The 56,782-nt window shown below is 65.8% G+C and carries 50 protein-coding genes (2 of these 50 running past the window's edge); 32 read left to right on the forward strand and 18 right to left on the reverse strand.

From position 1 onward, the window contains the following. From recA to VSR72_RS20150, 8 genes are all read left to right on the forward strand, one after another. Positions 1-917: the 3' portion of a recombinase RecA gene (recA, locus tag VSR72_RS20115; protein WP_342954095.1), read on the forward strand. It extends 160 nt beyond the left edge of the window; the window shows 917 of its 1,077 coding nt (coding positions 161-1,077); the start codon falls outside the window, past its left edge; its stop codon occupies positions 915-917. A gap of 167 nt (positions 918-1,084) precedes the next feature. After that, entirely contained in the window at positions 1,085-1,885 is an 801-nt protein-coding gene (gene recX / locus VSR72_RS20120) for a recombination regulator RecX (protein WP_342954096.1), read from the forward strand. Positions 1,886-2,004: 119 nt separating this feature from the next. Then, on the forward strand, positions 2,005-2,700 hold the full coding sequence (locus VSR72_RS20125; protein ID WP_342954097.1) for a DUF2889 domain-containing protein: 696 nt from the start codon (positions 2,005-2,007) through the stop codon (positions 2,698-2,700). A gap of 50 nt (positions 2,701-2,750) precedes the next feature. Then, positions 2,751-3,917, forward strand: coding sequence for an ADP-forming succinate--CoA ligase subunit beta (gene sucC / locus VSR72_RS20130; RefSeq protein WP_342921197.1), 1,167 nt, complete (start codon positions 2,751-2,753; stop codon positions 3,915-3,917). A gap of 90 nt (positions 3,918-4,007) precedes the next feature. Further along, positions 4,008-4,889 (forward strand): succinate--CoA ligase subunit alpha, encoded by an 882-nt coding sequence (gene sucD / locus VSR72_RS20135; protein ID WP_342954098.1) that lies wholly within the window; start codon positions 4,008-4,010, stop codon positions 4,887-4,889. Between the two features lie 187 nt (positions 4,890-5,076). After that, the gene (locus tag VSR72_RS20140) at positions 5,077-5,799 is read left to right on the forward strand and encodes a TerC family protein (protein WP_342954099.1); all 723 of its coding nucleotides are present in this window, start codon (positions 5,077-5,079) and stop codon (positions 5,797-5,799) included. 140 nt (positions 5,800-5,939) lie between these two features. Further along, positions 5,940-6,551, forward strand: a complete 612-nt coding sequence (locus tag VSR72_RS20145; protein WP_342954100.1) for a pilin — start codon at positions 5,940-5,942, stop codon at positions 6,549-6,551. 121 nt (positions 6,552-6,672) lie between these two features. Then, positions 6,673-8,511 carry a Wzy polymerase domain-containing protein gene (locus VSR72_RS20150; protein WP_342954101.1) on the forward strand — a complete coding sequence of 613 codons (1,839 nt, stop codon included), beginning with the start codon at positions 6,673-6,675 and terminating at the stop codon, positions 8,509-8,511. 62 nt (positions 8,512-8,573) lie between these two features. On the opposite strand, the gene VSR72_RS20155 is transcribed toward VSR72_RS20150, so the two are convergent. Then, positions 8,574-8,924, reverse strand: coding sequence for a nucleotide pyrophosphohydrolase (locus tag VSR72_RS20155; protein ID WP_342954102.1), 351 nt, complete (start codon positions 8,922-8,924; stop codon positions 8,574-8,576). Positions 8,925-8,928: 4 nt separating this feature from the next. Continuing rightward, positions 8,929-9,408: a cyclic pyranopterin monophosphate synthase MoaC gene (moaC, locus tag VSR72_RS20160; RefSeq protein ID WP_342948443.1), complete on the reverse strand. Its 480-nt coding sequence runs from the start codon at positions 9,406-9,408 to the stop codon at positions 8,929-8,931. Between the two features lie 184 nt (positions 9,409-9,592). Here moaC and VSR72_RS20165 point away from each other — a divergent pair, with 184 nt between their 5' ends. Then, positions 9,593-11,401: a M48 family metalloprotease gene (locus tag VSR72_RS20165; protein ID WP_342954103.1), complete on the forward strand. Its 1,809-nt coding sequence runs from the start codon at positions 9,593-9,595 to the stop codon at positions 11,399-11,401. 8 nt (positions 11,402-11,409) lie between these two features. Here the strand turns inward: VSR72_RS20165 and VSR72_RS20170 are convergent, their stop codons facing one another. The 6 genes from VSR72_RS20170 to VSR72_RS20195 form a co-directional block, all read right to left on the reverse strand. Beyond that, a complete protein-coding gene (locus VSR72_RS20170) occupies positions 11,410-12,036 on the reverse strand; it encodes a DUF2946 family protein (RefSeq protein ID WP_342954104.1) in 627 nt (208 codons plus the stop codon). Next, positions 12,029-13,108 carry an alpha/beta fold hydrolase gene (locus VSR72_RS20175; RefSeq protein WP_342954105.1) on the reverse strand — a complete coding sequence of 360 codons (1,080 nt, stop codon included), beginning with the start codon at positions 13,106-13,108 and terminating at the stop codon, positions 12,029-12,031. The genes VSR72_RS20170 and VSR72_RS20175 overlap by 8 nt, the downstream gene beginning before the upstream one ends. Before the next feature lie 29 nt (positions 13,109-13,137). Then, positions 13,138-13,584, reverse strand: coding sequence for a nuclear transport factor 2 family protein (locus VSR72_RS20180; protein ID WP_342954106.1), 447 nt, complete (start codon positions 13,582-13,584; stop codon positions 13,138-13,140). A 303-nt stretch (positions 13,585-13,887) separates the two neighbouring features. Next, entirely contained in the window at positions 13,888-14,913 is a 1,026-nt protein-coding gene (gene waaF, locus VSR72_RS20185) for a lipopolysaccharide heptosyltransferase II (protein WP_133182814.1), read from the reverse strand. Positions 14,914-15,249: 336 nt separating this feature from the next. Further along, positions 15,250-15,444 carry a zinc-finger domain-containing protein gene (locus VSR72_RS20190; protein WP_028205950.1) on the reverse strand — a complete coding sequence of 65 codons (195 nt, stop codon included), beginning with the start codon at positions 15,442-15,444 and terminating at the stop codon, positions 15,250-15,252. 60 nt (positions 15,445-15,504) lie between these two features. Next, entirely contained in the window at positions 15,505-16,428 is a 924-nt protein-coding gene (locus VSR72_RS20195; RefSeq protein ID WP_342954107.1) for a branched-chain amino acid transaminase, read from the reverse strand. 495 nt (positions 16,429-16,923) lie between these two features. Here VSR72_RS20195 and VSR72_RS20200 point away from each other — a divergent pair, with 495 nt between their 5' ends. The 7 genes from VSR72_RS20200 (at position 16,924) to VSR72_RS20230 (ending at position 25,444) form a co-directional block, all read left to right on the forward strand. Continuing rightward, a complete protein-coding gene (locus VSR72_RS20200; protein ID WP_342954108.1) occupies positions 16,924-18,123 on the forward strand; it encodes a phosphoglycerate kinase in 1,200 nt (399 codons plus the stop codon). 432 nt (positions 18,124-18,555) lie between these two features. Further along, positions 18,556-19,992 carry a pyruvate kinase gene (pyk, locus tag VSR72_RS20205; protein WP_342954109.1) on the forward strand — a complete coding sequence of 479 codons (1,437 nt, stop codon included), beginning with the start codon at positions 18,556-18,558 and terminating at the stop codon, positions 19,990-19,992. A 397-nt stretch (positions 19,993-20,389) separates the two neighbouring features. Next, positions 20,390-21,454: a class II fructose-bisphosphate aldolase gene (gene fba, locus VSR72_RS20210; protein ID WP_321930279.1), complete on the forward strand. Its 1,065-nt coding sequence runs from the start codon at positions 20,390-20,392 to the stop codon at positions 21,452-21,454. A 230-nt stretch (positions 21,455-21,684) separates the two neighbouring features. Beyond that, positions 21,685-22,575 (forward strand): phosphoribosylaminoimidazolesuccinocarboxamide synthase, encoded by an 891-nt coding sequence (locus tag VSR72_RS20215; protein ID WP_342954110.1) that lies wholly within the window; start codon positions 21,685-21,687, stop codon positions 22,573-22,575. Positions 22,576-22,604: 29 nt separating this feature from the next. Then, complete coding sequence (gene purE, locus VSR72_RS20220; protein ID WP_342954111.1) at positions 22,605-23,123, forward strand: 5-(carboxyamino)imidazole ribonucleotide mutase; 519 nt, start codon at positions 22,605-22,607, stop codon at positions 23,121-23,123. A gap of 56 nt (positions 23,124-23,179) precedes the next feature. Continuing rightward, positions 23,180-24,397, forward strand: a complete 1,218-nt coding sequence (locus VSR72_RS20225) for a 5-(carboxyamino)imidazole ribonucleotide synthase (protein ID WP_342954112.1) — start codon at positions 23,180-23,182, stop codon at positions 24,395-24,397. Positions 24,398-24,412: 15 nt separating this feature from the next. Continuing rightward, complete coding sequence (locus VSR72_RS20230; protein WP_342954113.1) at positions 24,413-25,444, forward strand: L-threonylcarbamoyladenylate synthase; 1,032 nt, start codon at positions 24,413-24,415, stop codon at positions 25,442-25,444. A gap of 97 nt (positions 25,445-25,541) precedes the next feature. Here the strand turns inward: VSR72_RS20230 and VSR72_RS20235 are convergent, their stop codons facing one another. The 3 genes from VSR72_RS20235 to dacB all read right to left on the reverse strand — a co-directional run bounded on the left by VSR72_RS20235 (position 25,542) and on the right by dacB (position 29,921). After that, entirely contained in the window at positions 25,542-26,756 is a 1,215-nt protein-coding gene (locus VSR72_RS20235) for an SGNH/GDSL hydrolase family protein (RefSeq protein ID WP_342954114.1), read from the reverse strand. 220 nt (positions 26,757-26,976) lie between these two features. Continuing rightward, complete coding sequence (locus VSR72_RS20240) at positions 26,977-27,951, reverse strand: sterol desaturase family protein (protein WP_342954115.1); 975 nt, start codon at positions 27,949-27,951, stop codon at positions 26,977-26,979. 308 nt (positions 27,952-28,259) lie between these two features. Then, positions 28,260-29,921: a D-alanyl-D-alanine carboxypeptidase/D-alanyl-D-alanine-endopeptidase gene (dacB, locus tag VSR72_RS20245; RefSeq protein WP_342954116.1), complete on the reverse strand. Its 1,662-nt coding sequence runs from the start codon at positions 29,919-29,921 to the stop codon at positions 28,260-28,262. A 420-nt stretch (positions 29,922-30,341) separates the two neighbouring features. On the opposite strand from dacB, the gene VSR72_RS20250 reads away from it, so the two are divergent. From VSR72_RS20250 to VSR72_RS20275, 6 genes are all read left to right on the forward strand, one after another. Beyond that, positions 30,342-31,004, forward strand: coding sequence for a response regulator (locus tag VSR72_RS20250; RefSeq protein ID WP_112173421.1), 663 nt, complete (start codon positions 30,342-30,344; stop codon positions 31,002-31,004). An 85-nt stretch (positions 31,005-31,089) separates the two neighbouring features. Further along, complete coding sequence (locus VSR72_RS20255) at positions 31,090-32,391, forward strand: ATP-binding protein (protein ID WP_342954117.1); 1,302 nt, start codon at positions 31,090-31,092, stop codon at positions 32,389-32,391. A 135-nt stretch (positions 32,392-32,526) separates the two neighbouring features. After that, positions 32,527-34,032: a DegQ family serine endoprotease gene (locus tag VSR72_RS20260; protein WP_342954118.1), complete on the forward strand. Its 1,506-nt coding sequence runs from the start codon at positions 32,527-32,529 to the stop codon at positions 34,030-34,032. A 198-nt stretch (positions 34,033-34,230) separates the two neighbouring features. Beyond that, complete coding sequence (locus VSR72_RS20265; RefSeq protein ID WP_342954119.1) at positions 34,231-34,737, forward strand: carboxypeptidase regulatory-like domain-containing protein; 507 nt, start codon at positions 34,231-34,233, stop codon at positions 34,735-34,737. 296 nt (positions 34,738-35,033) lie between these two features. Next, positions 35,034-35,399, forward strand: coding sequence for a DUF427 domain-containing protein (locus tag VSR72_RS20270; RefSeq protein WP_342954120.1), 366 nt, complete (start codon positions 35,034-35,036; stop codon positions 35,397-35,399). Positions 35,400-35,433: 34 nt separating this feature from the next. Further along, positions 35,434-36,183 (forward strand): SRPBCC domain-containing protein, encoded by a 750-nt coding sequence (locus VSR72_RS20275; protein ID WP_342954121.1) that lies wholly within the window; start codon positions 35,434-35,436, stop codon positions 36,181-36,183. A 58-nt stretch (positions 36,184-36,241) separates the two neighbouring features. On the opposite strand, the gene VSR72_RS20280 is transcribed toward VSR72_RS20275, so the two are convergent. Next, a complete protein-coding gene (locus VSR72_RS20280) occupies positions 36,242-37,228 on the reverse strand; it encodes a helix-turn-helix domain-containing protein (RefSeq protein WP_342954122.1) in 987 nt (328 codons plus the stop codon). A 129-nt stretch (positions 37,229-37,357) separates the two neighbouring features. On the opposite strand from VSR72_RS20280, the gene VSR72_RS20285 reads away from it, so the two are divergent. Continuing rightward, positions 37,358-37,999: an isochorismatase family protein gene (locus VSR72_RS20285; RefSeq protein WP_342954123.1), complete on the forward strand. Its 642-nt coding sequence runs from the start codon at positions 37,358-37,360 to the stop codon at positions 37,997-37,999. An 86-nt stretch (positions 38,000-38,085) separates the two neighbouring features. Here VSR72_RS20285 and VSR72_RS20290 read toward each other — a convergent pair whose 3' ends face one another. Further along, on the reverse strand, positions 38,086-38,739 hold the full coding sequence (locus VSR72_RS20290; RefSeq protein WP_342954124.1) for a TetR family transcriptional regulator: 654 nt from the start codon (positions 38,737-38,739) through the stop codon (positions 38,086-38,088). 433 nt (positions 38,740-39,172) lie between these two features. Here VSR72_RS20290 and VSR72_RS20295 point away from each other — a divergent pair, with 433 nt between their 5' ends. The 3 genes from VSR72_RS20295 to VSR72_RS20305 are packed head-to-tail and all read left to right on the forward strand — an operon-like array spanning position 39,173 to position 45,254. Then, the gene (locus VSR72_RS20295; RefSeq protein WP_342954125.1) at positions 39,173-40,447 is read left to right on the forward strand and encodes an efflux RND transporter periplasmic adaptor subunit; all 1,275 of its coding nucleotides are present in this window, start codon (positions 39,173-39,175) and stop codon (positions 40,445-40,447) included. 15 nt (positions 40,448-40,462) lie between these two features. Next, on the forward strand, positions 40,463-43,723 hold the full coding sequence (locus VSR72_RS20300) for an efflux RND transporter permease subunit (RefSeq protein WP_342954126.1): 3,261 nt from the start codon (positions 40,463-40,465) through the stop codon (positions 43,721-43,723). 1 nt (position 43,724) lies between these two features. Further along, a complete protein-coding gene (locus tag VSR72_RS20305; RefSeq protein ID WP_342954127.1) occupies positions 43,725-45,254 on the forward strand; it encodes an efflux transporter outer membrane subunit in 1,530 nt (509 codons plus the stop codon). Between the two features lie 219 nt (positions 45,255-45,473). Here the strand turns inward: VSR72_RS20305 and VSR72_RS20310 are convergent, their stop codons facing one another. Next, on the reverse strand, positions 45,474-46,928 hold the full coding sequence (locus VSR72_RS20310) for a nucleobase:cation symporter-2 family protein (RefSeq protein ID WP_342954128.1): 1,455 nt from the start codon (positions 46,926-46,928) through the stop codon (positions 45,474-45,476). 145 nt (positions 46,929-47,073) lie between these two features. Next, on the reverse strand, positions 47,074-47,256 hold the full coding sequence (locus tag VSR72_RS20315) for a hypothetical protein (protein WP_342954129.1): 183 nt from the start codon (positions 47,254-47,256) through the stop codon (positions 47,074-47,076). A gap of 282 nt (positions 47,257-47,538) precedes the next feature. On the opposite strand from VSR72_RS20315, the gene VSR72_RS20320 reads away from it, so the two are divergent. Then, positions 47,539-49,011: an FGGY family carbohydrate kinase gene (locus VSR72_RS20320; protein WP_342954130.1), complete on the forward strand. Its 1,473-nt coding sequence runs from the start codon at positions 47,539-47,541 to the stop codon at positions 49,009-49,011. A gap of 81 nt (positions 49,012-49,092) precedes the next feature. Here VSR72_RS20320 and VSR72_RS20325 read toward each other — a convergent pair whose 3' ends face one another. Genes VSR72_RS20325 through VSR72_RS20335 form a run of 3 tightly spaced genes read right to left on the reverse strand, consistent with a single transcriptional unit; the run spans position 49,093 to position 51,829 of the window. Continuing rightward, positions 49,093-49,875, reverse strand: a complete 783-nt coding sequence (locus VSR72_RS20325) for a metal ABC transporter permease (RefSeq protein WP_028205927.1) — start codon at positions 49,873-49,875, stop codon at positions 49,093-49,095. Further along, entirely contained in the window at positions 49,868-50,833 is a 966-nt protein-coding gene (locus VSR72_RS20330; RefSeq protein WP_342954131.1) for an ABC transporter ATP-binding protein, read from the reverse strand. The genes VSR72_RS20325 and VSR72_RS20330 overlap by 8 nt, the downstream gene beginning before the upstream one ends. A gap of 24 nt (positions 50,834-50,857) precedes the next feature. Beyond that, positions 50,858-51,829 carry a metal ABC transporter solute-binding protein gene (locus VSR72_RS20335; protein ID WP_342954132.1) on the reverse strand — a complete coding sequence of 324 codons (972 nt, stop codon included), beginning with the start codon at positions 51,827-51,829 and terminating at the stop codon, positions 50,858-50,860. Positions 51,830-52,159: 330 nt separating this feature from the next. Here VSR72_RS20335 and VSR72_RS20340 point away from each other — a divergent pair, with 330 nt between their 5' ends. The 5 genes from VSR72_RS20340 to VSR72_RS20360 all read left to right on the forward strand — a co-directional run. After that, positions 52,160-52,963 carry an L-iditol 2-dehydrogenase gene (locus VSR72_RS20340; RefSeq protein WP_342954133.1) on the forward strand — a complete coding sequence of 268 codons (804 nt, stop codon included), beginning with the start codon at positions 52,160-52,162 and terminating at the stop codon, positions 52,961-52,963. An 84-nt stretch (positions 52,964-53,047) separates the two neighbouring features. Beyond that, the gene (locus VSR72_RS20345) at positions 53,048-54,382 is read left to right on the forward strand and encodes a sugar ABC transporter substrate-binding protein (RefSeq protein ID WP_342954134.1); all 1,335 of its coding nucleotides are present in this window, start codon (positions 53,048-53,050) and stop codon (positions 54,380-54,382) included. A gap of 165 nt (positions 54,383-54,547) precedes the next feature. Beyond that, positions 54,548-55,471 (forward strand): sugar ABC transporter permease, encoded by a 924-nt coding sequence (locus VSR72_RS20350; RefSeq protein ID WP_342954135.1) that lies wholly within the window; start codon positions 54,548-54,550, stop codon positions 55,469-55,471. Then, positions 55,468-56,337 carry a carbohydrate ABC transporter permease gene (locus tag VSR72_RS20355; protein WP_342954136.1) on the forward strand — a complete coding sequence of 290 codons (870 nt, stop codon included), beginning with the start codon at positions 55,468-55,470 and terminating at the stop codon, positions 56,335-56,337. Before VSR72_RS20350 ends, VSR72_RS20355 begins: the two co-directional genes overlap by 4 nt. Positions 56,338-56,349: 12 nt before the next feature. Beyond that, positions 56,350-56,782, forward strand: the 5' portion of a protein-coding gene (locus tag VSR72_RS20360; protein WP_342954137.1) for an HAD family phosphatase. 254 nt of this gene lie beyond the right edge of the window; only the first 433 of its 687 coding nucleotides appear in the window; its start codon is at positions 56,350-56,352; the stop codon falls past the right edge of the window.

A 56,782-nucleotide genomic window follows, 5' to 3' on the forward strand; every position in this document is an offset into this window, starting at 1 on the left:
CGCTCGGCCTCGACATCGCACTCGGCGTGGGTGGTCTGCCGCGCGGCCGCGTGGTCGAGATCTACGGTCCGGAATCGTCGGGCAAGACCACGCTCACGCTCCAGGTCATCGCCGAAATGCAGAAGCTCGGCGGCACGGCGGCGTTTATCGACGCGGAACACGCGCTCGACGTGCAATACGCCGCCAAGCTCGGCGTGAACGTGCCGGAACTGCTCATCTCGCAGCCGGACACGGGCGAACAGGCGCTCGAGATCACCGACGCGTTGGTGCGCTCGGGCTCGATCGACATGATCGTGATCGACTCGGTCGCGGCGCTCGTGCCGAAGGCCGAAATCGAAGGCGAAATGGGCGACTCGCTGCCGGGTCTGCAGGCGCGTCTGATGTCGCAGGCACTGCGCAAGCTCACCGGCACGATCAAGAAGACGAACTGCATGGTGATCTTCATCAACCAGATCCGCATGAAGATCGGCGTGATGTTCGGCAACCCGGAAACCACCACGGGCGGCAACGCGCTCAAGTTCTACTCGTCGGTGCGTCTGGACATTCGCCGTATCGGCTCGATCAAGAAGAACGACGAAGTGATCGGCAGCGAAACGCGCGTGAAGGTCGTGAAGAACAAGGTCTCGCCGCCGTTCCGCGAAGCCGTGTTCGACATTCTCTACGGCGAGGGTATCTCGCGTCAGGGCGAAATCGTCGACCTCGGCGTGCAGGCGAAGATCGTCGACAAGGCGGGTGCGTGGTACAGCTATAACGGCGAGCGCATTGGCCAGGGCAAGGACAACGCACGCGAATTCCTGCGCGAGAACTCGGACATCGCGCGTGAGATCGAAAACCGCATCCGCGAATCGCTTGGCGTGAGCACGATGCCGGACGGCGTCAGCGATTCCGGCGAAGTCGAAGTCGCTGGCGAAGAGTAAGTTCTTCAGGCTCTCGTAGATAAGGCAAGCTGATGCGCAAGGGCGGGTCACTCACGTCCTCGCCTTCCGGCGAGCAGGCTAACCCGCGCGCGGGTTCGCCTGCGGGTTCAACTGCGGGTTCAACCGCTGGTTCAACGACGGACAGGAGCGCCGAGCGGCGCTCCGCCGTGAAGCCTGCCGACTCACGCACGAGCCGTTCAAGCCGCGACGCCCAGGCGGGCGATCGCGGCTTTGCGCATTCTGGCGCGGCGTATTCCTCGCCCGCCGATCTCAGCGACGATGGCGGCGCGGTCTTCGAAGTGCCGTTCGAGGCCTTCTTCAGTGCGGACGATGAGTTGGCGGCAAACGCGTCGTCAGAGCCGCCGGTCGAAACAACATTCAAGCGATCGCGCCGCGCACCTGTCGAAACGGCGCGCGAATCCAGCGGGCCGCAAGCCGACCAGTACGAGCGCAGTTCAGCCACCCGCGCCGCCCGAGCCAGCGAGCGCGAAAAGTCGTCCGCGGCAAAGCAGCGCCCCGAGCGTTCCCTCAAGGGCCGAGCGCTCGGCTATCTTTCGCGCCGCGAATACAGCCGCGCCGAACTCTCGCGCAAGCTGGTGCCGTACACCGAAGACGCCGACGCACTCGAAGCGCTGCTCGATTCGCTAGAACGCGAAGGCTGGCTCTCCGACGCGCGCTTTGCCGAAAGCGTCGTGCACCGGCGCGCGTCGCGCGTGGGGGCAGGGCGTATCGTCAGCGAACTCAAGCGCCACGCGGTGGGCGACGCGCTCATCGAAGAGGTGAGCACGCAACTGCGCGAGACCGAGCTCACGCGCGCCCGCACCGTCTGGCAGAAGAAGTACGGTCAGTTGCCCGAGACGCCTGCCGAACGCGCGCGCCAGGCGCGCTTTCTCGCGGCGCGCGGCTTTTCGATGTCGATCATCGGCAAGATCCTCAAGGGAATCGAGGAAGACTGGTCCGATAACTGAGCCGGCCGTCGCGAAAAATCCGCGCAGGCAATCCCCCGCCGGGCCTGTGTGTTCGTGGCTGTCTCAAATACCCGGTATGTTAAAATCGCGAGGTTTTCCCATCCGGTCTTACCTTTAGCATGCCGCTTTCTCCGCCCGTGCCCCGCCAGTTGCGCCATCAGCGCGCCATTCGGGCGGTTGCCTATGAGCGCGAAGACGGCCTGTGGGACATCGACGCGTGCCTGACCGACCACAAGCCACGCGACGTGCCGCTCGCCGCCGGTGTCCGGCCCAATGGTCTGCCCATCCATGAACTCTGGCTGCGCATTACGATCGATCGCAAGCTCAACGTCGTCGACGCAGAAGCGTCGTCCGACTGGGTGCCTTACGACGGTCAGTGCCAGAACGCTCATCCCGCCTATCGGGCCCTTATCGGGCTCAATCTCCTCGACAACTTCCGCCTCCAGGCGGGCCGGCTTCTTGCCGGCACGGCTGGCTGCACGCATCTCACAGAGATGCTGGGCGTTTTGCCGACCGCTGCGATCCAGGCGTTCGTCGGGGAAGTGTGGGACACATCGAATGGCTCGCCGGGTGAAGCGCCCGGACCGGAACTCGGCAAGACCGCCGGAGGCAATGAGGCCGCCGGTGAAAAGCCGCCCTTCCAGCTTGGCCGCTGCCACGCGCTGCGGTTCGACGGGGAGGCGGTGAAGCAGTTTTATCCGCGCTGGTATGGCCATGTGCCGCGTTCAATAGAGCGTGGCGCGCAAACCCCCAGCGTGCGCGACAGCCGGAGCCCGAGCCAAGAGGGCAGGGCCGACGCCGTCTCGCATGAATAACAACAGCGGAATCGAAGTTCACTCCAACTCTCAGACTGAAGGAATCACGCATGAAGATTCACGAGTACCAGGGTAAGGAAATCCTGCGGAAATTCGGAGTCGCCGTCCCGCGCGGCATCCCGGTGTTTTCGGTGGATGACGCGGTCAAGGCCGCTCAAGAGCTGGGCGGTCCGGTTTGGGTCGTCAAGGCGCAGATCCACGCGGGTGGCCGTGGCAAGGGCGGTGGCGTGAAGGTTGCCAAGACGATCGAGCAGGTCCGCGAATACGCGAACCAGATCCTCGGCATGCAGCTCGTCACGCACCAGACCGGTCCGGAAGGCCAGAAGGTCAACCGTCTGCTGATCGAAGAAGGCGCTGACATCAAGCAAGAACTGTATGTCAGCCTCGTCGTTGATCGCGTGTCGCAAAAGATCGTTCTGATGGGTTCGAGCGAAGGCGGCATGGACATCGAAGAAGTTGCCGAAAAGCACCCGGAACTGATCCACAAGGTCATCGTCGAGCCGTCGACGGGTCTGCTCGACGCTCAAGCCGACGACCTCGCCGCGAAGATCGGCGTGCCGGCCGCTTCGATTCCGCAAGCGCGCGCCATCCTGCAAGGCCTGTACAAGGCATTCTGGGAAACCGACGCGTCGCTGGCTGAAATCAACCCGCTGAACGTCTCCGGCGACGGCAAGGTTATCGCGCTCGACGCGAAGTTCAACTTCGACTCCAACGCGCTGGCCCGTCACCCGGAAATCGTCGCTTACCGCGACCTGGACGAAGAAGATCCGGCTGAAATCGAAGCCTCGAAGTTCGACCTCGCGTACATCTCGCTCGACGGCAACATCGGCTGTCTGGTGAACGGCGCAGGCCTCGCAATGGCCACGATGGACACCATCAAGCTGTTCGGCGGCGAGCCGGCGAACTTCCTCGACGTGGGCGGTGGCGCCACGACCGAGAAGGTCACCGAAGCGTTCAAGCTCATGCTCAAGAACCCGGGCCTGAAGGCGATCCTCGTGAACATCTTCGGCGGCATCATGCGCTGCGACGTGATCGCAGAAGGCGTGATCGCCGGTTCGAAGGCCGTGAACCTGAACGTGCCGCTCGTCGTGCGCATGAAGGGCACGAACGAGGACCTCGGCAAGAAGATGCTGGCCGAATCGGGCCTGCCGATCATCTCGGCAGACAGCATGGAAGAAGCCGCGCAGAAGGTCGTCGCGGCTGCCGAAGGCAAGTAATTTTCACCGGACACGAATGGCGTGGTGCCGGCGCGGCCACTGTAATGAATGTGGCAGTGCGGCATCACGCCAGACGAACAGAGGTAATACATGTCGATTCTGATCAACAAAGACACCAAGGTCATCACGCAGGGCATCACCGGCAAGACCGGTCAGTTCCACACCCGCGCTTGCCGTGAGTACGCGAACGGCCGCGAAGCGTTCGTCGCTGGCGTGAACCCGAAGAAGGCCGGCGAAGATTTCGAAGGCATTCCGATCTACGCGAACGTGCGTGAAGCCAAGGACGCCACCGGCGCGACCGTTTCGGTCATCTACGTGCCGCCGGCAGGCGCTGCTGCTGCGATCTGGGAAGCCGTCGAGGCCGACCTCGATCTCGCGATCTGCATCACGGAAGGCATTCCCGTCCGCGACATGATCGAAGTCAAGGACCGTATGCGCCGCGAAGGCCGCAAGACGCTGCTCCTCGGCCCGAACTGCCCCGGCACGATCACGCCGGACGAGCTGAAGATCGGCATCATGCCGGGTCACATCCACCGCAAGGGCCGCATCGGCGTCGTGTCGCGTTCGGGCACGCTGACGTATGAAGCGGTTGCTCAGCTGACGGCGCTCGGCCTCGGCCAGTCGTCGGCAGTCGGTATCGGCGGCGACCCGATCAACGGTCTGAAGCACATCGACGTCATGCAGATGTTCAACGACGATCCGGATACGGACGCCGTGATCATGATCGGTGAGATCGGCGGTCCGGACGAAGCCACGGCAGCAGAGTGGATCAAGGGCAACATGAAGAAGCCGGTCGTCGGCTTCATCGCGGGCGTCACGGCGCCTCCGGGCAAGCGCATGGGCCACGCCGGCGCGCTGATCTCGGGCGGTGCGGATACGGCCGACGCGAAGCTGGAAATCATGGACGCGTGCGGCATCAAGGTCACGCGCAACCCGTCGGAAATGGGCCGTCTGCTGAAGTCGATCCTGTAATTTCGAAATACGCTGCCGTTCGTGCATCATGCATGCATGGGCGGCCAGCGTTTTTTGATATGCTTGCGGAATCCTTTCACGAGGTTTCCGAACAAAAAGCGAGGGAGCCAGTCATGGCCTCCTCGCTTTTTTATTTGGCTCGCCGCTTGAGCCACCCATTCTGAGTTCCGGCTGAGTTTCCGTTTCCATGCTCGAGTTTTTCGCGACGCTCCATTGGGGCGCTGTCATCCAGATCATCGTCATCGACATCCTGCTCGGCGGCGACAACGCCGTGGTGATCGCGCTCGCCTGCCGCGATCTGCCTTCGCAGCAGCGCCTGCGCGGCATCCTGTGGGGCACCGCAGGCGCGATCGGGCTGCGCGTGGTGCTGATCGCCTTCGCCGTGGTGTTGCTCAACGTGCCGTTCCTGAAGTTCATCGGCGGCCTGCTGCTGCTGTGGATCGGCGTGCGGCTGCTCGCGCCCAGTCAGCTCGAGCACGCGAATGTGAAGCCCGCCGACAAGCTAATGGGCGCGATCAAGACGATCATCGTCGCCGACGCGGTAATGAGCCTCGACAACGTGGTTGCGATTGCGGGCGCGGCCGAAGCGGCCGATCCGCGCCATCGCATCGCGCTCGTGATCTTCGGGCTGATGGTGAGCATTCCGCTGATCGTGTGGGGCAGCCAGCTCGTGCTCAAGCTGCTCGACCGCTACCCGGTGATCGTGACGCTCGGCGCGGCGCTGCTCGGGTGGATCGCGGGCGGTCTCATCATCAACGATCCCGCCGGCGATCGCTGGCCGCTGCTCGACACGCCCGTGGCCGAGTACGGCATGAGCGTGGCCGGTGCGGTGTTCGTCGTCGCGCTCGGGTCCTGGCTCCGACGCCGCAACACGCGGCGCGGCGAGACGCAGGGGCCGCAGTCCCACTGAGCACGTATGGCCGTGCCATTGCGCTTAGGCCATTCGGCCTGGGCCATTCGGCCGACTGATGCGCTTGCAGGACCACCGATACGATCAAGACGCCTGTTCACGACTGTGAGCAGGCGTTTCTTGTTTCAGGAGCCCTGACGATGATCGTATCTGTACCTTCCATGAGCCCGCCGCCGTGCAACGGCTGCGCGTGTTTCACGCGACTTTCGCGCCTCGCAATCCTTGCCACACGCTGGACGAGGCGCGGCTTCACGCTGATCGAACTGATGATCGTGCTCGCGATCGTCGGCGTGATCGCCGCCTATGCCATCCCTGCCTACCAGGACTACCTCGCTCGCAGCCGCGTGGGCGAGGGCCTTTCGCTTGCCGCTTCCGCGCGCCTGTCCGTGGCCGAGAACGCCGCGAGCGGCAACGCGTTCGGCGCGGGCTACACGGTGCCGCCCGCCACGCGCAACGTAGAGTCGCTGCATATCGACGACACGACCGGTCAGATCACGGTTGCCTTCACCTCGCGCGTGGCGCCCGAAGGCAGCAATACGATCGTCCTCGTGCCTTCGGTGCCCGATAACGCCGATGCGCCCACCGCGCGCGTCGCGCTCGCACAGGGCAGCGTGCAGGGCGGCACGCTCACGTGGGAGTGCTTCGCAGCCGGCAAGACGGCCTCGTCGCTCGGCGCGCCGGGTGCGGGTCCATCGCCGGCGGATGCCGCAACGCTGGCGGGCAATCTCGCGCCGCCGGAGTGCCGCGCATAAGGTTTGCGCGTAGGCGCGGGTGCGGCCCGGGTGTCGCCCGGGTGTGGCTCAATCGGCCGCACCCGCACAGCGGGGGAAAAGTTTTGTATAGTGCCCCGTTGCTGAACGCCCCCGCCCAACCATGCCTTCCAATTTTGCGCGTTACCTTACGTTCGTCTTGCTGGCCCTCGCGTTGACGCTGCCCTATGCGGTCGTCAACCACACCTATCCGATTCCCACGTTCTACGCGGAATTCGTTGCACTGACACTTTATGTGCTGATGGGCGCCGCGACGCTGCTGCTCATTCGCCCGGCGCGCTCGGGCGAAGGCTTCGCGTCGCCCACGGTTGCGCTCGTGCCGCTCTTCTTCGGCCTGCTGCTGGTCGTGCAGACGTTCGCCTTGCCGCTTGCCGAGCCTTCGATGAACTGGCTCGGTGCGGGTTATCTGCTTGCCGCTTTCCTCGCGACGCATGCGGGCTACACCATCACGCGCGCGCGTCTCATGCAGTCGGCGCTCGTATGGGGGGCGTTCGCGCTGCAGATCGGCGGCCTTTTTGCCGTGTTCACGCAGGTGATTCAGCTCTTTCACCTGGAAACGAAGGTCACGCCGCTCGTGGTGGCGTACAACATCACGGTCGATCGCCGGCCGTTCGGCAACATGGCGCAGGCCAATCACCTGGCCACCTATATTGCCTTCGCGATGGCGGGCGCGATGTACCTCGCGCTCACGCGGCGCTTGAACATCCTGCTCTGGGGCGTGCTGACCGCGATCTATTCGGGCGGCCTCGCGCTCACGGTGTCGCGCGGACCCTGGCTGCAGATGGGCGTGATTTTCGTCGCGGGCCTGTGGATCGCGCTTACGGGCTGCCGCAGCGAAGCAGGCGAGGGGCGCAGCGCGGGCGCGGAAGGCCTGGCATCGGCGGCGGGCTCGGGCCGCAAGGGTGGAGCGCGCGCCTGGATCATCCCCGTCGTGCTCGTGCTGATCTTTTTCGGCATGAACGCGTACGTGCGCTGGGCCAACATCCACTATGGGCTCGACCTTGCACAGTCTGCCGCCGAGCGCATGAAGGACGCCAGCCAGATCGCGCCGCGCCTCGCGCTGTGGCGCTACGGCTGGACGATGTTCAAGTCGCATCCGGTGCTGGGCGTCGGCTGGGGCGATTTCCCGATGCATCAGTTCGAGCTGGCGCGCTCGCTTGGCGGCGTCGAGATCGCCAACAACGCACACGACATCTTCCTCGACCTGCTCGCGAAGACCGGCCTCGTCGGACTTGCCATCGTCGTGATCGGGCTCGTCGCGTGGTTCGTGCGCGGGCTGCGCGTGCCGCACACCGCCGAGCGCGTGTTCGGTTTCATGCTGATCGGCGTGCTCGTCATGCACGCGCTCGTCGAATATCCGCAGCAGTACATGTTCTTTCTGCTGCCGGCGATGTTCGTGTTCGGCCTGCTCGAGACGAAGCCGCTGCGTGTCGTGCCGTCGCGCGTCTCGCTCGGCGTGTATGCGGTAGTCGCGTTCGGCGGCGTCGCCGCGCTGTACCCGGTGCTGCGCGACTACAACCGCGCCGAGGTGCTCTATTACGGGCAGCATCCGGCGCGCGACTATGGCGACGATCCTTCGCGCCTGTTCGGCGCATGGGGCGACTACGGCATGGCCACGCTGTTGCCGATGAACGCCGCGAGCCTTTCGAGCAAGCTCTACGCGCACCAGCGCGCGATCGCGCTGCTGCCCGGCGAGACGGTGCTGCGCCGCTACGCCGTTTTGCAGGCGCTGGATGGCGATACGGCGGGCGCGTTCGATACGGTGGAGCGCCTGCGCATTTTCGCCACGGAGCTGCACGACTGGCAGACGCAGTTGGCCTCGCTCTACGGCCTGCTCGACGAGCAGCCCACGCTCGCGGACTTCAAGGCGCAACTCGTCAAGAAGTATGGGACGCCGGCGAAGTCGGTCGAACAAGACGACGAGGACGACTCGGACGATTGAGCCTCACGGCTCGTGCGTGAAGCGGCGGCTCGCCGCCGCGTTCTACGCCGCTGCGTTGGCAATCAAAGCTCGGAGTATTTCGCGGCGCTGCCTTTCGCCTTATCCACTGGGTAACGCTGCGCGTTCAGCTTGAGCTTTTCCGCCGCCGCATCGACCAGATCGATCCCTGCGGTATGCGCGACCAGCAAAAGGTAGATGAACACATCCGCGCATTCGTGCTTGAGATGCGTGAGTTGTGCGGGATCGGCGAGCAGGGCGTCGATCTGTGCATCGGTTTTCCACTGCACCGTCTCCAGCAGCTCGCCGGCCTCGATGCTCGTGGAGACGATCAGGTTGCGCAACGTGTGAAACTGTTGCCAGTCGCGCTCGTCCCGGAAGGCCAGAACCTGCGCGCGCAGTTCGTCGAGAGTCATGGCGTCAGCGCTCCGCCACCCAATCACCCGACTTCCCGCCGTGCTTCTCCAGCACGCGCACATCGGTGATCGTCATGCCGCGGTCCACCGCCTTGCACATGTCGTAGACGGTCAGCAGTCCGACCTGCACGGCGGTCAGCGCTTCCATCTCCACGCCCGTGCGGCCGAGCGTTTCCACCTGCGCCGTGCAGTGGACGCCGGGCAGCGCTTCGTCGAGTACGAAATCCACCTTGACCCGCGTGATCGCGAGCGGGTGGCACAGCGGAATCAGGTCCGAGGTGCGCTTCGCCCCCTGGATCGCGGCGATGCGCGCAACGCCGATCACGTCACCTTTTTTCGCGTGTCCGTCGCGGATCAGCGCGAAGGTTTCCGGCAACATGCGGATCGTGCCGCTCGCGAGCGCAATGCGCTTCGTCTCTGCCTTGCCGCCGACATCGACCATATGGGCGTCGCCGGCTGCATCAAAATGCGTGAGTTCAGGCATGGTGGGTTCTTCCTTGAGGGGTACCTATCTTAACAGCGCGGCACGCAGGGTTTTCTGCCTGTCTTGCCGGGCCGCAAGGCTTGTAAGGCGGGCTACAATCAACCGATTGGCACAAACGAGCGCAGGCGGTCCGCACCGGGCGCGCCGCCGCGATAGTGTTCCGCGTTCCCCGATCCTGTCATCAATGCGTCTGAAACGGCTGCTTGCTGCATGGTTGTGCGCGTCGCTCGCGGTTTCCCCGCAAGCGCACGCGCAGGCGTCGAACGCCGCCGTGCTCAATCGCGGCGCGGCTTCGCCGGCAGCCGCGAAGCCCGCCCCGTCGTCTCCCGGCACCGCACCGAATGTACCCAGCGCGGCGGCACCCGCGCTCGTCAGCGGCCCGTTCGATGACGCGGCGGACCCCGTCATCCCCGCCTCGATCGCGCAGGGCGTGTTCGGCACTTACGGCGGCGCGAAGAGCCGCTTGTCGACCCCGGGCCAATCCGGCGCACCGACCTCGTCTTCGGACGGCAACGCCAGCGTGCGCGCCCCTGCGTGGGTCCCGCAGTTGCCCGACCTCGGCGACGGCTCGGGCGGCGCGCTCACGCCGCAGGCCGAGCGCCGCATCGGCGAGCGCGTGATGCGCGAGATTCGCCGCGACCCCGACTATATCGGCGACTGGCTCGTGCGCGACTACCTCAATTCGGTCGCCGCGCGTCTCGCTGCGGCCGCGAGCGCGCAGTTCATCGGCGGCTATCGGCCCGACTTCGATATCTTCGCGATCCGCGATGGCCAGATCAACGCGTTCTCGCTGCCGGGCGGCTTCATCGGCGTGAACTCGGGGCTTATCGTCGTCACGCAAACGGAATCCGAACTCGCCTCCGTGCTCGGCCACGAAATGGGCCACGTATTGCAGCGGCACATCGCACGCATGCTTTCGGAGAGCGAGCGCACGAGTCTTGCCGCGCTGGCGGGCGTGCTGTTCGGCATTCTCGCGGGGGTGCTCGCGCATAGCGGCGACCTGGGTGCGGGCATTGCGCTCGGCAGCCAGGCGGCTGCCGTGGACAGCCAGTTGCGTTTCTCGCGCGCCGCCGAGCACGAGGCCGATCGCGTGGGTTTCCAGCTGCTCGCGGGAGCGGGCTACGACCCGTGGGGCATGGTGGCGTTTTTCGAACGGCTCGAGCGCGATTCGATGGAAGACTCGGGCGTGCCGGCGTACGCTCGCACGCACCCGCTCACCGGCGAGCGCATCGCCGACATGCAGGACCGCGCGCGCCGCGCCGCGTACCGGCAGCCGCACCAGGCGTCCGAGTACGGGTTCGTGCGTGCGCGCGTGCGCGTGCTTCAGGACCGTACGCGCAACGAGTACATCGACGAGGTTTCGCGTCTGCGCTCGGAGATCGAGGACCGCACGGCGCTCAACGTCGCCGCGAACTGGTACGGCATTGCCTACGCGCAGTTGCTGCTGGAGCGCTACGACGACGCGACGGCGTCGCTCGCAAACTCGCGTGCGGCGTTCGCGCAGTTCGAGGCCGCGGATGGCAGCAAAACACGCAACTCGCCGAGTCTCGACGTGCTCGCCGTGGATATCGCGCGCCGCTCGGGCCGCCCCGACGACGCCGTGCGGCTAGGCGAGGCGGCGCACAAGGCGTGGCCAGGCTCGCACGCGGCCACCGATTCGCTGCTGCAGGCGCTGATCGCGGCGCGCCGCTTCAAGGAGGCGCAAACGCTCGCGCGCAGCCAAACCGAGGCCGAACCGCAGCAAGACGCGTGGTGGCTCTATCTGGCGCAGGCAAGCGCAGGACTCGGCGACGCGCTCACACAGCATCGGGCAATGGCGGAGAAGCTCGCCCTCGACGGCGCCTGGCCCTCGGCCATCCGTCAGCTCAAGGAGGCGCGCGACATGAAATCGGTGGGCTACTACGATCTGTCGACGATCGAGGCGCGCCTGCACGACTTCGAGGCCCGCTACAAGCAGGAGCGCCAGGACGAGAAGGACGAGGGCCGCGGCTGAGCCGGCGCTCAGTCTTTGGCAGGAGCCGGCGTGCTCGCGCCATGTTCCGCCGCCTGCGCTTCGCGCTCGGCGTGTGCCGGGCTCGTCACGAAGGCAAAGTGCGCGCTCACGTCGGCGCGCTTGATCGGCTGCAGCGGCAATGCGTCGCCGGCGCGCCAGTGGAACGTGCCGCTGTCGGCGTCGTCGGCGAGCGTGGCGTGGTCGGTGAAGAGATCGAGGTCGTGATCGTGCAGCAGCGCCGCGCGCGGAGGGGTGCTCGCATCGGCAAAGATCACGCTGCCCGCTTCGTCGAGGTAAGCGGCCACGGGTTCGAGCGCTTGACCGCCCTGATCGGTGAGCGTGAGCGCGCCGTCGTGATCAACAGCGAGACGCACGATCCACGGCGTGTATTCGAGCTCGACATACACGCGCTGCGGGCCGTTCTGGAAGTACCACTGGCCCTGTTCGTCGCGCTCGTAATTGCGGTTGATGAAGCCGAGCAGCGCTTCGTGGCGGATGGCCGTGCCGGGTGCGTTCTGCGCCTGGGCGGCCTCGTCGCGCATGCGCCAGTTGCCGCGTGCGTCGAGCAGCAGCCATCCCGTGCAATGCGGGACGTTGGGCCAGCGCGCGAGCGCCTGTTTGACGATGTCATCCATGAGAGACGAAAGGCGAAAAATAGGTGAACACGCGCTGCGCGAGCCAGTCGCTGCGGCCGGGGAACGGGCCCGTCATGAAGCCGACGTGGCCGCCATGCGCAGGCTGATCGAGCTCGACGGCGGCGCTCACTTCGTGGCGCGCGGGCAGCACGCGGCCCGGCAGGAACGGATCGTTGCGCGCGTTCAGCACGAGCGTGGGGACGACGATTTCACCGAGCTTCGGGCGGATCGTCGCCTGGGTGTAGTAGTCGTGGGTATCGCGAAAACCATGCAGCGGCGCGGTCACGACATTGTCGAATTCGTACATCGTGCGGCTCGCGAGCACGGCTTGGGCGTCGAAAAGACCGGGGTACTGCTCGAGTTTCTGGAGCGCCTTGACCTTCAGCGTCTTCAGAAAGCTGCGCGTATAGATCATGCCGAAGCCCTGCGTGAGCATCTCGCTGCCCGCATGCACGTCGAGCGGCGTGGAGATCGCAGCGGCCGCCGCGACGATCGCGGCGTCTTCGCGGCGCTGCGCGAGCCAGTGCAGCAGCACGTTGCCGCCGAGCGACACGCCCGCGACCACGATCGGCCCTGAGTGGCGGGCGGCGAAGCGGCGCAGCACCCAGTCGACTTCGGCGGAATCGGCGAGATGGTAGAAGCGTGGCAGCAGGTTCAACGGACCGCTGCAACTGCGAAAGTGGGGGATCGCCGCGTGCCAGCCGCGCGCATGCGCGGCGGCCGCGAGCGCGCGTGCATAGTGCGAACTCGAGCCGCCCTCCAGGCCGTGGAACAGCACGAATAGCGGGGCGTTGCGCGCGTCGTGTGAGCGCGCACCGGCATGCTTGCCGTCCAGCCAGTCCACTTCGATGAAGTCGCCGTCGGGCGTGTCCCAGCGCTCGCGCCGGTAGGCGGGCGCGGGCAGGCGCGAGAAGAGCGCCGGCACGATGGTCTGGATGTGCGCCCCTGGCAACCAGAAGGGCGCGCGGTAGTTGAGATCGTAGCTGGCGCCGAGCAGGGCAGTCTGGGCCTCGAGCGCGGCGGCGACGCGGGCTGCCTCGCTGGGCCTGCTGGTGTCGTCGGTCGTACTCATGACTGCCCCCTGCTTTGCGCCCTTATGTATCAGTGCAGCGCGCCCTGGCCATGGCGCAATTTGGCCGAGAACTGGGTTGCTGCGTCGTCGGGCATGCGGCTCGCGTGAATATGTGCGATACGCCACTCGCCGCGCTCGTGAACCATCACGTAGGTCGTGAAGACCATGGTGGGAATCGCGCTGGGATCGACCGCGCGATGCGCTTCCACGATTGCGTAGACCACGGTGCCGAGGCTGTCGTACACGCGGATGTCGAGCGGCTCGATCGACACCGGCGCCGCTTCGAGCTGCGCGGCGAGGCCTGCGCGGATGCTCGACAGGCCATGCAGATGCGCGCCTTCCGCCGTGATGCAGCTCACGAATTCTTCATCGATCCACAGACCCATCAAGCTGTCGATGTTGACTTCCGCGACGGCCTGGTAGTACGCGTTGAGGGTGTCCGCGGCGGCTTCGAAGATGTGGGCAAAACGTGGCATGGCTCGTTGGTCTTGTGCGCCCGGTGTTGCACTCGGCGTGTCCCTGGGCGCGGGTTGGCGGATGATCGGTTGCGGCGTTTCGAGTCTGTCGCTGCGTTTGCCGCGAGCATGCCGCTTTCGCGAGACAGGCCTGTGACGTGCTCCGATACGGCGCTTTGGTCCCTCCCGCGCCTCGATGCCTCTATTGGGCGCGCGCAACGCGCGTGGCGTCCGTTGCGTGGCGCACATCCATTTGCGTGCGCGATATTTTTAGCGTGGCGGGCGGCTCATGGCCGCCCAACGCTGGCGGGCGATGCGTAATGCTTATCGCTGCCCGAGCAGCATGCCGCGCAGATCGCCGAAAACCTGCTCCGGGCTCAGTTCGCGCAGGCAGTTCAGATGCCCGAGCGGACACTCGCGAGCAAAGCAGGGACTACATTCGAGATGCAGCCATTGTACCTTTGCAAGCTCGGACAAGGGCGGCGTGTGGCGCGGATCCGTCGAACCGTAGAGTGCGACGAGCGGGCGACGCAGCGCGGCGGCCACGTGCATCAGGCCGGAATCGTTGGTCACCACGGCGTTCGCGCGCGAGATCAGCGCGCACGCCTCGCCGAGCGCGGTCTGCCCGCACAGGTTGCGCACGTTCGGCGCGCGATCGGCAATGGCCTGAGCGAGCGGGGCGTCCTTCGGCGAGCCGAGCGCGACGATCTGCGTGTACGGGAACGACTGGCCCACCATTTTCGCGAGCGCTGCGAAATGCTCGGGCGGCCAGCGCTTGGCGGGGCCGTACTCGGCGCCGGGGCAGAACACGAGCAGCGGCACGCGCGTATCGAGATTGAAGCGCGCCGAGACGCGGGACGCCTCGTTCGGGTCCGACTCGAGGCGCGGCATCGGCAGGTCGTCGGGCACCGTCGCGCCGGGCGCGTAGGCGAGCGCGGCATAGTGCCTGACCATCGGTGGCCGCTCGTCCTTCGGCGGATTCGCATGGCGCACGTTCAAGAGGCCGTAGCGGTTCTCGCCCGTGTAGCCAATGCGCAGCCCGATGTTGGCGAGCCACGGGATCAGCGCGGACTTGAGCGAATTGGGCAGCACGTACGCGGCGTCATAACGCTCGGCGCGTAGATCGCCCGCCAGTTGCCAGCGGCGCAGCAGTTGCAGCTTGCCGTGGCCGAGGTCGGTGGCGTAGACGTCGCGGATCTCGGGCATGCGCTCGAGTACGGGCGCAACCCAGGTTGGCGCTAGCGCATCGATCTGAATGCGCGGGTGCAGTTTCACGAGCCGCGAAAAAAGCGGCTGCGCCATCAGTGCGTCACCGATCCAGTTCGGTGCGATTACCAGCGCGCGGCGCATCGGGAGTCAGGGTCCGGAGAGGGTAAAGGTTGCACGCGGCTTGCCCGTTCTTGGGAAATCAGGGATGCCGCATGTAACACGGTTAATTCAACGAAGCGGTTAGCGCGACGTCCAGCCGGCGTGCCGGCGGGCGTTGGCGCAAGGTGCGGCGTATGGCTTCGTGGCGATGTGCGTAAAGCCCGCGGCGCGCCGCCGTTTTCAGGACGGCGCGCGACGGGCAGTGAAGCATGGGGAATGCCGCACGAGCGAGGTGTTTTCACCCGGCGGCTGCGCCCCCGCGAACGAAAATGGCGCGAGCGCGGCTGCGCGCCGCCTGGGCGCGAGCCTCGCAACGCGTCAGTGGCCGTGGACGACCTCGCCCGCGCGCAGCTTGTAACGCGTGCTGCAGTACGGGCACTTCGCTTCGCCGTGGGTCACGTCGAGGAACACGCGCGGGTGATTGCTCCAGCGCGGCATCGACGGATTCGGGCAGTAAGCGGGCAGATCCTTGGCCGAAAGTTCGACCAGCGGCATTTCCTTAATTTCGCTCATGAGGACGATTCTCTGTGTAGCTGTGGGGGCCAGGCGTGGGTTCGCCCGGACCTTTCTTTCTTAGACCTTCGCGAGCCAGTGCGCGTACTTGTCGCTCTTGCCCGAAACCACGTCGAAGAAGGCCGATTGCAGCTTCTCCGTGATCGGGCCGCGCGAGCCGCTCCCGATGGTGCGGTTGTCGAGCTCGCGGATCGGCGTGACTTCGGCGGCGGTGCCGGTGAAGAACGCTTCGTCGCCCGTGTAGACCTCGTCGCGCGTGATGCGCTTTTCGATCACCTGAATGCCCATGTCGCGCGCGAGCGTGATGACGGTGTCGCGCGTGATGCCGTCGAGGCACGACGAGAGGTCCGGCGTGTACAGCTTGCCGTTGTTCACGAGGAAGAAGTTCTCGCCCGAGCCTTCCGACACATAGCCGTCCACGTCGAGCAGCAGCGCTTCGTCGTAGCCGTCGGCGGTGGCTTCCTGGTTGGCGAGGATCGAGTTCACATACCAGCCCGAAGCCTTGGCGCGCACCATCGACACGTTCACGTGGTGACGCGTGAACGACGACGTCTTCACGCGGATGCCCTTGGCGAGGCCGTCTTCGCCGAGATAGGCGCCCCACGGCCACGCGGCGATGGCCACGTGAATGGTGTTGCCCTTGGCCGACACGCCGAGCTTTTCCGAGCCGACCCAGATGATCGGGCGGATGTAGCACGACTCGAGCTTGTTCGCGCGCACGACTTCGAGCTGTGCGTCGGCGAGCGTCTTCGCGTCGAACGGCACGTCCATCTGGAAGATCTTGGCCGAGTTGAGCAGACGCTTGGTGTGCTCGGCGAGGCGGAAGATAGCGGTGCTGCCGGCGGCTGTCTTGTAGGCGCGTACGCCTTCGAAAACACCCATGCCGTAGTGCAGCGTATGGGTCAGCACGTGAATGTTGGCGTCGCGCCAATCAATCAGCTTGCCGTCCATCCATATCTTGCCGTCGCGGTCGGCCATTGACATACGATTCTCCAGACAAGTGCAGTAAATATCGGGCTTATACAGCAGGCTTCGCCGCACGCCACTTGGCTGCGAGTGGCAAAGACGACTATTTTAGCGTCATTTGACGCCTGCCAGCGCGCCCGCGGGCGTGTGGGGCGGGGTTTTGGGGCGATTTTAGGGTCGCTTCGCGCCGGTTCCGGGCGATTTTTTTTCAGCCGAACCGCATGCTGCGACGCAGCAAATCCCGCGAAGGCCCGCCCGGCGAGCAGCGTCTGCCCAAATACGGGAGATTCGCCTGGACACGTCTCAGATCGTCCTGGCTATCAGCTAAAATACCGATCTCGCAATTCGATGCCGGCTCGTGCCAGCGACGAGCAGCGACCCGGAGCAGCGACCCGAGACAGCGTCAAACCGGATCCCGCGCCGTGCCGTTGAGCACGTCTTGCCGCGCCAAAACAAGGCCCGCGGCGCCGCATCGCCTTGCCACCGCCTTCCCACCATCAAGATGACATGCCCATGAACAAGGTTCTGCGTCTTTCCGATCTGATCTCCGAAGGCAAATTGAAGGGCAAGCGCGTATTCATCCGCGCCGACCTGAACGTGCCGCAGGACGACAACGGCAACATCACCGAAGACACCCGCGTGCGCGCCTCCGTGCCGGCCATCAAGGCCGCACTCGACGCAGGCGCGGCCGTCATGGTCACCTCGCACCTGGGCCGCCCGACCGAAGGCGAATTCAAGTCCGAAGACTCCCTCGCGCCGGTCGCGAAGCGCCTCGCCGAACTGCTCGGCCGCGACGTGCCGCTGGTTGCGAACTGGGTGGAAAACGGCGTGAACGTCGAGCCGGGCAACGTGGTGCTGCTCGAAAACTGCCGCGTCAACAAGGGCGAGAAGAAGAACTCGGACGAGCTTTCGCAAAAGATGGCGAAGCTCTGCGATATCTACGTGAACGACGCGTTCGGCACGGCGCACCGCGCCGAAGCCACGACCTACGGCATCGCGAAGTACGCGCCCACGGCCTGCGCGGGTCCGCTGCTCGCCGCCGAACTCGACGCGCTCGGCAAGGCCCTCGGCGCGCCGAAGCGCCCGCTGGTGGCGATCGTCGCCGGCTCGAAGGTTTCGACGAAGCTCACCATCCTCAAGTCGCTGGCCGAGAAGGTCGACCAGCTGATCGTCGGCGGCGGCATCGCTAACACGTTCATGCTCGCGGCAGGCCTGAAGATCGGCAAGTCGCTTGCCGAGGTCGATCTCATCGACGACGCGAAGGCCATCATCGACGCGGCGCGCGCCCGCGGCGCCTCGGTGCCGATCCCGACCGACGTCGTGACCGCCAAGGAATTCGCGCCGACGGCCAAGGCCGAGACGAAGAACGTGGCCGACGTCGCCGACGACGACATGATTCTCGACATCGGCCCGGTTACCGCCAACGCGCTCGCCGCGCAACTCGCGCAGGCCGGCACGATAGTGTGGAACGGCCCGGTCGGCGTGTTCGAGTTCGACCAGTTCGGCAACGGCACGAAGACGCTCGCGGACGCCATCGCCAACTCGGGCGCGTTCTCGATCGCCGGCGGCGGCGACACGCTCGCGGCCATCGCGAAGTACAACATTGCCGACAAGGTCAGCTATATCTCCACCGGCGGCGGCGCCTTCCTCGAGTTCCTCGAAGGCAAGAAGCTGCCGGCGGTCGAAGTGCTCGAAACGCGGGCGGCTGGTTAAGTGGCGCCGCGCGCCCCGGGCGGGAAGGCCGCCATGAGCAAGCTTCCTCGTGCCGCTGCACAGAAGTCGCGCAGCGCAGCCGGGGCCGCAGCAAAACAGAAGGGGCGCGCAGCGCCCCAGGCAGAGATTGATCAGGCGCGGGCGGACGCGACGCCCGCCGCCGCTGCCGAACTGGACATTGCGGCGACGCAGTCGACTGCTGAATCGACAGCCGCACAGAATCCGACAGGGCGCACAGCCACGCCCGAACCGAATACGACTACGCATGTAGAAAGCGCCGCAACGGCTCATGTGAGCCCCGTAGCGCCCTCCAAGAAAGCGACGCCGGGCTCACCCGGTGCGCGTTCCGGCGCGTCCGCACCCGCGGCGCAGCCGGCCAGCACTTCTCGCAGCAACGGTTTTCCCAGCGATCCTATCCAGACGAGGAGACTCATGCATCGCGCCACCAAGATTGTCGCCACCATCGGTCCGGCTTCCAGCACGCCGGACATCCTGCTGAAAATGATCCGCGCAGGACTGGACGTGGTGCGCCTCAACTTCTCGCACGGCAGTGCCGACGACCACCGTCAGCGTGCTGAAATGGTGCGGGACTGCGCCCGCCAGGCTGGCCGCGAAGTCGCGATCATGGCGGACCTGCAAGGCCCGAAGATTCGCGTCGGCAAATTCGAGAACGGCAAGACGACGCTCGAGCCGGGCCAGCCGTTCATCCTCGACGCCGAATGCGAACTCGGCAACGACGAACGCGTCGGTCTCGACTACAAGGACCTGCCGCGCGACCTGAAGCCGGGCGACATCCTGCTGCTCAACGACGGCCTGATCGTGCTCGACGTCGCACGCGTGATCGGCAGCGAGATCCATACGACCGTGAAGGTCGGCGGCGACCTGTCGAACAACAAGGGCATCAACCGCCAGGGCGGCGGCCTCACGGCGCCGGCTCTCACCGCGAAGGACATGGAAGACATCCGCACGGCCATGTCGCTCGGCGCGGACTTCGTCGCCGTGTCGTTCCCGAAGAACGCCACCGACATGGAAATGGCGCGCCAGCTCGCGAACATCGCGGGCGCGCCCTACGGCATCAAGCCGAAGATGATCGCGAAGATCGAACGCGCCGAAGCGATTCCGGCGCTGCAGGAAATTCTCGATTCGTCGGACGGGATCATGGTCGCGCGCGGCGACCTGGCCGTGGAAGTCGGCAACGCCGCGGTGCCGGCGCTGCAAAAGCGCATGATCCGCATGGCGCGCGACTCGAACAAGCTCGTCATCACGGCCACGCAGATGATGGAGTCGATGATCCACGCGCCGGTGCCCACGCGCGCCGAAGTCTCGGACGTCGCCAACGCTGTGCTGGACGGCACTGACGCGGTGATGCTCTCGGCCGAATCGGCGGCGGGCAAGTACCCGGTGCAGACCATCGAGGCGATGGCCGCGATCTGTCTGGAAGCCGAAAAGTCGGAACAGTCCGAGCTGGACAAGGACTTCCTCGACCGCACCTTCACGCGCATCGACCAGTCGATCGCCATGGGCGCGCTCTTCACGGCCTACCACCTGGGCGCGAAGGCAATTGTCGCGCTTACGGAATCGGGCTCAACCGCGCTCTGGATGTCGCGCCACTGGACCCACGTGCCGATCTTCGCGCTCACGCCGCGCGCGGGCAGCGAGCGCGCCATGTCGCTCTACCGCAATGTCACGCCGCTGCATCTGGATACCAGCAGCGACCGCGACACGGCGCTCCAGCAAGCCATCGAAGTGGTGGTGAGCAAGGGCTACGCGTCGCGTGGCGACATGGTCGTGCTGACCGTGGGCGAGCCGATGGGTCAGCCGGGCGGCACGAACACGCTGAAGATCGTGCGCGTCGGAGATGTGCTGTAACTGCTGTCCTTTAAGTCTGCGGCGATTTTTTTCGCTTTATTTTCGAGACTCCCGAAAATAAATCCCGCTGACGCCGACTGGTATCACATTGGTATCAGATCGGCGTCAGATCGGTGTCATTTAGACGTCTTTTCCCCGCAATTGCAGCCCGTACGCCGTAGAAGCGGCGCGCGGGCTGTCAACTCTTTTTGCACCTTCTCGCGGTTTTGACGTTCCGATACGCCAATTTCATGCCAGTTACGTGCCAGGCGCAGGGAACGGACGCGCTTCGCGATAAAATCACGCCATCGAGCCCGCGGCAGGTCACGCGGGCGGCGGCTGCCAGGCCGCCCTCGACCGACTGCAAAAGACAGCCGGCGGCAGAAGCAATTCGTTTCAAATCAAAGGAGTAGCAACAATGCCTCTCGTATCAATGCGTCAACTGCTCGACCACGCGGCTGAACACGGTTATGGCCTGCCGGCGTTCAACGTGAACAACCTGGAACAGGTCCAGGCGATCATGGAAGCAGCGAACCAGGTCGGCTCGCCGGTGATCATGCAGGCATCGGCTGGCGCGCGTAAGTACGCGGGTGAGCCCTTCCTGCGTCACCTGATCGAAGCCGCAGTCGAGTCGTATCCGCATATTCCGGTCGTGATGCACCAGGACCACGGCCAGTCGCCGGCGGTCTGTATGGCAGCCATCCGCAGCGGTTTCACCAGCGTGATGATGGACGGCTCGCTCGAAGCCGACGGCAAGACGGTTGCATCGTACGAGTACAACGTCGAAGTCTCGCGCAAGGTCGTCGAAATGGCGCACTCGATCGGCGTGACGGTCGAAGCGGAACTGGGCGTGCTCGGTTCGCTGGAAACGATGAAGGGCGACAAGGAAGACGGTCACGGCGCCGAAGGCACCATGACGCGCGAGCAGCTCCTGACGGACCCGGAGCAGGCCGCCGACTTCGTGAAGCTCACGCAGTGCGACGCGCTGGCGATCGCCATCGGCACCTCGCACGGCGCGTACAAGTTCTCCAAGAAGCCCACGGGCGACATTCTGTCGATCCAGCGCATCAAGGAAATCCACGCGCGCATTCCGAACACGCACCTCGTGATGCATGGTTCGTCGTCGGTGCCGCAGGAACTGCTGGCCGAGATCCGCGAGTTCGGCGGCGACATGAAGGAAACGTACGGCGTGCCGGTGGAAGAGATCCAGGAAGGCATCCGTCACGGCGTGCGCAAGATCAATATCGACACCGATCTGCGTCTGGCGATCACGGGCGCGATCCGTCGCTATATGTACCAAAACCCGTCGAAGTTCGACCCGCGCGACTACCTGAAGCCGGCTCGCGAAGCCGCGAAGAAGGTGTGCGTGGACCGCTTCCTCGCGTTCGGCTGCGAAGGCCAGGCCGGCAAGATCAAGCCGGTTTCGCTCGACAAGATCGCCGAGAAGTACAAGTCGGGCGAACTCGCGCAGATTGTTCGCTGAGCGAGCTTCTGCGTCAGGCGCGCCGGCTGGGTCCGGCCGCGCCAGAGTAGTCAAAACATCGCCGTTTCCGCCTGTTTTGGGGGAACGGCGATGGGCTTTTCTGGGAAATTTGTTAGTTTTTGGTTTACCCTCGCAATACCTTCGGTTTTACGGTTTCCTGCCGCGGTTTTAGCCGCGAATCGGGACCGAACCCGCCTCCGTTTCGATTGTCCTTTTAGCGAATCACGACGATGTCTACCCTCTACGAATCTACGCTCAGCTCGCTGCCGCTTCTCGGCCGCGGCAAGGTCCGCGACAACTATGCCGTGGGCACCGACAAGCTGCTGATCGTCACCACCGACCGTCTGTCGGCGTTCGACGTCATCATGGGCGAGCCGATTCCGCGCAAGGGCGAGGTGCTCAACCAGATGGCCGACTTCTGGTTCGAGAAGCTCAAGCACGTCGTGCCGAACCATCTCACGGGCGTGGCGCCGGAAACCGTGGTCGCCGCCGACGAAGTGGAGCAGGTCAAGGGTCGCGCCGTGGTGGTGAAGCGCCTCGAGCCGATCCTCGTCGAGGCAGTTGTGCGCGGCTATCTGGCCGGCAGCGGCTGGAAGGACTATCAGGCAACGGGCGCCGTGTGCGGCGTCGAACTGCCGCCGGGCCTGCAAAACGCGCAGAAGCTGCCCGAGCCGATCTTCACGCCGGCAGCGAAGGCCGAAATGGGCCACCACGACGAGAACATCACGTACGACGAGATGGAGCGCCGCATCGGCACCGAGCTGTCGCGCACCATCAAGGAAATTTCGATCAAGCTGTACAAGGAAGCTGCGGATTACGCGGCCACGCGCGGCATCATCATCGCCGACACGAAGTTCGAATTCGGCCTCGACAACCACGGCCAGCTGTATCTGATGGACGAGGCGCTCACCGCCGACTCGTCGCGCTTCTGGCCGGCCGATCAGTATGAGGTGGGCTCGAACCCGCCGTCGTTCGACAAGCAGTTCGTGCGCGACTGGCTCGAAACCCAGGACTGGAAGAAGGAGCCGCCGGCGCCCAAGCTGCCCGACGAAGTGGTCGCGAAGACGTCGGCGAAGTATCAGGAGGCGCTCGAGCGTCTCACGGGTCAAAAGCTCGCTTAAAGCGAGCAAAGAGGGAAGAAGGAAGCACAATGAGCGAAGTTCAGACGGCTCACCAGCATGCGGCGCCGCTCGTCGGCGTGTTGATGGGCTCCAGCTCCGACTGGGACACGATGAAGCACGCGGTCGCGATCCTGCAGGAGTTCGGCGTCGCGTACGAGGCCAAGGTCGTCTCGGCGCACCGCATGCCCGACGAAATGTTCGAGTACGCGGAAAAAGCGCGCGAGCGCGGCCTGCGCGCGATCATCGCGGGCGCGGGCGGCGCGGCACACCTGCCCGGCATGCTGGCGGCCAAGACCACGGTGCCCGTGCTGGGCGTGCCGGCGGTCAGCAAGTATCTGAAGGGCGTGGATTCGCTCCATTCGATCGTGCAGATGCCCAAGGGCGTGCCGGTCGCGACCTTCGCCATCGGCGAGGCGGGCGCGGCCAATGCGGCGCTCTTCGCCGTCTCGATCCTGAGCGTGACCAACACCGACTACGCGAACAAGCTCGCGGCCTTCCGTGTGCGCCAGAACGAAGCGGCGCATGCCATGGTGCTGCCTCCGCTTTGATTGCCCCGCTTTGATCGTCCCCACGCGCCGCGGCCATCCCGCGGCCGACAACGAAGATGACTCCTGACAACTCTCCGGTTTCACCGATCCTGCCCGGCGCCTGGCTGGGCATGGTGGGTGGCGGCCAGCTTGGCCGCATGTTCTGCTTTGCCGCGCAGGCGATGGGCTACCGCGTCGCCGTGCTCGACCCCGACGCCACGAGCCCCGCGGGCACCGTGGCCGACCGCCACATCTGCGCCGCGTACGACGACGAGGCCGCGCTCACCGAACTGGCGCGCCTGTGCGCGGCCATCTCGACTGAGTTCGAGAACGTGCCCGCCGCAAGTCTCGATACGCTCGCGAAGTCGACCTTCGTGAGCCCTGCCGGGCGCTGCGTGGCGGTGGCGCAGGACCGTATCGCCGAGAAGCGCTTTATCGCGGCGGCGGGCGTGCCGGTCGCGCCGCACGTGGTGATCGAGTCGTCGCAGGCGCTCGCCGGCATCGACGACCAGGCGCTTGCCGCCGTGCTGCCGGGCATTCTCAAGACCGCGCGCATGGGCTACGACGGCAAAGGCCAGATCCGCGTAGGCAATGTCGAGGAAGTGCGCGAGGCACATGCGTCGCTTGGCGGCGTGCCTTGCGTGCTGGAAAAGCGCCTGCCGCTGAAGTTCGAGGTGAGCGCGCTGATCGCGCGCGGCGCCAACGGCGCGGCGGCGGTCTATCCGCTCGCGCAGAACACGCACCGCAACGGCGTGCTCTCGCACACCATCGTGCCCGCACCCGACGCGAGCCCCGCGCTCGTTCAGCAGGCCCAGCAGGCCGCGATCCAGATCGCGGCGAAGCTCGGCTACGTGGGTGTGCTGTGCGTGGAATTCTTCATCCTCGAAGACGGCTCGCTCGTCGCCAACGAAATGGCGCCGCGCCCGCACAACTCGGGCCACTACACGACCGATGCCTGCGCCACGAGCCAGTTCGAGCAGCAGGTGCGCGCGATGACAGCCATGCCGCTAGGCGACACGCGCCAGCACTCGCCGGCCGTGATGCTCAACATCCTCGGCGACGTGTGGTTCCCCTGTGCGGTGGGCGAGGCCAAGCCCCAGAAGGGCGCCACGCCCGTCACGCCGCCGTGGGACCAGGTGGCCGCGATGCCGGCTGCGCGTCTGCATCTGTACGGCAAGGAAGAAGCGCGTCAGGGCCGCAAGATGGGCCACGTGAACTTCACCGCGCCGACGCTCGACGAAGCGCGCACGGCCGCACGCGACTGCGCGCGCCTGCTGCACATAGCCACGAGCTGAGCTCAGGACCGCATCATGTCTGACCAGCAGAACGCGCCGCATCTGACCGATGCCGACATCGAGCACGCTGCCGCGCTGCTCGATGCGGGCGAACTGGTCGCGTTCCCGACCGAGACCGTGTACGGCCTCGGCGGCGATGCGGCTTCGCCCGAAGCCGTTGCGCGTATCTACGCGGCGAAGGGGCGGCCCGCCAACCATCCGGTGATCGTGCATCTGCCGCCCGGCGGCGATCCGCAGTACTGGGCCGCGGAGTGGCCCGAGGCGGCGCAGAAGCTCGTCGATGCCTTTTGGCCCGGCCCGCTCACATTGATCGTCAAGCGCCATGAACGCATTCCCGACGCCGTGAGCGGCGGCCAGGATTCGGTGGGGCTGCGCTGCCCGTCGCATCCGGTCGCGCAGAAGCTGCTGGCGGCGTTTTCCGCGCGACGCGGCGGGCATGGCGGCGTGGCGGCCCCTTCGGCGAATCGCTTCGGCCACGTGAGCCCGACCACGGCGCAGCACGTGCGCGACGAATTCGGCGCGGCGGTGCATGTGCTCGATGGCGGCGCATGCGACGTTGGGATCGAATCGACGATTCTCGATCTTTCGCGCGGATTTCCCGCGTTGCTGCGGCCCGGTCACGTGACGCCGCACGACATCGCCCGTGTGCTGGGCGAGGCGCCGCGTCTGCCCGACGGTTCGGACGCCACGGCGCCGCGCGCTTCGGGCACGCTCAAGGCGCACTACGCGCCGCGCACGCCGCTCGCGCTGCTGCCGTTCGAAGCGCTGGAGCCGTTGCTCGCGGCGGCGCGCGAGGCGGGCGAAACGGTCGCGCTGGTGGCGCGCGCCTCGCGCGCGGGCGTTTGGGCGCAGGATCAGGGCGTGCATTTCGTCGCTGCGCCGGAAGAGCCGCAGGAATATGCGCGCGAGCTGTATGGCTTGCTGCGCGCGCTCGATCGCGCGAATGTCTCGCGCATTCTCATCGAGAAGCTGCCGGAGACGATCGAGTGGATTGCGGTCAATGACCGGTTGGGGCGGGCGGCGGCGGCGTTCGAGGCGCAGCAGTAATCGTGGCCTCGTGGCGGCGAGTGCTACGTTTGTCGCCACAAAAAACCCGGCTCGCGAGCCGGGTTTTTTTGCGCCTTGAAAAAGCTGCGAAGTGCGCTTATTTCCCCACGCCCGACTTCGCGACCAGCCCTTCGACGTACTGCGCGAACAGCGCGTGCGTACGTGTCGTCGGGTGGACCGAGTCGGCGAAGATGTAGGTCTGATCGGCGTTCGCGACCGTGTAGGTCTGCGGCGAGCAGAACAGCGACGAGGCGAACTGCGCACCGTATTGTGCGGCGGTCATGCCGCCGACGAGCACCGACGGGTTCTTCTGTGCGTAGGCCGTGGCCGACGCCTGCATCTGCGCGAGGTTACAGGCCGTGCCCGTGTTCGAGACGGTGAAGCCATTCGCCTGATAGGTCGGCAGCAACTGTTCGAACCACGCGAACGCATCGGCGACGATGACGTTGTTCGCAATGCCCGCTTGCGTAAGTGCCGCCGCAACGATGCCGTTGTAGGCGGCGCTAATGCCGGTCAGGAGCGATGCAGCACCCGGCGAACTCACGTTCGCGGAGACGCCGAGGGGTGTCTGGCCGATGTCGGGCACCGTCATCAGTACCACGTGCTTGCCGCCTGCGGCGAGGATAGTCCCGACTTGCTTGGCGAGTGTGGTAGCGGACGCCAGGAGCTGCGGGCTGTTGGCCTCCAGGTAGCCGGCAATGAACTCGACCTGCTGCGTTTGCGTGAGCGGGGTGCCCGCCTGTGCCGCTGCAGTTGCAGCCGCCGTCAGCGCGGTGCCGAGTGCCTTCAGATTTGCGGTGGTCGAGAACGCGAAGATGTCGTTCGCGCCGCCGTCGATCAGCACGAGCTGGTTCGCGTTGAAGCTCTTGTTGGCGCTCAGGTAGTTGTTCACCTGGGTTTCGACCGGCACGGTGGTCGCGGCCGCGTTGCCGGGCGCCCAGCCTTCGCCTTCCGGATACGATGCGCTCACGTTCGCGCCGCCCTGTGCGTAGCCCATGCCGCCCGTGGCCGTGAGCGCTGCGCCGAAGCCGCCTTGAAAGGCCGGTGTGAGCGTGCCGCCGTAGTATTCGGCGATTTTCTGCGTCCACACTTCGCCAGGATTCGTGGTGAAGCGGCCGCCGCCGAATCCCGGCAGGATGTTCTCTGCGTACGTGCCGACATCCGAAAGGCTGTCGCCAAACGACACGACCTGCAGATTCACGCCGCCAGGCGGCGTGCTCGCGTTGTTGTTGTTCCCCCCGCTGCTGCCACCGCAGGCGGCGAGCAGCGCAAAGGCCGCGCTCGCGACTGCGATCTGGGTGGCGCGCAACATCGTACGGTGTCTCGGTCCTTGATGCTTCATATTCACTTCATCTCCTCTGTGTGTGGCCTTTGATGCCATGCCTGCCTACTCATGCAACGGGTGCTCGTGGCACGAGCGTCTGTCCCGTTGTCGATGTTCTTGTCGAGTCGTCGGTCATCGGCCTTGCATGCAACCCCCTGCATGCAACTGCCCCAAGGTCGGGGCCAAGGCCGACAGACTACGCAATCTCTCAGCTATTGCGCGACCCGAACTCACCCTCGGTGTTGTTTTCCGGCACGCTGTAGCGCGTTCCTGCTGACGTCGCTGGCGCCGTCACGGATGCGAGGCCCAGCGCGTCGTGGCGCTCGCACCAGTCCGGCGGCGCGAATAGCGCGGCGAGACGCGTGCGCCAGTCGGGCATGCGCGCGAAGTCCCGCGCCATCGCGAGCCATTCGTGAAACGTCGCCTTGAGCGGATTGCACGACGCGAGCGGCTTGACGATGCCGTAATCGGGCGCGTCGTGCGCGTCTTCCTCGACAAAGCTGCCGAACATGCGATCCCAGATCGCGAGCACACCTGCGTAATTGCGATCGATATAGCGCGCGTTGCGCGCGTGATGGACGCGATGCATCGACGGCGTGTTGAACACGTATTCGAGCCAGCCGAGCTTACCTACGGCCTGGGTGTGCACGAAAAACTGAAACGCGAGATTGACGAGCACGATCGCGACGATCTGCTCCGGCGTGAAGCCAAGCATGGCAAGCGGAATCCAGAACACCCACATGCCTGCCACGGGATACATGAGGCTCTGGCGAAACGCGGTCGAAAGGTTCAGGCGCTCGGACGAATGGTGGACGACGTGCGCGGCCCACAGCCAGCGCACGCGATGGCTCGCGCGATGAAACACGTAGTAGAGCAGGTCTTGCGCGATAAAGAGTGCGAACCATGCGACGAGGCCAGGCTGCCACGAAACGAGGCGGAAGTGCCGGTAGACATAAGCGTAGACGGGGATCGCGACGAGCCACGCCAGCTTGTCGGCGCCCTGATGCATGAGCGCGAGCGCGGCGTTGCACAGCGTATCGGACCAGGCGTAGCGGGCGCTGTCCGGAGTGCCGTTCGATGCAGCGCGCGCCCGCGTGCGGGAGAGATGCCACGCTTCCCAGCCGATGCAGGCGAGAAACACGGGGGCGAGGGCGAGCAGCAGCCATTGCGCGTCGAACTGCACGAACGTCGTCCTCCTTGTCCCGTGGGCGGCGCTGGCGGGCAGCGCGGCGGTTGTAGTCTCGTGTTTTGGGGCCGCGTTGGTGCGCGTTCTTACGGGCGCGCGGCTCGATTGCCGTGCGCGTATGACAGATTTATTTGACGCGCCCTCGGCCTTTGCCCGTCAGGGTACACGCCTCGCGCCCAGGACGGGCGGCGCTTTGCTAGAGGAAAACTTCGAGCCCGGCGCACTGCGGCGGGCTCGCGCGAGGCGTGCGGGGACAGGTCCGCGGCCCACGCCCAGCATGAAATCCGCGAGCGCTCAGCGCCTCGTCAGTGTGCGCCGCGACGCTTTGCAGGAGCCTTGTGCGAAGTCTTTGCCGCGCGTTTCGGATGCGGCTCGACGTACACAGGCTTCTCTTCGGGCATGCCCTTGTACACCCACTCGAGCAGCGCGTCGTGCGCGGCGCGAGCGGCCTCGGCGTGCGGATCGTTGATGAGGCTCACCACGATCCAGCTCTCGCCGTTTTCCGCCGCTACATAGCCGGCGATGGAGCGAACGTCGCGCAGCGTGCCCGTCTTGATATGCGCGTTGCCTTCCACGCCCGCGTTGGTGAGGCGGTTGCGCATCGTGCCGTCCACGCCGACGATCGGCAGCGAGTCGATGAACACCTGCGCGACCGGGCTCGCGTTCGCGTTCTGCAAGAGATTCGCCAGCGAGAGCGCGCTGATGTGCTCTTCGCGCGAGAGTCCGCAGCCATTGTCGAGCACGAGTTCGGGCATGTTCAGGCCGCTGCGCCGCAAGAACGCATTGACGGCGGTGGCGGCCTTGACCGTCGTTGAAGGCGGCTTGCCCTCGACGGCGCCGAGCGTGAGGAACAGATTGCGCGCCATCACGTTGTTGCTGAACTTGTTGATGTCGTGCACGACGTCCGCGAGCGGCGGGCTCTGGTGCACGGCGAGCAGACGCGCGCGCGGCGGCACGACGCCTTCGCGCACCGCGCCGGCCGGCGTCGCGAAGAGGCTGCCGCCCGATTGCTGCCAGAGGGCGAGGAAGCCGTCCGCGAAGAACGTGCTGTGATCCACGGGCGCGGCCATGTTGAGCGTGCGTTCGCCGCAGCGCATGGCGTAGCTGCCCGCGAAGCTCGCGGTAACGACGCCGTTGCCGCCGGGCGAAACCTGCGGGCTTGGCAGCATGCCGCCGCATGCGCCGGCGCGCTGGCGAACCTGGTTGTCGATCTGCCACTGCGCAACGGGCGGCACCACGTCGATCGACACTCCCTCGCGCGAGGGCGAGAACGTGAACGAGAGCGCCTTGAACGCGTACATCAGCGGATCGGGGCCGACGTTGTAGGGCGCGCTGTCGTCGCCATCGAACGAGGGCAGGTCGCGCGTGGACGGATCGAACTCGCTCTTGTCGAGCACGAGCGCGCCGTCGATGCGCGCGACGCCGGCCGCGCGAATCTTCTGTACGAGGTCGATCAGCTCTTCGGGCACGAGCTTCGGATCGCCCGTGCCCTTGATGTAGAGATTGCCGTGCAGCGTGCCGCTCGCATCGACTTCTCCGTCGGTGTAGGCGCTCGTTTTCCAGCGATAGTCGGGACCGAGCATCGCGAGGCCGCTCCACGTCGTGACAAGCTTCATCGTCGAGGCGGGCATCATCGGCTGGCCGGCGTTCACCGCGACGCTGGGCTGGCGGTCGCCCACCTTCTCGATCACCACACTCACCGACGAGAGCGGCACGTGCGCGCGCTCGAGGCCCGCCATCACGGTGGGCGGCAGCACAGTGGTCACGTTGACCGTGGGGATGCGTGCACCTTCGGGCTGCGCGTACGCGGCCGGCGTGGCTGCGAAGCCTGCGGCGAGCGTGGCGCACGCCAATGCGAGTGCGAGCGGCCTGGGCCGGCGATGAGCGTTGGGGGCTTGCACGCGGTCGGTGCGCGAGGCGGGCAGTCTGAACAACGAGCGTAGGCGGGACAGCGATGCGGGCAGCATGAAAAGCGTTCGGGCGAGTGCGGGCAGTGCATGGGCCGCGCGCGGCACAGCGAAGGGGGGATTCGCCGGTCCTGCGCGCGGGCGCAAAAATTGGGGGCGGCGCAAGACTCGATGCGCTCGTTTTATCGTGACGTACAGCGTGCCGTACAACGCGGCTCGCGCGCATCGCGACGTTGCGCGCCGCAAAAGCGCACATTGTAAAGACCTCGCGCCGCGTGCGCGCATTGCAGGCGAGAAAACGTTGCACATTGCGTGGCGTGGTTCAAACACCGCGCATCACGTGCCCACCCCGTGCGCCATGACATCGCGACCAACCGCGCGCCGCAGCGGCGCGGCGCACCTGTTCAGGCGCTAGAATGCACGCATCGTCATCCCTTTCCGCAGCGCGGCGCAGCGTCGCCGCCCGGCCATTACATTACGATGCGCATACTGCTAGTCGAAGATGACCGCATGATCGCCGAAGGCGTGCGCAAGGCGCTGCGCGGCGAAGGCTTTGCGGTCGACTGGGTCGAGGACGGCGACGCCGCCCTCTCCGCCGCGAGCGCGGATTCTTACGATCTCATGCTGCTCGATCTCGGATTGCCGCGGCGCGACGGCCTCGACGTGCTGCGCACGCTGCGCGCGCGCGGCGCGGCGCTGCCCGTACTGATCCTCACCGCGCGCGACGCCGTGGCCGACCGCGTGAAAGGTCTCGACGCCGGCGCGGACGATTACCTCATCAAGCCCTTCGATCTCGACGAACTGGGCGCCCGCATGCGCGCGCTGATCCGCCGCCAGTCGGGCCGCAGCGATTCGACCATCCGTCACGGCTCGATCACCCTCGATCCGGCCTCGCACCAGGTCACCCAGGACGGCTCGCCCGTCGCGCTTTCTGCGCGCGAATTCGCGCTGCTCGAAGCGCTGCTCGCGCGTCCGGGCGCGGTGCTCTCGAAAACCCAGCTCGAGGAGAAGATGTACGGCTGGGGCGAGGAGATCGGCAGCAATACCGTCGAGGTCTATATTCACGCGCTGCGCAAGAAGCTCGGGGCCGATTTGATCCGCAACGTGCGCGGCCTCGGCTACATGATCGCCAAAGACGCATGAAGCAGAAAATCAAGCGCGGCTTTGCATGGGACCGGAGCAAGCGTTCAAGCGCTTACTCCGGATCGACAGGAGACCCCCTTAGCCGATGAGTTCCATCCGACGACAACTGCTGTTCTGGCTGCTCGCGATCGTCGTCGCGGGCGTCGGGCTCGCGGGCTGGCTGATCTATCGCCAGGCACTCGCCGAAGCCAACGAGCTGTTCGACTACCAGTTGCAGGAAATCGCCGAGGCGCTGCCCTCCGAGCCATTCAACGAGATCCTCAGTTCGCGCGACACGGGCGACGAAGGCATCGTGCTGCAGATCTGGAATCGCAACGGCGTGCTCATGTACTACTCGCATCCGCGCGCGCCGCTCGCGCCGCGCGCGGAGCTCGGCTTTTCGACAGAGCGCACCGATCGTGGCGACTGGCGCGTGTATGGCGCGATCGTCGGCGACAACGTCGTGCAGCTCGCGCAGCCCGTTTCCGTGCGTAACCGGCTCGCCGCGAACGTTGCGTTGCGCACGCTCTGGCCGCTCATCGTGGTGCTGCCGTTTCTCGGCATTGCGGTCTGGATCATGGTGGGGCGCGGGCTCGCGCCGCTATCGCGCGTCGCGCGCGCGCTCGACACGCGTCATCCCGAAGCGCTCGACCCGCTGCCCGAAGAGCGTCTACCTCGCGAAGTCATGCCGCTCGTGCATGCGTTGAACGCGCTGCTCGAACGCCTCGCGCAGGCCATCGACACGCAAAAGGCCTTCGTTGCCGATGCCGCACACGAGTTGCGTACGCCGCTGGCCGCCGTGCAGATTCAATCGCAACTCGTTGCGCGCGCAAAGGATGATGAAGCGCGCCGCGAAGCGCTCGACGATCTGCAGGCGGGTGTGACGCGCGCCACGCGTCTTGCCGAGCAACTGCTCGCACTCGCGCGCTCCGAGCCCGACGGTCACGCGCGCGCACGGAACGTCGATCTGCACGCGCTGCTCGATGATTGCGTGCTCAACTATGCGCCGCTCGCGCAGCAGCGCGGCGTCGATCTCGGCATCGAGGAAAGCGTGGCGGCGAGCGTGCACGGCGACGCCGATGCGTTGCGCGTGATGCTCAACAACCTGCTCGACAACGCCACCAAATACACGCCCGCTGGCGGCCGCGTGGACGTGAGCCTCGTCGTCGTGGATGGTCATCCGCGCGTGCGCATCGCGGATAGCGGGCCGGGCATCCCGGAGGACGAGCGCGCGCGCGTGTTCGATCGCTTTTATCGCGTGGGCGCGGGCGTGAACCGCGCGCGCACCGATATCGCCGGCACGGGCCTCGGGCTCGCGATCGTGAGGCGAATCGCGGATCAGCACGACGCGACCATCACGCTCGGCGATTCGCCCGCCGGCGGCCTCCTCGTGGACGTGCGATTCTGACCTTTCATCGCCCGCAAATGCCCGCTGCGCGGGCGTTTGCGCGACTATTGCGATTTCTGCGTACTTAAGACTCCTTTAAGAGACACGCCGTACTCTTCGTACGTCGAGATGAGTACCCCGCGCAAGGAGTCCGCAATGAATACAAAAGTTCTTTCCCGCAGTGCCGTGGCAGCCGCCGTGGTCGTCGCATTGTCGGCGGGCTATGCAGCCGGGCACCGTGACGTGCCGGCTCCGCAAGTCATCTCGCAGGCGCAGGCCGCGGCGATGATGCCCGCAGAAGCCGCAGCCAAGACCGGCATTCCCGACTTCTCGGGCCTCGTGGAAACCTACGGGCCCGCGGTGGTCAACATCAGCGCGAAGCACGTCGTGAAGCAGACGGCGATGCGCAGCGGCGGCAGCGGCGCGCAGCAACTGCCGATCGATCCGAGCGATCCGTTCTACCAGTTCTTCAAGCACTTCTACGGCGGCGCGCCCGGCATGGGCGGCGGCGACAATGGCCCGCAGGCTGACCAGCCGAGCGCGAGCCTTGGCTCGGGCTTCATCGTCAGCGCTGACGGTTACATCCTCACGAACGCGCACGTCGTGGACGGCGCCAACGTCGTGACGGTGAAGCTCACCGACAAGCGCGAATACAAGGCGAAGGTCGTGGGCGCGGACAAGCAATCGGACGTCGCCGTGCTCAAGATCGACGCGAAGGATCTGCCGACCGTGAAGATCGGCGACCCGCGCCAGAGCAAGGTCGGCCAGTGGGTGGTGGCGATCGGCTCGCCCTACGGCTTCGACAACACGGTGACCTCGGGCATCATCAGCGCGAAGTCGCGTTCGCTGCCCGACGAGAACTACACGCCGTTCATCCAGACCGACGTGCCGGTCAACCCCGGCAATTCGGGCGGCCCGCTGTTTAATCTGCAGGGCGAAGTCATCGGCATCAACTCGATGATCTACTCGCAGACGGGCGGCTTCCAGGGCCTTTCGTTCGCAATCCCAATCAATGAGGCGATCAAGGTCAAGGACGAGCTCGTCAAGACCGGTCATGTGAGTCGTGGGCGCCTTGGCGTCGCGGTGCAGTCGATGAACCAGACGCTCGCCAATTCGTTCGGTATGGACAAGCCGCGCGGTGCGCTGGTGAGTTCGGTGGACGCGAGCGGTCCGGCCGCGAAGGCGGGCCTGAAGCCCGGCGACGTGATCCTTTCCGTGAACGGCCAGGCGGTGGACGATTCGTCGGCTCTGCCTTCGCTCATCGCGGGCATGAAGCCGGGTACGAAGGCCGACGTTCAGGTGTGGCGTGACAAGAGCACGAAGGACCTCACGGCGACCATCGGCGCGCTGGGCGACGCGAAGGTAGCGTCGAACGACGCACCGCAAGCGCAGATGCAGGGGCGCCTGGGCGTCGCGGTGCGCCCGCTCACGCCGGAAGAGAAGAGCAACGGCTCGCTCGATCACGGCCTGCTCGTCCAGCAGGCGGGCGGCGCCGCCGAAAATGCGGGCGTCCAGCCCGGCGACGTGATTCTCGCCGTGAACGGCCGCCCGGTGACGAGCGCCGATCAGCTCAAGCAAATGGTTTCGAAAGCTGGCAACAGCATTGCGCTCCTGATCCAGCGAGACGACGCACAGATTTTCGTGCCCGTCGATCTCGGCTGATCCCTGCTGTCGCGAATCCGGCTCCGTGCGCCGGATTCGCGGCGAGAGCAGGTCTCATTACGTTGTTCCTGCGCTGCCGCCGTTGGCCCCTGCCACGGCAGCAGCGTTTTTTTTGGGGCGCCCATAGCCTTCTACGCCCGCCGGGCGGGCATGAGCCTTGCTGAAACACGACATCGGACAACCTGAAAGGAGCGAACGATGAAGAGTTTTCGCAACTCGCGCCCCGTCCATACCACCGCTTACGCGGCGATCCTCGCGGCCACGCTTGCGCTCGGCTACGCAGGCGGCGCTGCGGCGCAGCAAGCCGATGCGTCGGGCACGGTCGGCGGCACGACCACCGACAACACGAGCGCCGGCAACACCAACGGCGGCGGCATGCCGCAAGTCCAGCAGCAGGGCGACGTGTCGTACGTCTCCGGTGGCGTCGGTCTCGACGAATCCAAGGCGCTGCTCAGCGCTCAGCACGACTGGCCGCTTTCGTTGCGCTTTACCCAGCACAGCGGCGAGTACGTGGCGGACGTGCGCGTGCAGATCACCGACTCGCATGGCGCGAGCGTGCTCGATACGACGTCCCGCGGGCCGTACATGCTCGTCAAGGTTCGTCCGGGCCGCTACAGCGTGCACGTGAGCCATGCGGGCGTCGACAAGACGAGCGCCGTGACGGTCGGCTCGAACGGCAGCGCGCGGGCGGCTTTCATCTGGTAAGCCGCGCGGCCGGGCACGCGCACGTTGGGGCGCTGCCGCACGCCCGCCGCACATAAGATTCACGCAGCCTGGCCGACTTTGATCGATAATGAAGCCGAGGGGAGGTTTCGCGAGCGTTTTCGCTTGTTGCCATCGATCGCCGTCTGCACCGTGATCGAAAGCGATGCGGCGAGCGGCCATCCCGTGGAATTGCACGGCACGCGCCATCGTGGCTGCGTGCCATGCGAACCGGTGCGGCGAGCCGCCCGGCGAGGGCAGGGCGCTACAGGCGCCGCCTACCAACAGGGGAGCCGAACATGGCGGTCGAACCGGATGCGGTCCATCGCATCGACCTCGTCGCGAACCGTCACCGCGTGCGCGTGATTCATGGCGGCATCACCATTGCCGACACGCTGCACGCCGTCACCCTCTGCGAAACCGGCTACCCCGACGTCTACTACTTTCCGCGCGCCGACGTGAACATGGCGCGACTCGAACGCGCCGGACGCACCTCGCATTGCCCTTTCAAGGGCGAGGCGACGTATTTCCATTTGCGTACCGAAGACGGGCGCGTCGAAGACGCGGCCTGGAGCTACGAAGCGCCGCTGGATGACGCACGCGGCATCAAGGGGTATCTGGCGTTCTACGCGACCCGCGTGGACCGGATAGACCAGACCTCCTGAAATGGCCGGGTAGCTTGCAAAGGGGGGAGCCGCCATGGAACTGAAAGATGCGTTGAGAATTCCGCTCGAACCGGCCGCCGTCTGGGCGGCGTTGCAGGACGTGGCGCTCGTGCGCGCGAGCATGGAGCATTGCGAATCGTTCAGGCGGCTCGGCCCCGGCGAATACGCGATCACGCTCACGGTACCGCTCGGGCCGCTGCGCGCACGCTACGAAGTGCGCGCTCACATTGCCAATGACACGGCGCAGGTGCCGCTCACGCCACGGCGCGTGCTGAGCTTTCGCGCCCGCGCGGACGGCATCGGCTCGCTGCGCGGACAGATCGACGTCGCGCTGCGCCCGGAAGAGCGCGCCACGGCGAAGGAGCCGGGCACGAGCAAGGACGTGAGCACGCGGATCGACTACTCCGTGTGGGCCACGCTCTCGGGGCCGCTTTCCGAGTTGCCGCCGCGCCAGATCGAAAACGCGCTGCACGAACTCGCCGACGACTTCTTCACCGAGTTCTGCGCCGTCGTCGCGGCCAAGCACGGCCAGGCGCCGAACCGCGTGGCGGGCGAGCAGCCGCGCCGGCAGCACGTGTTCCTGAGGCCGATCAACCTCGCCGGTCTCGCCCGGCGCGCGCATATCCTGCCGCAGCACCACGCGGGCGGGACGCTCTCTGGCCGTGCGGCCAGCACGCTGCATCACGAACCGCCGCCGCACGCCATGCCGTATTGGGCGTGGGCCGCGATGATCTTTTTCGTCGCGTTGCTGCTTTATGCGGCGCGCTGGTTTACCGCGACCTGAATTCGGCGGCGGGCGGCGCGCGCGAGTTGCGCCGCTCATCGAGCCGCTCGCCGAACGCTCAAGCCTCCCGAAATTCCCGCCGCCACGCAGACGGCGAAGTCCTGAACGCCTCCACGAAATGCTGACGCAGCGACGCGGCCGAGCCGAAGCCCGCGCGCTGGGCGATCGCGTCGATCGGCTGATCGGTGCTTTCGAGCAACTGCTGCGCGCGGGCAAGGCGCTCGCCTAGCAGCCACGCGCTCACCGTTGTTCCCGTCGTCAAACGGAACTGGCGCGTGAAGGTGCGCCGGCTCATCAGCGCGCGCTGCGCGAGCGAGTCGAGCGTGTGGTGCGCGTCGAGGTGGGTGCGAATCCAGTCGAGCAGACCCGGCAGACGCTCGCCACGCCCGGCCGCCGCGAGCGGCTGCTGCACGTACTGCGCCTGGTTGCCCTGGCGATGCGGGGGCACGACGAGCCGGCGCGCCACATAGTTCGCCGCGCCCGAGCCGCACAGGCGCCGCATGAGATGCAGGCAGCAGTCGAGTCCCGCCGCCGTGCCCGCCGAGGTGAGCAGGTCGCCGTCGTCGATGTAGAGCACGCCGGGATCGAAGCGCACGGCCGGAAAGCGCTGCGCGAAATCGTCGGCGGCGGCCCAGTGCGTGGTCCCCGGACGGCCGTCGAGCAGGCCCGCATGCGCGAGCACATACGCGCCGAGGCATAACCCGACGAGGATCGCGCCGCTCGCGTGCGCTTCGCGCAGCGCCTCGCATAGCGCGGCGGGCGGGGCTTCGTGGGTGTCGCGCCAGCTCGGCACGACGATCACGTTTGCGCCGCGCAGGCCGTCCAACCCCTGCGTCGCGCCGATCGTGAAGCCCGCCGTGGTCGTGAGTGTGCCGGGCTCCGCCGCGCAGACGGCGAGTTCGAACGGCGGCACGCCGCCTTCGCTGCGGTCTTCGCCGAACACGACGCAAGGCACGGAGAGATGGAACGGACTGATGCGGTCGAAGGCGATCACGGCGACGCGCAGCGGGGCCGGTGACGGAGCCTGACGAGTGGCAGTGGCCATGACGAGCCTCGAACAGGAATGGCCCGATTCTAGCGAAAGTTGTCATCCGGGCCACTGTCGCGTGTACGCACGCAGCGCCACAATCCCGCCATCGATACTTTCCCAACGTCAGTACCCACCTCAGGAGGCATGGCTATGTCCGCGAATCCGCGCCGGGCGCTCGTCGTCATCGACGTGCAGAACGAATATGTCAGCGGCGATCTGCTGATCGAATATCCCCCCGTCGAGACTTCGCTCGCCAATATCGGCCGCGCGATCGACGCTGCGCGCGTGGCTGGCGTGCCAGTCGTGGTGGTGCAGAATCTCGCTCCGGCGGACTCGCCGATCTTCGCGCGCGGCAGCGTGGGCGCCGATCTGCATCCGGTCGTGGCCTCGCGCGAGCACGATCACTACGTCGAAAAATCGCTGCCGAGCGCCTTCGCGGGCACCGACCTCAAAGACTGGCTGGCCGGGCGCGGCATCGACACGCTCGCGGTGGCGGGCTACATGACGCACAACTGCGACGCCTCGACGGTGTTCGAGGCGACCCACGCGGGTCTCGCCGTAGAGTTTCTCGTCGATGCGACGGGTGCGGTGCCGTATGCAAACGAGGCGGGAACGGCGAGCGCCGAGGACATCCACCGCGTGTTCAGCGTGGTGATGCACACGCGTTTTGCGTCGGTCGTGACCACTGATGCCTGGCTTGCCGCCGTCGAGGCAGGCGTGCCGCTCGCGCGCGACAACATCTACGCGTCGAACCAGCGGGCCCGCGCGAACCGCGTGCCGGCCTGAGGGGCAATGAAAAAGGCGGCCTCGTCAGCAGGCCGCCTTGATCGATCGGGGAACCGCCGCGCGGGCACCGCGTGCGCGCGCAGGACTCAGGCGTGAGACTCGCTCGCGCCAACGCGCAATGACGGACTGAAGCGCAATGCGTCAAGCATCGCGTCGACGTGCCGTTCGGCGTTGCTCGCCACGTCGAAGACATCCGGCAGGATCGCCATGTCGCGCAGTGCGCCGCCAATGAACGAATGGAGCACGCGCGAGGCGCGCTTGGGGTCGAGGTCGGCGGGCAACTGACCCTTCGACATCGCGTTGCGCAAACCCTGCTCGATGCTCGCGAGGCCTTCGCGCATATCGGTCTGATGGCGCGCCATCACCGGCCCCATCTCTTCGACGAACTCGCACTTCAGGAACAGGATCTCGAACACGCGGCGGCGGCGCACGTCGGTTGCCGTGTTGCGCAGACACAAAATACAAAGATCGCGCATGCGCCCGAGCGGGTCGGGCTCGCCGGGATCCGTCGATGCCACCTTCAGTTCGTCGAGCGGCAGCACCACGCGGTCGAACATCGCCGTGAACAGGTCGCCCTTGTTCTCGAAATGCCAATAAATTGCACCGCGCGTCACGCCTGCGGTCTGGGCGATGTCGGCGAGCGATGTGCGCGACACGCCTTTTTCGTAAAAGACGTGTTCGGCGGCGTCGAGGATCCGGTTGCGCGTCTCCAGCGCTTCCTCTTTCGTTCGGCGAGCCATGTTGTGAATTCAGTGTGTTGCTTGGGTTACGGGGAAAAAATGTATTTGGGGTTCGAACCGTAATGTATTGATTTGTAATATGGATGTGATGCGCGGTTTGTGCCCGCAGCATCACTCAACGGTTACGTAACGTCCTTTTACATTCGTTCGCGAATGTATCTATAATAGCACCCCACCACCTGGGTGCCTCAAGTGGTGATGTCCGGTTAATATCCGTCCTTGGCCAAGTGGTCGTAGAAACCCCAATGCGCGACGCTTCTCGCAGCGGCGCGCGGCAGTATCGCCCGGACGGATAAGCAGACCGGAACGCGCCTTCTAGAAGAAGTACCGGGTTTAACCGTCAGGTATTTGCCAGATGCTGGCGTGCGTGGCCGTCCTCCTCGTTGCAGGACGCCGCACGCTTTTATTGTCAGTTATAGACAGAGGTCGCTCCATGCGCGTCGAACGGGTTCCATTCCGCCTAATCAGTGTCGCGACGGCTGCCATCGTGCTCGCAGCCTGCGGGCAAAAGCAGTCGGCGCCGCCGCCGCAAACCCCCGAAGTGGGTATCGTCACCGTCCAGCCGACCGCCGTGCCGGTCGTTTCCGAGCTTCCGGGCCGTACCAGTGCCTTCCTCGTCGCGCAAGTGCGCGCGCGGGTGGACGGCATCGTCCTGCGCCGCGAGTTCACCGAAGGCGCAATCGTGAAGGCCGGTCAGCGGCTCTACAAGATCGACCCCGCGCCGTACATCGCTGCGCTCAACACCGCCAAGGCCACGCTCGCCAAGGCACAGGCCAACCTCGTCACGCAGAACGCACTCGTTGCGCGCTACAAGGTGCTGGTGCAGGCCAACGCCGTGAGCAAGCAGGATTACGACAACGCCGTGTCCGCGCAGGGTCAGGCGGCGGCGGACGTCGCCTCCGGCAAGGCCGCCGTCGATACGGCGCAGATCAACCTTGGCTACACCGATGTCGTTTCGCCGGTCACGGGTCAGGTCGGTATCTCGCAGGTCACGCCGGGCGCCTACGTGCAGGCGAGCGCCGCGACGCTCATGTCGACGGTTCAGCAACTCGACCCGATGTACGTGGACGTCACGCAATCGAGCCTCGAAGGCCTGAAGCTGCGCAGCGCGATTCAGGAAGGCCGCCTGTCGACCAACGGCCCGAACGCCGCGAAGGTCTCGCTCGTGCTCGAAGACGGCCGCGTGTACGCGCAGAAGGGCAAGCTCCAGTTCAGCGACGTCACGGTTGACCAGACCACCGGCTCGGTGACGGTTCGCGCGCTCTTCCCGAACGCCGACCGCGTGCTGCTGCCGGGCATGTTCGTGCGCGCGCGCATCGAAGAAGGCATCAACAACAACGCGTTCCTCGTGCCGCAGGTGGGCGTGCTGCACGACCAGAAGGGCCAGGCTTCGGTGTACGTCGTCGGCAAGGACGACAAGGTCGTGCCGACGCCGATCGTCACGTCGGGCGCGCAGGGCCAGGACTGGGTCGTGAATAGCGGCCTGCAGGCCGGCGACCGCGTGATCGTGCAAGGCACCGACAAGGTCAAGCCGGGTGCACAGGTCAAGCCTGTCCCGGCGCAACTGCCGCCGCCGCCGCCGCCGGGTGCGCCTTCGGCCGACATGGCGACTGCTTCGGGCAATGCGAACGCTGCCAGCGCCGCATCGGGTCCCGCAGCGGGCAAGGGCGGTGCCTCGGCTGCGCCTGCCGCCTCCGCAGCGCAATAACCGGGAGCCTGCTTCATGGCAAAGTTCTTTATTGATCGCCCAATCTTTGCATGGGTGATCGCCATCATTCTGATGCTCGCGGGCGTGGCGTCGGTGTTCACGCTGCCGGTCGCGCAGTATCCGACCATCGCGCCGCCTTCCATCCAGATCAGCGCGAACTATCCGGGCGCGTCGGCCAAGACGGTGGAAAACACGGTCACCCAGGTGATCGAGCAGCAGATGAGCGGTCTCGACCATCTGCTGTACATCTCGTCGACTTCCGATGACTCGGGCACGGCCACGATTACGCTGACCTTCGCCGCGGGCACCAACCCGGACATCGCGCAGGTGCAGGTGCAGAACAAGCTGCAGCTCGCCACGCCGATTCTGCCGCAGGTGGTGCAGCAGCTCGGTATCAGCGTGACGAAGTCGAGCAGCAGCTTCCTGCTGGTGCTCGCGTTCGTGTCCGAAGACGGCAGCATGACGAAGTACGACCTCGCGAACTACGTGGCGTCGAACGTGAAGGACCCGATCAGCCGTATCGACGGCGTGGGTACGGTCACGCTGTTCGGCTCGCAGTACGCGATGCGCGTGTGGCTCGATCCACACAAGCTCACGAACTTCCAGCTAACGCCAACCGACGTCACAGCCGCGATCACCGCGCAGAACGTGCAGATCGCGGGCGGCCAGCTGGGCGGCACGCCGGCGGTGGCGGGGCAGGCGTTCCAGGCGACCATCACCGAATCGACGCTGCTGCAGACGCCTGAGCAGTTCGGCAACATCCTGCTGAAGGTGAACCAGGATGGCTCGCAGGTGCGCCTGAAGGACGTGGCGCGTATCGGTCTGGGCGGCGAGAACTACAACTTCGACACGAAGTACAACGGTTCGCCGACGGCCGGTCTGGGCATTCAGCTCGCAACGGGCGCCAACGCGCTGCAGACCGCGAAGCTCGTGCGCCAGAAGATCGACGACCTCTCGAAGTACTTCCCGCACGGTCTCGTCGTGAAGTACCCGTACGACACGACGCCGTTCGTGCGCCTGTCGATCGAGGAAGTGATCAAGACGCTGCTGGAAGGCATCGTGCTGGTGTTCCTCGTGATGTACCTGTTCCTGCAGAACCTGCGCGCAACGTTGATTCCGACGATCGCGGTGCCGGTGGTGCTGCTGGGCACGTTCGCGATCATGGCGATGGTGGGCTTCTCCATCAACACGCTGTCGATGTTCGGCCTCGTGCTGGCCATTGGTCTGCTGGTGGACGACGCGATCGTGGTCGTGGAGAACGTCGAGCGGGTGATGGTGGAAGAGGGCTTGGGGCCAAAGGAAGCCACGCGCAAGGCCATGGGCCAGATCACCGGCGCGCTGGTGGGCGTGGCGCTCGTGCTCTCCGCGGTGTTCGTGCCGGTGGCGTTCTCGGGCGGCTCGGTCGGCGCCATTTACCGGCAGTTCTCGCTCACGATCGTGGCGGCGATGGTGCTGTCCGTGCTCGTCGCGCTGATTCTGACGCCGGCGTTGTGCGCGACCATCCTCAAGCCGATTCCGAAGGGCCATCACGAAGAGAAGAAGGGCTTCTTCGGCTGGTTCAACCGCACGTTCGAGACGAGCCGCGACAAGTATCACTCGGGCGTTCACCACGTGATCAAGCGCTCGGGCCGCTGGCTCATCATCTATCTCGCGGTGATCGTCGCGGTTGGCCTGCTGTTCGTGCGCCTGCCGAAGTCGTTCCTGCCCGATGAAGACCAGGGCACGATGTTCGTGATCGTGCAGACGCCTGTGGGCTCGACTCAGGAAACGACGGCACGCACGCTCGCCAACATCCAGACCTGGCTGCTCAAGGACGAAGGCAGCATCGTCGAGTCGGTGTTCACGGTGAACGGCTTCAGCTTCGCGGGCCGCGGCCAGAACTCGGGTCTCGTGTTCGTGCGGTTGAAGGACTACAAGCAGCGTCAGCACGCGGACCAGAAGGTCCAGGCGCTGGTGCGGCGCATGTTCATGCACTACGCGGGCTACAAGGACGCGCTGGTGTTCCCGGTGAATCCGCCTTCGATTCCTGAACTCGGCACCGCGTCGGGCTTCGACTTCGAACTGCAGGACCGCGGCGGTCTCGGTCACGAGAAGCTCATGGAAGCGCGCAACATGCTGCTCGGCATGGCTGCGAAGGACCCGACGCTCGCACTCGTGCGTCCGAACGGCCTGAACGACACGCCGCAGTTCACGGTGGACATCGACCGTGAAAAGGCCAATGCGCTCGGCGTGACAGCGGCTGCGGTCGACCAGACCTTCTCGATCGCCTGGGCGTCGGCGTACGTGAACAACTTCCTCGATACGGACGGCCGTATCAAGAAGGTGTACGTGATGTCCGATGCACCGTTCCGCATGACGCCGGAGGACATGAACAACTGGTACGTGCGCAACAGCTCGGGCGGGATGGCGCCGTTCGGCTCGGTCGCGAAGGGCCGCTGGACCTTCGGTTCGCCGAAGCTCGAGCGCTACAACGGCATTTCGGCGGTGGAAATCCAGGGTCAGGCGGGGCAGGGCAAGTCGACCGGCCAGGCCATGACGGCCATGGAGCAGATCGCGACGAAGCTGCCCGCGGGTATCGGCTACGAATGGACGGGCCTGTCGTATCAGGAACGCCAGTCGGGTTCGCAGGCGCCGATCCTGTACGGCATCTCGATCCTCGTCGTGTTCCTGTGTCTCGCGGCGCTGTATGAAAGCTGGTCGATTCCGTTCGCGGTCATCATGGTGGTGCCGCTCGGCGTGCTCGGCGCGCTGCTGGCGGTGACGCTGCGCGGCCTCGAGAACGACGTGTTCTTCCAGGTGGGTCTGTTGACCACTGTGGGTCTCTCGGCGAAGAACGCGATTCTGATCGTGGAGTTTGCGCGAGACCTGCAGGCCGAAGGGAAGATGGGACCGATCGAGGCGGCGCTCGAAGCTTCGCGACTGCGTCTGCGGCCGATTCTCATGACGTCGATGGCGTTCATTCTCGGCGTGCTGCCGCTCGCGATCAGTAACGGTGCGGGTTCGGCTTCGCAGCACGCCATCGGCACGGGCGTGATCGGCGGGATGATCACGGCTACGTTCCTTGCGATCTTCATGATCCCGATGTTCTTCGTGGTGATTCGCGCGAAGTTCGCCGGCGAGAAGGAAGACGCGGACGTCGCGCTCCAGCACTACGAAGAGCACCACGCGCACGATCATGACCAGGACAACGGCGGCGACGCCGGCGGTCAAGGCGGCACGGGTGGCAATGGCGGCGGCAACAGCCGCGGCGACGGCCCGGGCAAGGAAGGACATTGAGATGCTTAAACTATCCGTAATTGCAGCGGGCGTGGCGCTACTCGCGGGTTGCACGATGGAACCGTGGTACCACCGCCCTGAGGCGCCGGTGTCGCAGAACTTCCCGCAGGGCGGCGTCTACGCGACGCAGCCTGTGGCTGCGAACGGCCAGAACGGTCAGGCCGCCGCGAGCGCCAACGGCGCCGCGGCAACCGACATCGGCTGGCGCGAGTTCTTCGTCGATACGCGTCTGCAGCAGCTCGTGGACATCGCGCTGAAGAACAACCGCGACCTGCGCGTTTCGGTGCTCAACGTCGAGGCGGCGCGCGCGCAGTATCAGATCGTGCGCGCCGAGCTGTTCCCGGCGATCAACGGCGTGGCCACGGACACGCGTACGCGTGTGCCGAGGAATTTCCAGACCACGGTGAACAATCCGTACAGCGTCTACAACGTGGGCGTGCAGGCGTCGTGGGAAATCGACTTCTGGGGGCGCGTGCGCAGCCTGAAGGACCAGGCGTTGGCGCAGTACCTCTCGACGGCGTATGCGCGCAAGTCGGCCGAGATCACGCTGGTTTCGGAAGTCGCGGACCAGTACCTGACGATGCTCGCCGACGACGACCTGTTGAAGGTCACGCAGGAGACGCTCAAGTCAGCGCAGGACTCGTACAACATCGCGAAGGCGCAGTTCGATACGGGCACGGGCACCGAACTCGATTTGCGCCAGGCGCAAACGGTGGTCGAAAACGCCCAAGCCAACATGCAGGCACAACTGCGTGCGCGGGCTCAGGCCGAGAATGCGCTTGTGCTGCTGATTGGCGAGCCGCTGCCGGCGGATCTGCCGCAAGGCTTGCCGCTCGACGGCCAGGCTCTGCTCAACGACGTTCCGGCGGGACTGCCTTCGGACCTGCTCACGCGGCGTCCGGACATCATGCAGGCCGAGGAAACGCTGCTCGCGGCAAACGCCAATATCGGCGCGGCGCGTGCGGCGTTCTTCCCGAAGATCTCGCTCACGGCGGCGTTCGGCACCGAAAGCCTGTCGCTCGGCGGGCTCTTCAAGGCGGGCACGGCGGCCTGGAGTTTTGCGCCGCAGATCACGCTGCCGATCTTCGAAGGTGGTTCGAACGTCGCGAATCTGCAACTCGCGAATGTCGAGAAGCGCATCGAGATCGCCAACTACGAGAAGTCGATCCAGTCGGCGTTCCGCGAAGTGGCCGATGGTCTGGCTGCGCGCGGCACCTATGACGAGCAGATCGCCGCGCTCGAACGCAGCACTTTTGCGAACCAGCGCTCGCTCACGCTTTCCGAGCTGCGCTACAAGAACGGCGTGGACAGCTATCTGCCGGTGCTCGCCGCGCAGACCAGTCTGTACACGGCGCAGCAGTCGCTCGTCACGGCGCGCCTCGCACGGCTGACCAACCTCGTCGATCTGTATCGTGCGTTGGGTGGCGGCTGGATCGAGCACGCGGGCGAGACGCCGCGTGCGCCCGATGCGCCAGCCGATTACGGCGCGGCCAGCGCGCCGGTGGCGGCTTCGGCTGCAACGGCTGGGTAACACGCCAGGACTTCTGGATCGGAAGCAAAAACGCCACGGGAGACCGTGGCGTTTTTTTTGTGCGTGTGTCGGAAGGGTCCGAAAAAGGGCAAAAAAAAGCGCCATGGTTTCCCATGGCGCCGAACCAGCAAAAGACCCCACCCGCATGTGTGTAGATGAACACCTGCGAGCGGGGCACCTCTCGCGTCAACTCAATACGTTCTACTCAATACGATCAGATCAGTGTGCAGCCGAGCGCGGCATTTCGTGGCCCGCATCCGGTGCCGGGTCTGCGTCGGGACGGCCTTCGAGATCGTGGCCGGCGCGGCGGATGGCGCGCTCGGCGGCCTTCTCGCTCTTCGCGCCGTTGAAGATCAGGTTCAGGATCACTGCCGAAACCGAAGCGAGCAGGATGCCGCTATGGAGCAGCGGCGAAAACGCCGGGGGCAGCTTGGAGAAAAAGTGCGGCGACACCACCGGCACGAGGCCAAAGCCCACGCTCACGGCAACGATGAAGAGGTTGTGCTGGTTCTTCACGAAGTCCACGCGCGAGAGCACCTTGATGCCGTTGGCCGCCACCATGCCGAACATCACGATGCCCGCGCCGCCCAGCACGAAGGCGGGCACCGAGGCGACCATCTGCGCCATCTTCGGAAAGAGGCCGAGCAGCACGAGAATCACGCCGCCCATCGCGCAGACATAGCGGCTCTTCACGCCCGTCACGCCAATGAGGCCGACGTTCTGCGAGAACGACGTATGCGGGAACGAGTTGAAGATGCCGCCGATCAGCGTGCCGAGACCGTCCACGCGCAGACCGCGCACCAGCGTCGCCTGATCCACGGGGCGATCGACCATGTCGCCCACGGCGAGGAACATGCCCGTCGATTCGATGAAGGTCACGAACATCACGATCACCATCGTCGCGATCGGCAGGATATGGAACCTGGGCATGCCGAAGTGGAACGGCATGACGATGCCGACCCACGGTGCGCTAGCCATGCCTTCGAGATTTACGCGGCCGAGCGCAAGCGCGATCGCGAAGCCCGCGACGATGCCGAGCAGCACCGAGATATTGGCAATGAAGCCGCGCCCGAACTTGTTGATGAGCAGGATCAGCATCAGCACGAGCAGCGAGAGGCCGAGGTAGATCGGGTTGCCGTAGTCGGGGTTGCCCACGCCGCCCGCGGCCCAGTTGATGCCCACTTCCATAAGCGAGAGGCCGATCACCGCGATCACGGTGCCCACCACCACAGGCGGGAAGAAGCGCAAGAGCTTGCCGATCATCGGCGCGATCACGATGCCGATCGCGCCCGCCGCGATGGTCGAGCCGAAGATGTCGAGCAGGCCGAGCGACGGATTGGTGCCGATGGCGATCATCGGGCCCACGGAGGCGAACGTGCAGCCCATGATGACGGGCAGGCGGATGCCGAAGATCCACAGGCCGAGCGTCTGGATGAGCGTGGCGATGCCGCAGGCGAACAGGTCGGCGCTGATGAGGAAGGCGACCTGATCCTTCGGCAGCCCGATTGCGCCACCGACGATCAGCGGCACGGCGACCGCGCCTGCGTACATCACGAGCACGTGCTGGATGCCGAGTGTCAGCAGCTGGCTGAACGGCAGGCGCTCGTCGCAGGGGTGGACCTGCTTCTGCCCAGACCGCTGGGCGGCCTGGTCCTCAATGCCCTTGGCTTGCATGTCGTCTGTCTCCGTCTCTTTGTTTAAGGATATGGCCTCCAAGGTATGCGGTAAGAAAATCTGCAACAAGACCGCTGGGGACTATTCCGTGCTTTCCGGCGACGATATGCGCCCGTACCGATAAATAGGCGACATAAGGGTGGGATCAGCGCGCGCGGGCCGCGCGCGGCGGCTTGATGGCGGCTTCAGCGAGCGCCGCATCGAGCCGGGTGTGCTGCGGCGCAAGGCGCGAAGCCCCCTGTTTCCGGCGGTTCAGGGCCTTCGCGTGGCGGGCGCCGTGGCGCAGGCGTGGTTGCGCTGCGGCCGTGTGCAAAATGAGCAGGTGCATCGAGCGCAGTCCGGCGATGCCCAGCGGGTCATGTCACATATGGCAGCGTCGTTATGAACTCTATTTCGAATACGCCATGTGAGACATTTCGCATCGCTCGCACACCCACCGGGTTAACCCGTGAATGGGCGTTTTTCGCGTCGAAATCGGCGGTGTTGCGCGCGGGTTCACGGCACGTTTGAAAGATCTGCTTAACGTGGATTTCGCACCGTGCGTCCTGGCGCGCATCGCACCGGTATGATGGCTTTTTCCCTTCCTCACCCACCTCGCGCAACGTTTCCCATGAGCCCATCGCAGACGCGTTTTCTCGGCATCGACCTCGGCACCGGTTCACTCAAGCTAGGCATCGTCGATGGCGACGGCGTCGAGCGCGCCGCCGCGAGTGTGGCCTACGCGCTCGATACACCGCAACCGGGCTGGGCGGAGATCGCCGTGGATCGCTGGTGGGACGCGCTTGTCGCGGCCTGCGCGCGATTGCCAGAGAGCGAGCGCGCCGCGGTGCGTGCGATCGGCTTTTCCGGGCAGATGCATGGCGTCGTGCTCACCGACGAAGCGGGCCGCGCGCTGCGCCCTGCGATGCTCTGGCCCGACACGCGCGCGCACGCGCTGCTCGATGCGTGGCCCGACGACCCAGAGCATCCACAGCCCAACCCTGTTGCGCCTGGCATGGCGGGGCCGCTGCTGCGTTGGGTTCTGCAATACGAGCCGCGAGTCGCGCAAGCCGCGCGCTGGGCGCTGCAGCCGAAAGACTGGCTGCGCGTGGCGCTGGGTGGCGCGCTGGTAGCGGATCCATCGGACGCGTGCGCGACGGCGCTCGCCGCACCCGATGGCGCGTGGGATGTCGCGCTGATCGAGCGCCTGGGTTTGCCGGCGCGCTGGTTCGCGCCGCTGGCCGCGTCGCATGAAGCGAGCGGCGCGCTGAGCGCGACTGCCGCGCAGGCGCTGGGGCTGCCCGCCGGCATCGTGCTCGCGACGGGCGCGGGCGACACGCCGTGTGCCGCGTTCGGCAGCGGTCTCGCCGACGAAGGCGACGCGCTCCTCACCACGGGCACCGGCGGCCAGATCGTCGTGACCGCGCGCAGCGAGCCGCTTGCGAGGCACGGGCTGCATCGCTACCGCTCGGCCACGGGTGGCTGGTACACGATGGCCGCCATGCAGAACGTGGGCGTGGCGCTCGAAGCGGTGCGCGGCTGGCTGGCTTACGACTGGGCGCAGGCTTATGCGGACGCGTTCGCCGTACAGCCCTCGGCGACGCTCGCGTTCCTGCCTTACCTGAGCGGGGAACGCTCGCCGTGGCTCGACCCGGCGGCGCGCGGCGGCTGGCTCGGGGCTTCCCTTGGCGATTCGCGAGGCACGCTCATGCGCGCGGCGTTCGAGGGCGTCGCCTTTGCTTTGCGCGCAGGTCTGGACGCCGTGCGCAGCATCCACGAAGTGGAAGGCACGCGAGATGCGCGCACTGTGCCCACGCTCAAGCTCGCCGGCGGCGGCTCCGTGGACGCGCGCTGGCGGCAAATGCTCGCCGACACGCTCGACGCGGACCTCTATGCGATCGACTGCCCGAACGCAGCGGCGCGCGGGGCGGCGATACTGGGCGGCCTCGCCTGCGGGCACTGGCGCATGAGCGATCTCGCCGCGCTTGCGCCGGCCGCGACGCAGGTGGCGTCGCCGCGCGAGGATGCCGCGCTCGCGCAGCGCTATGCGCGCTTCATCGATCTGTATGGCCGCGTGCGAACCTGGTTCCCGCCGGCAGCGTGATGAGGCGTATCGGCGTCATCGAATAAAAAAAGGCGTTGCCACCGCGAGGGGCAACGCCTTTTTCATTGCGCGCACAACGTTCTAGCGGCGCCCGATCAGACTCGCGCCGTAGACGAGTGCGGCGAGCGCGGTGATCCAGAAGCTGGTTGGCCAATCGGTGTAGAACGCGAGCGTCACGCCGAGCCACGCCTGCACGAGCGCGAGCAGCGCGGCGAGCACGAGGCCGGTGGAAAGGCGCGTGGTGAGATTCTGCGCGGCGGCGGCCGGACCGACCATCAGAGTAAAGACGAGCAGCACGCCGACGATCTGCGTGCACGCGGCCACAGCGAGCGCGGCGATGGCGAGGAACAGCATCGAGACCGCGCGCAGCGACACGCCCTTCGCTTCGGCGAGTTCGGGCTGTAGCGAGGCGAAGAGCAGCGGCCGCATGATGGCGGCGAGCGCTGCGAGGCTCGCCACCGCCAGCGCGGCGAGCACGCCGAGCGTTTCGCGATTCACGCCGAGCACGTTGCCGAACAGCAGCGCCGTGACCTGCGTGGCATACGACGTGAAGAAGTGTAGAAACAGCAGGCCGAAACCGAGCGCAAGCGAAAGGATCACACCGATCGCGACGTCGCGGCCCGCGAGCTTTTCGCCAAGCGCGCCCATCGAAACGCCGGCGGCGAGCGTGAAGCCCACCATGCCCCACATCGGCGAAACGCCTAGCAGCACGGCGCCCGTCGCGCCCGTGAAGCCCACGTGCGAGAGCGCGTGGCCCGCGAATGTCTGACCGCGCATCACGAGGAAATAGCCCACCACGCCCGCGAGCACCGCGACGATGCCCGACGCCGCGAAGGCGTTCACCATGAAATCGTATTCAAGCATCGTGCGTGTGGCCGTGTGTGTTGTCGTTGTTGTCGCCGTGGGCGTGACCATGCGCATGGCCGTGGCCGCCGTGGTCATGGCCGTGGTCGTGCTCATGCTCGTGGTCGTGCTTTTCGACTTCCACGTCGCCCGACATGACGAAGATGCGGCCCTTCATGCGCATCACTTCGATAGGCGAGCCGTAGAGGCGCGAGAGCACGGGCGCGGTGATGACTTCATCCACGCTGCCGAGCGCCGCCACGCCGTTGCCGAGATAGAGCACGCGGTCGAGCGCGTTGAGGAGCGGGTTGAGTTCGTGCGCTGAGAACAGCACCGCGATGCCCAGCTCGCGCTGCACGCGGCGCACGAGTTCGACCACGCCGCGCTGATGGTTCGGGTCGAGGCTGATGAGCGGCTCGTCGAGCAGCAGCAGCTTCGGGTCGCCGAGCAGACATTGCGCGAGCAGCAGGCGCTGGCGCTCGCCGCCCGAAAGCTCCGAAAGCGGGCGATCGGCAAGCGCGCTCGCACCCACGAGATCGAGCACGCGCGCGACGTCGGCGCGCGTGGCGGCGTCGGCGCGCGGCAGGCCCCAGCGGTGGCCGTCGGCGGCCATCGCCACGAAGTCGCGGCCGCGCACGCGGCGGCTCGCCAGTGCGGTGCGCGTTTGCGGCATGTAGCCGATCTTCGCGTTGCCGCGCGCGACCGGCTCGCCAAGCACGCGGATCGCGCCGTGCGACGCCGGCACGAGGCCGAGAATTGCACGCATGAGCGTAGTCTTGCCCGCGCCGTTCGGCCCGAGCACGCCGATGAATTCGCCCGGGTTCACCGCGAAGTTCGCGTCGCGCAGGATCGTGCGCTCGCCGAGCGCGAGCGTCACGCCCGCGAGCGTGAGGACGGGCGTCGGCGCGCGGTGCGCGCCGTTGTGCGGTGCCTTGTGCTGTGAAGCGATATCGGTGGGCGAAGGGCCTGCCCCGGTCATGACGTCTGTCCTTGCTGAATACGGTTAGTGTTGCTCGGCAAGCGCCTTGTCGAGCGAGTCGAGCTGCGCGAGCATCCATTGCTGGAAGTTCACGCCGGCCGGCTGAGTCTCGGTCACGCTCACGGACGGCACCTTCGACTGCTTCGCCAGCGCAAGCATGCGCCGCGTGAGCGCCTCGGTCGCCTGGCTGTTGTAGATCAGCACACGCACGCGGCGCTCGCGCAGGTCGCGCTCGAACGCGGCGATGTCCGAAGCGCTTGCCTCGGTGTCGTTCATCGCCGCGAGCTGGAAGCGCAGGTTGCGCATGTCGAGGCCGATCGCATCCGACATATAGCCGAACACCGGCTCCGTGGCCGTGACGGGCTGCCCCTGGTAGCGCGCGCGCAGCGCCGCGACCTTGGCATCGACCGGCTGCAGCGAGGCGAGGAACGTTGCCAGGTTGGCATCGTACACGCTCTTGTGCGCGGGGTCCGCCGCGCCGAGCGCGGCGCTCACCGCGCGCGCCACGGCAGGCATGGTCTTCGGGTCGTACCAGAGGTGCGGATTGTCGCCCGCCTTCTTGCCGACGAGGTCCGCCGCGACGATCGTCGTGCGGTTGTTGCCGCTCTTGCCAGCGCCGGTTGCGCCGAGCAGCTTCGTCATCCACGGGTCGTAGTCGGCGCCGTTGTAGACCACGACACGCGCATTCTGGAGCGCGCGGGCGGTCTTTGGGCTCGCCTCGAAGAGGTGCGGGTCCTGGTCGGGGTTGCTGAGGATGCTCGTCACGTCCACGTAATTGCCGCCGATCTGCTTGACGACGTCGCCGTAGAAGTTTTCGGCGGCCACCACAGGAATCGCCGCGTTGCTTGCCTGCGCCGCCAGCGCCGCGCTCGCCCCACCGAACGCCGCGCCCAGCGCGAATGCAAGCCCGGTCGCGAAGCGCGCGAGCGCGAAGCCCCGGCGCGCGCCTGCTGTGGCGGGGCGGGGCGTGCAGTTGGCGCGGGTGAACGTGATCATGGTTCTATCCTTGTTGATAAGGGAGCCTCAAAGCGGACGCGGGCGCGTCGGTGCCGCGAAGGCGAGATGATATAACGTATCACTTCGATTGGCGAGTCAGCTCGCCATCCGGTCAGGGGGCCGGATCTGCAGGCCGCAGCCAGCCGAGGCTTGCGCGTCGCACCATCGAAATCTCGTTCAATCGCGTTCGTTCGCCTTGACAGTCTCCTACTCGTATCCGATCATTCGATCAACGACAGAGCAAATGCTCACATGTCGGGCGATCGCTCAGATGCTCCCTCGGGATGCCAGCCGAGCGCGCCCCGCACAAATGAAAATTGGAGACAACCTGTGGCACACACCGCGACCCCAGCGGCAGGACGTTTGCAGGACAAGGTAGCCGTGCTGACCGGCGCAGCGAGCGGCATTGGCGAGGCGGTTGCGCAGCGTTATCTGGACGAAGGCGCGCGTTGCGTGCTGGTCGACGTGAAGCCCGCCGAGTCCGTCGCTCCAACGCTCGCCGCCGCGTACCCCGAGCGCGTGCTCGCGATCTCCGCAGACGTCACCCGCCGCGAGGACATCGACCGCATCGTGCTCAGCGCGGTCGAACGCTTTGGCCGCATCGACATCCTCTTCAACAACGCGGCGCTCTTCGACATGCGCCCGCTCCTCGACGAATCCTGGGACGTGTACGACCGCCTCTTCGCGGTGAACGTGAAGGGCATGTTCTTCCTCATGCAGGCCGTGGCGCGCCGCATGGTGGAGCAGGGGCAGGGCGGCAAGATCATCAACATGTCCTCGCAGGCCGGCCGCCGCGGTGAGGCGCTCGTTTCGCACTACTGCGCAACCAAGGCTGCCGTGCTGAGCTACACGCAATCGGCGGCGCTTGCGCTGGCGCCGCATCGCATCAACGTGAACGGCATCGCGCCGGGGGTGGTCGACACGCCCATGTGGGAGCAGGTCGACGCGCTCTTCGCACGCTACGAGCACCGTCCGCTTGGCGAGAAGAAGCGCCTCGTGGGCGAGGCCGTCCCGCTCGGGCGCATGGGTCTGCCCGAGGATCTCACGGGCGCAGCGCTCTTTCTCGCTTCCGCCGACGCCGATTACATCACCGCGCAGACCCTGAACGTCGACGGCGGAAACTGGATGAGCTGAATATTTCCGGAACCCTTGCACAACGCATCACGACAGCAGCACGGCTGCAGCAAGACATAACGCAACGAACAAGGAGACAACGTCATGAAGCCAGCAATGAAGACCGCCTCAAAGTGCATAAGTCGAGCGGTGAGTGTCGGTGCACTCGTCGCCGCGGCGAGCGCCGCTCACGCGCAGACCGTCACGATCGCCATGTTGAACAACCCGGACATGATCGAGCTGAAGAAGCTCTCGCCGGCTTTCGAAAAGGCCAATCCGGGCATCAAGCTGAACTGGGTGATTCTCGAAGAAAACGTGCTGCGCCAGCGCGCGACGACCGACATCACGACCAACAGCGGCCAGTTCGACGTGATGATGATCGGCACCTACGAGGCGCCGCAATGGGGCAAGCGCGGCTGGATCGTGCCGATGACGAACCTGCCCCCAAGCTACGACATCGACGACGTGGTGAAGACCGCGCGCGATGGCCTCTCGTACAACGGCACGCTTTATGCGCTGCCGTTCTACGTCGAAAGCTCGATGACGTACTACCGCAAGGACCTGTTCGACAAGAAGGGCCTCAAGATGCCCGAGCAGCCGACCTATGACCAGATCAAGGACTTCGCCGACAAACTCACCGACAAGTCCGCCGGCACGTACGGGATCTGCCTGCGCGGCAAGGCCGGCTGGGGCGAGAACATGGCGTATGTGACGACGGTGGCGAACACCTTCGGCGGCCGCTGGTTCGACGAGAAGTGGCAGGCGCAGCTCACCTCGCCCGAGTGGAAGAAGGCGGTGAACTTCTACGTCGACATGCTGAAGAAGGACGGCCCTCCGGGAGCGAGCTCGAACGGCTTCAACGAAAACCTCACGCTGATGTCCTCGGGCAAGTGCGCGATGTGGATCGACGCCACGGTTGCGGCCGGCATTCTCTACAACAAGCAGCAGTCGCAGGTGGCCGACAAGATCGGCTTCGCGGCCGCGCCGACGCAGGCCACGCCGAACGGCGCGCACTGGCTGTGGTCGTGGGCGCTCGCGGTGCCGAAGTCGTCGAAGTCGCAGGACGCCGCGAAGAAGTTCATCGAGTGGGCCACGTCGAAGGAGTACGTGCAGATGGTCGCGCAGGACGAGGGCTGGGCTTCGGTGCCGTCGGGTACGCGGATTTCGACGTATCAGAATCCCGAGTACAAGAAGGCCGCGCCGTTTTCCGACTTCGTGTTGAAGGCGATCCAGACCGCCGATCCGAATCATCCGACTGCGAAGCCGGTGCCGTACACGGGTATCCAGTTCGTAGGGATTCCTGAGTTTCAGTCGTTCGGTACGGTCGTAGGCCAGAGCATTGCCGGTGCAGTGGCCGGGCAGATGAGCGTCGATCAGGCGCTCACCGCGGGTAACGCCGCCGCCAACCGCGCCGTGGCGCAGGCTGGGTATCAGAAGTAACTGCGAAAAGTAAGGCTGCGATGTTCAAGCAGCTAGCGTAGCAGCGCGAGCGCGCGCCGGGCCACCCGGCGCGGCGCGCACCCTCGCGAAGCCGATGCCGCGCCGGGCTCTCAAGCCGGCGCGCAACCGAGAAGGGTGGTCCTCATGCGTCATCTCCATCTCCCCATGCCTATATTCAATCGAGCGCGCACGCCACAGAAACCGCAGCAGGTCGAATCGCGCCGCTCGGCTTCACGCTGGCTCGTGTCACCGTCCGTCGCGGTGCTGCTGCTGTGGATGACGATCCCGCTCGCGATGACGATCTGGTATTCGTTCACGCGATACAACCTGCTGAATCCGGATTTGAAGGGTTTTGCGGGCTTCGACAACTACAGGTTCCTTGCAACCGACCCCTCGTTCGTGCCGTCGATCGTGCACACCATCGAGTTGATCGTGTCGGTGCTCGTGATTACCGTGGTGGGCGGCGTGCTGATGGCGGTGCTGTTCGACCGCAAGTTCATCGGCATGGGCGTCGCGCGCCTGTTCGCGATCGCGCCGTTCTTCGTGATGCCCACGGTGAGCGCGCTCATCTGGAAGAACATGATCCTGCATCCGGTGTACGGTCTCGTCGCCATCGCGATGCGTTCGATGGGCATGACGCCGATCGACTGGTTCGCCGTGTATCCGCTCACCGCCGTCATCATGATCGTGGCGTGGCAGTGGCTGCCGTTCGCGTTCCTCATTCTCTTCACGGCTATCCAGTCGCTCGACCAGGAGCAGAAGGAAGCCGCGAAGATCGACGGCGCCGGCCCGATCGCCTTGTTCTTCTACATCACGCTGCCGCACCTGCGGCGCGCGATAGCCGTTGTCGTGATGATGGAATCCATTTTCCTGCTCTCGATCTTCGCCGAGATCTACACGACCACGGGCGGCGGTCCCGGCAACGCGACCACCAACCTCACTTACCTGATCTACTCGATGGGCCTGCAGCAGTTCGACGTGGGCATCGCATCGGCTGGCGGCATTCTCGCTGTCGTGCTCGCGAACATCGTGTCGTTCTTCCTCGTGCGGATGCTCGCGCGCAACCTCAAAGGGGAGTACGAAAAATGAGCCAGATTACCGCTACACCCAGGCAATCGGCCGACGCGGTCAATCATTCGTCGCCGCTGCAGTTCCTCGGCCGCGTGGTGCCGGGGCTGCTCGCCTGGCTGATCGCGATCGCGCTGTTCTTCCCGATCTTCTGGATGACGATCACGGCATTCAAAACCGAGCAGCAGGCCTATATTCCGACGATCTTCTTCCTGCCGACGCTCGACAGCTTCAGAGAAGTGTTCGCGCGCAGCAACTACTTCGCGTTCGCGTGGAATTCGGTGCTGATCTCGGCGGGCGTGACGATCGTGTGCCTGATCTTCGCCGTGCCCGCAGCCTACGCGATGGCATTCTTCCCGAACCAGCGCACGCAGAAGGTTCTGCTGTGGATGCTCTCCACGAAGATGATGCCTTCGGTGGGCGTGCTCGTGCCGATCTATCTGCTTTGGAAAAACACGGGACTGCTCGACACCGTGAGCGGGCTGATCATCGTCTATACGCTCATCAATCTGCCCATTGCGGTATGGATGGCGTACACGTACTTCAACGAGATTCCACGCGACATTCTCGAAGCCGGACGCATGGACGGCGCGGCCACCTGGCAGGAAATCGTCTATCTGCTCATGCCGATGGCGGTGCCGGGGCTCGCCTCCACCGCGCTGCTCCTGATCATTCTTTCGTGGAACGAAGCGTTCTGGAGCATCAACCTCTCCAGCTCGAACGCCGCGCCGCTGACCGTGTTCATCGCCTCGTATTCGAGTCCTGAGGGCCTCTTCTGGGCGAAGCTTTCCGCGGCGTCGCTGCTCGCGGTGGCGCCGGTGCTGATCGTCGGCTGGCTTTCGCAGAAGCAACTGGTGCGTGGCCTTACGTTCGGGGCCGTCAAGTAAATGGACAAAGCGATGCCCATTCAAGCCCTGATCTGCGACTGCGACGGCGTGCTGATCGACAGCGAAGCCGTGGCGGCCAGCGTGCTGGTGCGCGAACTCGAAGCGCGCTGGCCCGGCGTGGACGCGGCGCCCGTCGTCATGCCGCTGCTCGGACAGCGTATCGAGCGGGTGCTCGGCGGCGCGGGCGAAGCGCTCGGGCGCAGCCTCACGGCCGCCGACGTCGATGCGATCCGCGTGGTCGCAGAAGCGGAAGCGCGTGAGGCGCCGCTTTTCCCGGGCGTCGTGGCCGCACTGGAAGCCGTGACGCTCACCAAGGCCTGTGCGAGCAACAGTTACACGGCGGTGGTGCGCGAGGTGCTGGCGCGCAATGGACTCGATCGCTTCTTTGGCGAGCGTGTGTACTGCGCGGATATCGTCGCGAAACCCAAGCCCGCGCCCGACGTCT

It is taken from the genome of Paraburkholderia sp. JHI869 (assembly GCF_038900775.1).
Classification (GTDB): Bacteria; Pseudomonadota; Gammaproteobacteria; order Burkholderiales; family Burkholderiaceae; genus Paraburkholderia.

What these genes read in the sequence shown, in the direction of transcription:
- VSR72_RS20125 (WP_342954097.1), top strand. Translation starts at nt 2,005, where the DNA reads ATGCCGCTTTCTCCGCCCGTGCCCCGCCAGTTGCGCCATCAGCGCGCC.
- sucC (WP_342921197.1), top strand. Translation starts at nt 2,751, where the DNA reads ATGAAGATTCACGAGTACCAGGGTAAGGAAATCCTGCGGAAATTCGGA.
- sucD (WP_342954098.1), top strand. Translation starts at nt 4,008, where the DNA reads ATGTCGATTCTGATCAACAAAGACACCAAGGTCATCACGCAGGGCATC.
- VSR72_RS20140 (WP_342954099.1), top strand. Translation starts at nt 5,077, where the DNA reads ATGCTCGAGTTTTTCGCGACGCTCCATTGGGGCGCTGTCATCCAGATC.
- VSR72_RS20145 (WP_342954100.1), top strand. Translation starts at nt 5,940, where the DNA reads ATGATCGTATCTGTACCTTCCATGAGCCCGCCGCCGTGCAACGGCTGC.
- VSR72_RS20150 (WP_342954101.1), top strand. Translation starts at nt 6,673, where the DNA reads ATGCCTTCCAATTTTGCGCGTTACCTTACGTTCGTCTTGCTGGCCCTC.
- VSR72_RS20155 (WP_342954102.1), bottom strand. Translation starts at nt 8,924, where the DNA reads ATGACTCTCGACGAACTGCGCGCGCAGGTTCTGGCCTTCCGGGACGAG.
- moaC (WP_342948443.1), bottom strand. Translation starts at nt 9,408, where the DNA reads ATGCCTGAACTCACGCATTTTGATGCAGCCGGCGACGCCCATATGGTC.
- VSR72_RS20165 (WP_342954103.1), top strand. Translation starts at nt 9,593, where the DNA reads ATGCGTCTGAAACGGCTGCTTGCTGCATGGTTGTGCGCGTCGCTCGCG.
- VSR72_RS20170 (WP_342954104.1), bottom strand. Translation starts at nt 12,036, where the DNA reads ATGGATGACATCGTCAAACAGGCGCTCGCGCGCTGGCCCAACGTCCCG.
- VSR72_RS20175 (WP_342954105.1), bottom strand. Translation starts at nt 13,108, where the DNA reads ATGAGTACGACCGACGACACCAGCAGGCCCAGCGAGGCAGCCCGCGTC.
- VSR72_RS20180 (WP_342954106.1), bottom strand. Translation starts at nt 13,584, where the DNA reads ATGCCACGTTTTGCCCACATCTTCGAAGCCGCCGCGGACACCCTCAAC.
- waaF (WP_133182814.1), bottom strand. Translation starts at nt 14,913, where the DNA reads ATGCGCCGCGCGCTGGTAATCGCACCGAACTGGATCGGTGACGCACTG.
- VSR72_RS20190 (WP_028205950.1), bottom strand. Translation starts at nt 15,444, where the DNA reads ATGAGCGAAATTAAGGAAATGCCGCTGGTCGAACTTTCGGCCAAGGAT.
- VSR72_RS20195 (WP_342954107.1), bottom strand. Translation starts at nt 16,428, where the DNA reads ATGTCAATGGCCGACCGCGACGGCAAGATATGGATGGACGGCAAGCTG.
- VSR72_RS20200 (WP_342954108.1), top strand. Translation starts at nt 16,924, where the DNA reads ATGAACAAGGTTCTGCGTCTTTCCGATCTGATCTCCGAAGGCAAATTG.
- pyk (WP_342954109.1), top strand. Translation starts at nt 18,556, where the DNA reads ATGCATCGCGCCACCAAGATTGTCGCCACCATCGGTCCGGCTTCCAGC.
- fba (WP_321930279.1), top strand. Translation starts at nt 20,390, where the DNA reads ATGCCTCTCGTATCAATGCGTCAACTGCTCGACCACGCGGCTGAACAC.
- VSR72_RS20215 (WP_342954110.1), top strand. Translation starts at nt 21,685, where the DNA reads ATGTCTACCCTCTACGAATCTACGCTCAGCTCGCTGCCGCTTCTCGGC.
- purE (WP_342954111.1), top strand. Translation starts at nt 22,605, where the DNA reads ATGAGCGAAGTTCAGACGGCTCACCAGCATGCGGCGCCGCTCGTCGGC.
- VSR72_RS20225 (WP_342954112.1), top strand. Translation starts at nt 23,180, where the DNA reads ATGACTCCTGACAACTCTCCGGTTTCACCGATCCTGCCCGGCGCCTGG.
- VSR72_RS20230 (WP_342954113.1), top strand. Translation starts at nt 24,413, where the DNA reads ATGTCTGACCAGCAGAACGCGCCGCATCTGACCGATGCCGACATCGAG.
- VSR72_RS20235 (WP_342954114.1), bottom strand. Translation starts at nt 26,756, where the DNA reads ATGTTGCGCGCCACCCAGATCGCAGTCGCGAGCGCGGCCTTTGCGCTG.
- dacB (WP_342954116.1), bottom strand. Translation starts at nt 29,921, where the DNA reads ATGCTGCCCGCATCGCTGTCCCGCCTACGCTCGTTGTTCAGACTGCCC.
- VSR72_RS20250 (WP_112173421.1), top strand. Translation starts at nt 30,342, where the DNA reads ATGCGCATACTGCTAGTCGAAGATGACCGCATGATCGCCGAAGGCGTG.
- VSR72_RS20255 (WP_342954117.1), top strand. Translation starts at nt 31,090, where the DNA reads ATGAGTTCCATCCGACGACAACTGCTGTTCTGGCTGCTCGCGATCGTC.
- VSR72_RS20260 (WP_342954118.1), top strand. Translation starts at nt 32,527, where the DNA reads ATGAATACAAAAGTTCTTTCCCGCAGTGCCGTGGCAGCCGCCGTGGTC.
- VSR72_RS20265 (WP_342954119.1), top strand. Translation starts at nt 34,231, where the DNA reads ATGAAGAGTTTTCGCAACTCGCGCCCCGTCCATACCACCGCTTACGCG.
- VSR72_RS20270 (WP_342954120.1), top strand. Translation starts at nt 35,034, where the DNA reads ATGGCGGTCGAACCGGATGCGGTCCATCGCATCGACCTCGTCGCGAAC.
- VSR72_RS20275 (WP_342954121.1), top strand. Translation starts at nt 35,434, where the DNA reads ATGGAACTGAAAGATGCGTTGAGAATTCCGCTCGAACCGGCCGCCGTC.
- VSR72_RS20280 (WP_342954122.1), bottom strand. Translation starts at nt 37,228, where the DNA reads ATGGCCACTGCCACTCGTCAGGCTCCGTCACCGGCCCCGCTGCGCGTC.
- VSR72_RS20285 (WP_342954123.1), top strand. Translation starts at nt 37,358, where the DNA reads ATGGCTATGTCCGCGAATCCGCGCCGGGCGCTCGTCGTCATCGACGTG.
- VSR72_RS20290 (WP_342954124.1), bottom strand. Translation starts at nt 38,739, where the DNA reads ATGGCTCGCCGAACGAAAGAGGAAGCGCTGGAGACGCGCAACCGGATC.
- VSR72_RS20295 (WP_342954125.1), top strand. Translation starts at nt 39,173, where the DNA reads ATGCGCGTCGAACGGGTTCCATTCCGCCTAATCAGTGTCGCGACGGCT.
- VSR72_RS20300 (WP_342954126.1), top strand. Translation starts at nt 40,463, where the DNA reads ATGGCAAAGTTCTTTATTGATCGCCCAATCTTTGCATGGGTGATCGCC.
- VSR72_RS20305 (WP_342954127.1), top strand. Translation starts at nt 43,725, where the DNA reads ATGCTTAAACTATCCGTAATTGCAGCGGGCGTGGCGCTACTCGCGGGT.
- VSR72_RS20310 (WP_342954128.1), bottom strand. Translation starts at nt 46,928, where the DNA reads ATGCAAGCCAAGGGCATTGAGGACCAGGCCGCCCAGCGGTCTGGGCAG.
- VSR72_RS20315 (WP_342954129.1), bottom strand. Translation starts at nt 47,256, where the DNA reads ATGCACCTGCTCATTTTGCACACGGCCGCAGCGCAACCACGCCTGCGC.
- VSR72_RS20320 (WP_342954130.1), top strand. Translation starts at nt 47,539, where the DNA reads ATGAGCCCATCGCAGACGCGTTTTCTCGGCATCGACCTCGGCACCGGT.
- VSR72_RS20325 (WP_028205927.1), bottom strand. Translation starts at nt 49,875, where the DNA reads ATGCTTGAATACGATTTCATGGTGAACGCCTTCGCGGCGTCGGGCATC.
- VSR72_RS20330 (WP_342954131.1), bottom strand. Translation starts at nt 50,833, where the DNA reads ATGACCGGGGCAGGCCCTTCGCCCACCGATATCGCTTCACAGCACAAG.
- VSR72_RS20335 (WP_342954132.1), bottom strand. Translation starts at nt 51,829, where the DNA reads ATGATCACGTTCACCCGCGCCAACTGCACGCCCCGCCCCGCCACAGCA.
- VSR72_RS20345 (WP_342954134.1), top strand. Translation starts at nt 53,048, where the DNA reads ATGAAGCCAGCAATGAAGACCGCCTCAAAGTGCATAAGTCGAGCGGTG.
- VSR72_RS20350 (WP_342954135.1), top strand. Translation starts at nt 54,548, where the DNA reads ATGCCTATATTCAATCGAGCGCGCACGCCACAGAAACCGCAGCAGGTC.
- VSR72_RS20355 (WP_342954136.1), top strand. Translation starts at nt 55,468, where the DNA reads ATGAGCCAGATTACCGCTACACCCAGGCAATCGGCCGACGCGGTCAAT.